The 56973-nt window shown below is 63.3% G+C and carries 49 protein-coding genes, 1 tRNA gene and 2 pseudogenes (1 of these 52 only partly in view); 27 read left to right on the top strand and 25 right to left on the bottom strand.

The window, feature by feature from the left end; all coding sequences use genetic code 11:
* From edd to zwf, 3 genes are all read right to left on the bottom strand, one after another.
* Positions 1-479, bottom strand: partial view of a phosphogluconate dehydratase gene (edd, locus tag NKJ35_RS00260; RefSeq protein WP_352644218.1) — the 5' portion only. It extends 1345 nt beyond the left edge of the window; 479 of the gene's 1824 nt are visible here — the first part of the coding sequence; its start codon is at positions 477-479; the stop codon falls past the left edge of the window.
* A gap of 72 nt (positions 480-551) precedes the next feature.
* Positions 552-1265, bottom strand: a complete 714-nt coding sequence (pgl, locus tag NKJ35_RS00255; RefSeq protein ID WP_352644216.1) for a 6-phosphogluconolactonase — start codon at positions 1263-1265, stop codon at positions 552-554.
* The gene (gene zwf, locus NKJ35_RS00250) at positions 1247-2716 is read right to left on the bottom strand and encodes a glucose-6-phosphate dehydrogenase (protein ID WP_254819279.1); all 1470 of its coding nucleotides are present in this window, start codon (positions 2714-2716) and stop codon (positions 1247-1249) included. Before zwf ends, pgl begins: the two co-directional genes overlap by 19 nt.
* A 272-nt stretch (positions 2717-2988) precedes the next feature.
* Here zwf and NKJ35_RS00245 point away from each other — a divergent pair, with 272 nt between their 5' ends.
* The gene (locus NKJ35_RS00245) at positions 2989-3735 is read left to right on the top strand and encodes an SDR family oxidoreductase (RefSeq protein WP_352644214.1); all 747 of its coding nucleotides are present in this window, start codon (positions 2989-2991) and stop codon (positions 3733-3735) included.
* A gap of 63 nt (positions 3736-3798) precedes the next feature.
* Here NKJ35_RS00245 and NKJ35_RS00240 read toward each other — a convergent pair whose 3' ends face one another.
* The 3 genes from NKJ35_RS00240 to NKJ35_RS00230 all read right to left on the bottom strand — a co-directional run bounded on the left by NKJ35_RS00240 (position 3799) and on the right by NKJ35_RS00230 (position 7719).
* The gene (locus NKJ35_RS00240) at positions 3799-4602 is read right to left on the bottom strand and encodes an SH3 domain-containing protein (protein ID WP_352644212.1); all 804 of its coding nucleotides are present in this window, start codon (positions 4600-4602) and stop codon (positions 3799-3801) included.
* A 259-nt stretch (positions 4603-4861) separates the two neighbouring features.
* Positions 4862-6148, bottom strand: a complete 1287-nt coding sequence (locus NKJ35_RS00235; protein ID WP_352644210.1) for an NAD(P)/FAD-dependent oxidoreductase — start codon at positions 6146-6148, stop codon at positions 4862-4864.
* A 137-nt stretch (positions 6149-6285) separates the two neighbouring features.
* Complete coding sequence (locus NKJ35_RS00230; RefSeq protein ID WP_352475854.1) at positions 6286-7719, bottom strand: glutamine synthetase family protein; 1434 nt, start codon at positions 7717-7719, stop codon at positions 6286-6288.
* A 166-nt stretch (positions 7720-7885) separates the two neighbouring features.
* Here NKJ35_RS00230 and NKJ35_RS00225 point away from each other — a divergent pair, with 166 nt between their 5' ends.
* Positions 7886-8602: an HAD family hydrolase gene (locus tag NKJ35_RS00225; RefSeq protein WP_352644555.1), complete on the top strand. Its 717-nt coding sequence runs from the start codon at positions 7886-7888 to the stop codon at positions 8600-8602.
* A gap of 32 nt (positions 8603-8634) precedes the next feature.
* Here NKJ35_RS00225 and NKJ35_RS00220 read toward each other — a convergent pair whose 3' ends face one another.
* Complete coding sequence (locus NKJ35_RS00220) at positions 8635-9024, bottom strand: ANTAR domain-containing protein (protein WP_352475853.1); 390 nt, start codon at positions 9022-9024, stop codon at positions 8635-8637.
* Positions 9025-9454: 430 nt separating this feature from the next.
* Here NKJ35_RS00220 and NKJ35_RS00215 point away from each other — a divergent pair, with 430 nt between their 5' ends.
* Positions 9455-9916 (top strand): RidA family protein, encoded by a 462-nt coding sequence (locus NKJ35_RS00215; RefSeq protein ID WP_254819286.1) that lies wholly within the window; start codon positions 9455-9457, stop codon positions 9914-9916.
* Between the two features lie 65 nt (positions 9917-9981).
* Here the strand turns inward: NKJ35_RS00215 and NKJ35_RS00210 are convergent, their stop codons facing one another.
* Positions 9982-10224: an SMc00767 family acetate metabolism repressor gene (locus NKJ35_RS00210; RefSeq protein WP_023719402.1), complete on the bottom strand. Its 243-nt coding sequence runs from the start codon at positions 10222-10224 to the stop codon at positions 9982-9984.
* Between the two features lie 70 nt (positions 10225-10294).
* Positions 10295-11584 (bottom strand): isocitrate lyase, encoded by a 1290-nt coding sequence (aceA, locus tag NKJ35_RS00205; RefSeq protein ID WP_352644208.1) that lies wholly within the window; start codon positions 11582-11584, stop codon positions 10295-10297.
* Between the two features lie 238 nt (positions 11585-11822).
* On the opposite strand from aceA, the gene NKJ35_RS00200 reads away from it, so the two are divergent.
* The 7 genes and pseudogenes from NKJ35_RS00200 (at position 11823) to NKJ35_RS00170 (ending at position 19964) form a co-directional block, all read left to right on the top strand.
* Positions 11823-13274 carry a helix-turn-helix domain-containing protein gene (locus NKJ35_RS00200; RefSeq protein WP_352644206.1) on the top strand — a complete coding sequence of 484 codons (1452 nt, stop codon included), beginning with the start codon at positions 11823-11825 and terminating at the stop codon, positions 13272-13274.
* A 240-nt stretch (positions 13275-13514) separates the two neighbouring features.
* Positions 13515-14372, top strand: coding sequence for a DUF2167 domain-containing protein (locus NKJ35_RS00195; RefSeq protein ID WP_352644204.1), 858 nt, complete (start codon positions 13515-13517; stop codon positions 14370-14372).
* 182 nt (positions 14373-14554) lie between these two features.
* Positions 14555-15507 (top strand): annotated as a pseudogene (locus NKJ35_RS00190) (DMT family transporter).
* A 351-nt stretch (positions 15508-15858) separates the two neighbouring features.
* The gene (locus tag NKJ35_RS00185; RefSeq protein WP_254819291.1) at positions 15859-16956 is read left to right on the top strand and encodes a polyamine ABC transporter substrate-binding protein; all 1098 of its coding nucleotides are present in this window, start codon (positions 15859-15861) and stop codon (positions 16954-16956) included.
* Between the two features lie 75 nt (positions 16957-17031).
* Positions 17032-18171 (top strand): ABC transporter ATP-binding protein, encoded by a 1140-nt coding sequence (locus NKJ35_RS00180; protein WP_352644202.1) that lies wholly within the window; start codon positions 17032-17034, stop codon positions 18169-18171.
* 9 nt (positions 18172-18180) lie between these two features.
* The gene (locus NKJ35_RS00175; protein ID WP_352644201.1) at positions 18181-19149 is read left to right on the top strand and encodes an ABC transporter permease subunit; all 969 of its coding nucleotides are present in this window, start codon (positions 18181-18183) and stop codon (positions 19147-19149) included.
* The gene (locus NKJ35_RS00170) at positions 19146-19964 is read left to right on the top strand and encodes an ABC transporter permease (RefSeq protein ID WP_352644199.1); all 819 of its coding nucleotides are present in this window, start codon (positions 19146-19148) and stop codon (positions 19962-19964) included. Before NKJ35_RS00175 ends, NKJ35_RS00170 begins: the two co-directional genes overlap by 4 nt.
* A 12-nt stretch (positions 19965-19976) precedes the next feature.
* Here the strand turns inward: NKJ35_RS00170 and NKJ35_RS00165 are convergent, their stop codons facing one another.
* Positions 19977-21827, bottom strand: a complete 1851-nt coding sequence (locus NKJ35_RS00165) for an AsmA family protein (protein WP_352644197.1) — start codon at positions 21825-21827, stop codon at positions 19977-19979.
* Between the two features lie 183 nt (positions 21828-22010).
* Here NKJ35_RS00165 and NKJ35_RS00160 point away from each other — a divergent pair, with 183 nt between their 5' ends.
* On the top strand, positions 22011-23969 hold the full coding sequence (locus tag NKJ35_RS00160) for an acetoacetate--CoA ligase (RefSeq protein WP_352644195.1): 1959 nt from the start codon (positions 22011-22013) through the stop codon (positions 23967-23969).
* 281 nt (positions 23970-24250) lie between these two features.
* Here the strand turns inward: NKJ35_RS00160 and NKJ35_RS00155 are convergent, their stop codons facing one another.
* Positions 24251-27997 carry a PAS domain S-box protein gene (locus NKJ35_RS00155; RefSeq protein ID WP_352644193.1) on the bottom strand — a complete coding sequence of 1249 codons (3747 nt, stop codon included), beginning with the start codon at positions 27995-27997 and terminating at the stop codon, positions 24251-24253.
* 252 nt (positions 27998-28249) lie between these two features.
* Here NKJ35_RS00155 and NKJ35_RS00150 point away from each other — a divergent pair, with 252 nt between their 5' ends.
* Together NKJ35_RS00150 and NKJ35_RS00145 are read left to right on the top strand one after the other, a co-directional pair.
* Positions 28250-28708: a phasin gene (locus NKJ35_RS00150; RefSeq protein WP_352644192.1), complete on the top strand. Its 459-nt coding sequence runs from the start codon at positions 28250-28252 to the stop codon at positions 28706-28708.
* A 338-nt stretch (positions 28709-29046) separates the two neighbouring features.
* Positions 29047-29123: transfer RNA gene (locus NKJ35_RS00145), tRNA-His, on the top strand.
* A gap of 63 nt (positions 29124-29186) precedes the next feature.
* On the opposite strand, the gene NKJ35_RS00140 is transcribed toward NKJ35_RS00145, so the two are convergent.
* A complete protein-coding gene (locus NKJ35_RS00140; RefSeq protein WP_352644190.1) occupies positions 29187-30095 on the bottom strand; it encodes a LysR family transcriptional regulator in 909 nt (302 codons plus the stop codon).
* 31 nt (positions 30096-30126) lie between these two features.
* Between NKJ35_RS00140 and NKJ35_RS00135 the strand changes: the two genes are divergently transcribed.
* The 4 genes from NKJ35_RS00135 to NKJ35_RS00120 all read left to right on the top strand — a co-directional run bounded on the left by NKJ35_RS00135 (position 30127) and on the right by NKJ35_RS00120 (position 32908).
* The gene (locus tag NKJ35_RS00135) at positions 30127-30984 is read left to right on the top strand and encodes an SDR family NAD(P)-dependent oxidoreductase (RefSeq protein ID WP_502904601.1); all 858 of its coding nucleotides are present in this window, start codon (positions 30127-30129) and stop codon (positions 30982-30984) included.
* Positions 30985-31070: 86 nt separating this feature from the next.
* Positions 31071-31799, top strand: a complete 729-nt coding sequence (locus NKJ35_RS00130) for an SDR family oxidoreductase (protein ID WP_352475840.1) — start codon at positions 31071-31073, stop codon at positions 31797-31799.
* Entirely contained in the window at positions 31799-32143 is a 345-nt protein-coding gene (locus NKJ35_RS00125) for an Atu4866 domain-containing protein (RefSeq protein ID WP_352644186.1), read from the top strand. Before NKJ35_RS00130 ends, NKJ35_RS00125 begins: the two co-directional genes overlap by 1 nt.
* A gap of 510 nt (positions 32144-32653) precedes the next feature.
* Entirely contained in the window at positions 32654-32908 is a 255-nt protein-coding gene (locus NKJ35_RS00120) for a hypothetical protein (RefSeq protein ID WP_352644184.1), read from the top strand.
* A 61-nt stretch (positions 32909-32969) separates the two neighbouring features.
* Here the strand turns inward: NKJ35_RS00120 and NKJ35_RS00115 are convergent.
* The 3 genes and pseudogenes from NKJ35_RS00115 to NKJ35_RS00105 form a co-directional block, all read right to left on the bottom strand.
* Positions 32970-34097: pseudogene (locus tag NKJ35_RS00115) on the bottom strand (DmpA family aminopeptidase).
* A 30-nt stretch (positions 34098-34127) separates the two neighbouring features.
* Positions 34128-35693 (bottom strand): exodeoxyribonuclease VII large subunit, encoded by a 1566-nt coding sequence (gene xseA / locus NKJ35_RS00110; protein WP_352644182.1) that lies wholly within the window; start codon positions 35691-35693, stop codon positions 34128-34130.
* A 70-nt stretch (positions 35694-35763) separates the two neighbouring features.
* Complete coding sequence (locus NKJ35_RS00105; RefSeq protein WP_352644180.1) at positions 35764-36720, bottom strand: LysR substrate-binding domain-containing protein; 957 nt, start codon at positions 36718-36720, stop codon at positions 35764-35766.
* Positions 36721-36899: 179 nt separating this feature from the next.
* On the opposite strand from NKJ35_RS00105, the gene NKJ35_RS00100 reads away from it, so the two are divergent.
* A complete protein-coding gene (locus NKJ35_RS00100) occupies positions 36900-37190 on the top strand; it encodes a DUF1127 domain-containing protein (RefSeq protein ID WP_352475835.1) in 291 nt (96 codons plus the stop codon).
* Between the two features lie 175 nt (positions 37191-37365).
* On the opposite strand, the gene NKJ35_RS00095 is transcribed toward NKJ35_RS00100, so the two are convergent.
* The 4 genes from NKJ35_RS00095 to NKJ35_RS00080 all read right to left on the bottom strand — a co-directional run bounded on the left by NKJ35_RS00095 (position 37366) and on the right by NKJ35_RS00080 (position 41514).
* Complete coding sequence (locus NKJ35_RS00095) at positions 37366-38424, bottom strand: DUF937 domain-containing protein (protein WP_352644178.1); 1059 nt, start codon at positions 38422-38424, stop codon at positions 37366-37368.
* 102 nt (positions 38425-38526) lie between these two features.
* Positions 38527-39900, bottom strand: coding sequence for a glutamate--cysteine ligase (locus NKJ35_RS00090; RefSeq protein WP_352644176.1), 1374 nt, complete (start codon positions 39898-39900; stop codon positions 38527-38529).
* A gap of 185 nt (positions 39901-40085) precedes the next feature.
* Positions 40086-40820, bottom strand: a complete 735-nt coding sequence (locus NKJ35_RS00085; protein ID WP_352506914.1) for a 16S rRNA (uracil(1498)-N(3))-methyltransferase — start codon at positions 40818-40820, stop codon at positions 40086-40088.
* Between the two features lie 31 nt (positions 40821-40851).
* Positions 40852-41514 carry a hypothetical protein gene (locus NKJ35_RS00080; RefSeq protein ID WP_352644174.1) on the bottom strand — a complete coding sequence of 221 codons (663 nt, stop codon included), beginning with the start codon at positions 41512-41514 and terminating at the stop codon, positions 40852-40854.
* A gap of 74 nt (positions 41515-41588) precedes the next feature.
* Between NKJ35_RS00080 and NKJ35_RS00075 the strand changes: the two genes are divergently transcribed.
* Positions 41589-42287 (top strand): type 1 glutamine amidotransferase, encoded by a 699-nt coding sequence (locus NKJ35_RS00075; RefSeq protein WP_352644172.1) that lies wholly within the window; start codon positions 41589-41591, stop codon positions 42285-42287.
* A gap of 296 nt (positions 42288-42583) precedes the next feature.
* On the top strand, positions 42584-42715 hold the full coding sequence (locus tag NKJ35_RS00070; protein ID WP_280952144.1) for a hypothetical protein: 132 nt from the start codon (positions 42584-42586) through the stop codon (positions 42713-42715).
* A 28-nt stretch (positions 42716-42743) separates the two neighbouring features.
* Here the strand turns inward: NKJ35_RS00070 and NKJ35_RS00065 are convergent, their stop codons facing one another.
* From NKJ35_RS00065 to NKJ35_RS00055, 3 genes are read right to left on the bottom strand one after another with little or no spacing between them, the layout of a single operon-like run.
* Positions 42744-43514 carry a metallophosphoesterase family protein gene (locus NKJ35_RS00065; RefSeq protein WP_352476071.1) on the bottom strand — a complete coding sequence of 257 codons (771 nt, stop codon included), beginning with the start codon at positions 43512-43514 and terminating at the stop codon, positions 42744-42746.
* Positions 43515-43552: 38 nt separating this feature from the next.
* Positions 43553-44689: an alpha-hydroxy acid oxidase gene (locus NKJ35_RS00060; RefSeq protein ID WP_352644170.1), complete on the bottom strand. Its 1137-nt coding sequence runs from the start codon at positions 44687-44689 to the stop codon at positions 43553-43555.
* Positions 44690-44744: 55 nt separating this feature from the next.
* Positions 44745-45548 (bottom strand): FadR/GntR family transcriptional regulator, encoded by an 804-nt coding sequence (locus NKJ35_RS00055; RefSeq protein WP_352644169.1) that lies wholly within the window; start codon positions 45546-45548, stop codon positions 44745-44747.
* A gap of 301 nt (positions 45549-45849) precedes the next feature.
* Between NKJ35_RS00055 and NKJ35_RS00050 the strand changes: the two genes are divergently transcribed.
* From NKJ35_RS00050 to glcF, 5 genes are all read left to right on the top strand, one after another.
* On the top strand, positions 45850-47184 hold the full coding sequence (locus tag NKJ35_RS00050; RefSeq protein ID WP_352644167.1) for a DUF3422 family protein: 1335 nt from the start codon (positions 45850-45852) through the stop codon (positions 47182-47184).
* Between the two features lie 136 nt (positions 47185-47320).
* Positions 47321-48817 carry an FAD-linked oxidase C-terminal domain-containing protein gene (locus tag NKJ35_RS00045; RefSeq protein ID WP_352644165.1) on the top strand — a complete coding sequence of 499 codons (1497 nt, stop codon included), beginning with the start codon at positions 47321-47323 and terminating at the stop codon, positions 48815-48817.
* 223 nt (positions 48818-49040) lie between these two features.
* Complete coding sequence (locus tag NKJ35_RS00040) at positions 49041-50297, top strand: FAD-binding protein (RefSeq protein ID WP_352644163.1); 1257 nt, start codon at positions 49041-49043, stop codon at positions 50295-50297.
* Entirely contained in the window at positions 50294-50677 is a 384-nt protein-coding gene (locus NKJ35_RS00035) for a DUF4870 family protein (protein ID WP_254819316.1), read from the top strand. Before NKJ35_RS00040 ends, NKJ35_RS00035 begins: the two co-directional genes overlap by 4 nt.
* Positions 50678-50745: 68 nt before the next feature.
* Positions 50746-52077, top strand: coding sequence for a glycolate oxidase subunit GlcF (glcF, locus tag NKJ35_RS00030; protein WP_352644161.1), 1332 nt, complete (start codon positions 50746-50748; stop codon positions 52075-52077).
* A 12-nt stretch (positions 52078-52089) separates the two neighbouring features.
* Here the strand turns inward: glcF and NKJ35_RS00025 are convergent, their stop codons facing one another.
* Both NKJ35_RS00025 and NKJ35_RS00020 read right to left on the bottom strand, forming a co-directional pair.
* Positions 52090-53010: a bifunctional 5,10-methylenetetrahydrofolate dehydrogenase/5,10-methenyltetrahydrofolate cyclohydrolase gene (locus tag NKJ35_RS00025; protein WP_352506893.1), complete on the bottom strand. Its 921-nt coding sequence runs from the start codon at positions 53008-53010 to the stop codon at positions 52090-52092.
* A gap of 268 nt (positions 53011-53278) precedes the next feature.
* Entirely contained in the window at positions 53279-54013 is a 735-nt protein-coding gene (locus NKJ35_RS00020; protein WP_352644159.1) for a L,D-transpeptidase, read from the bottom strand.
* Between the two features lie 222 nt (positions 54014-54235).
* On the opposite strand from NKJ35_RS00020, the gene NKJ35_RS00015 reads away from it, so the two are divergent.
* Positions 54236-54871: a DNA-3-methyladenine glycosylase I gene (locus tag NKJ35_RS00015; protein WP_352644157.1), complete on the top strand. Its 636-nt coding sequence runs from the start codon at positions 54236-54238 to the stop codon at positions 54869-54871.
* A gap of 4 nt (positions 54872-54875) precedes the next feature.
* Here the strand turns inward: NKJ35_RS00015 and NKJ35_RS00010 are convergent, their stop codons facing one another.
* Positions 54876-55130, bottom strand: coding sequence for a hypothetical protein (locus tag NKJ35_RS00010; protein WP_352644155.1), 255 nt, complete (start codon positions 55128-55130; stop codon positions 54876-54878).
* Between the two features lie 228 nt (positions 55131-55358).
* Between NKJ35_RS00010 and hisS the strand changes: the two genes are divergently transcribed.
* On the top strand, positions 55359-56921 hold the full coding sequence (hisS, locus tag NKJ35_RS00005; RefSeq protein WP_352644153.1) for a histidine--tRNA ligase: 1563 nt from the start codon (positions 55359-55361) through the stop codon (positions 56919-56921).
* Positions 56922-56973 lie beyond the last annotated feature (52 nt).

Below are 56973 nucleotides of genomic sequence, written 5' to 3'. Positions count from 1 at the left end.
ACAATCTTGTCGCAGACGCCGAGATAGACGGCGGCATCGAACATGTTATGCGACAGGCCGATTGCCGCGGCCATGGCGATCACGTCGCGCGAGAACAGCGACAGCTCCATTCCGGGCTGGCCCTGGGTGACGCCGTCGCACATCGCCGGCACGCCGCCGGCCACCTGGGCGATGCCGCCGGCCTCGCGCGCCGCGTCCTTGATCAGCGCCGGAAATGTCTCGAAAGGCTGATGCGCCGACAGCATGTCGTTATAGGAGGTGATGATACCGAGGTTCGGCACCCGGTCGCCGCCAAGCGCTACCTTTTCGGAGGGACTGCAGACAGCAAAGCCGTGGGCCAGGTTGCCGCAGGACAGCACGGCCCGGTTGGCGGTGCGGTTCGAGGCTTCGGCGATGCGGCCGAGATAGGCCTCGCGACCGGGCTTGGAGCGCTCACGGATGCGCTGGGTGATGGCTTCGATGTCGCGTCTTGCGGTCATGGCGGTCGGTCCTTTCAGGCGAGGTCCCGCAACACCTTCCGGCTGTTGCCGGGACCTGCAGCCAAGTTGAGATCAGGGTGCCCAGAAAACCTCTACGGGCTTTTGAGTGGCATCGAGCATGGCGCGAATGGGCTTTCGTGTTCCAGTTCCAAGCGCGGCCTCGAATGCGGTGCGTTTTTCCGCGCCCTCGATATGCAGCGCGATGAAGGCGGCATCGATGATCCGCGCCAGTGACAGCGTCAGCCGTGGCTCGCCGGCGCTTGCCGCGTGAACCGGAAGCACGATCCTTTGCGACGAGGGATCGAGCAATCTTGCCAGGTTGTCGGCATCCGGAAAGAACGAGGCGGTGTGGCCATCAGTTCCCATGCCGAGCACAACGGCGTCGAGTGGCCAGGGCAGCACTTGCAGCGCCTCACTGTCGGAGACCGCTGCACCCTCGATACTTGCCGCGGCGCGGTAGAGCGGCACGAAATTTGCGGCCGCGGCCGCGTTCTGCAGCAGGTTGGCGGCAACCAGGCCGGCATTGGAGCGCGGCGATGAGGGCGGCACGAAGCGCTCGTCGACCAATGTTATCGTCACCTTTTCCCAGGCGATCGGAACGGTCGAAAGCGCCGCGAAGAATTTCGCCGGCGTCGTGCCGCCCGAGACCGCGAGCAGTGCCGTGCCGCGCTCGGCGATCGCCTTTGACAGACGGCCGGCGACGTGGCCGGCAAGCGCTGTCGCCAGCTCCTGGCGTCCGGCAAATTCGTGCCAGTTGTAGGCGGCGCCTAATTGCTCTCGTGCCATGTCCGCCCGTCGCGTTCGATCAGCGCAATCGAGGCCGAGGGGCCCCATGTGCCGGCGGTGTAGCCTTGCGCCTCTTGCCTGCCGCTTTCCCAGGCATCCTGGATCGGGTCGATCCATTTCCACGCCGCCTCGACCTCGTCGCGGCGCATGAACAGCGTCTGGTTGCCACGGATGACGTCCATGATCAGCCGCTCATAGGCATCGGGGGCGCGGCCGTCGAAGGATTGCGCAAAACTCATATCGAGCGGGATCTGGCGCAGCCGCATGCCGCCCGGCCCCGGATCCTTGATCATGATGAACTGCTTGACGCCTTCGTCGGGCTGCAGCCTGATGACCAGCTGGTTGGCGGAGATCGGCCCGGCGCTCTCGCCGAAGATCGAGTGCGGGATCGGCTTGAATTCGATGACGATCTCCGAAACGCGGGTCGCCAGCCGCTTGCCGGTTCGGAGGTAGAACGGCACGCCCGCCCAGCGCCAGTTGCCGATCTCGGCCTTGAGCGCAACGAAAGTCTCGGTGTTGCTGTTCTTGCCGAGCTCCTCGACATAGCCTTTCACCGGCCCGCCGGCCGAGGCGCCGGCACGGTATTGCCCGCGCACCGTGTGCTTCGGCGCTTCGTTGCCGTTGATGCGCTTCAGCGCCCGCAGCACCTTCAGCTTTTCGTCACGGACAGCATCGGCGTCCATCGACGACGGCGCCTCCATCGCGACCAGGCAGAGCAGCTGCAGCATGTGGTTCTGCACCATGTCGCGCAATGCGCCGGCCTTGTCGTAATAGGTGACGCGGTCTTCTAGGCCGACCGTCTCGGCCACGGTGATCTGCACATGATCGACATTGGCGGAATTCCAAAGCGGCTCGTAGAGCGCGTTGGCAAAGCGCAGCGCCATCAAATTCTGAACCGTCTCCTTGCCGAGATAGTGGTCGATGCGGAAAATCTGGCTTTCATGGAAGTCGTCGCCGACCAGGTCGTTGAGCGCGCGCGCCGAAGCGAGATCGCGGCCGATCGGCTTTTCCAGCACGATGCGCGAATTCGGCGTGATCAGCCCGTGCTCCTTCAGCTTGTGCGAGATGTCGCCGAACAGCGCCGGCGCCACCGCCAGATAGAAAGCGCGGATGTGTTCGCTGTCGCCGATCGCCTTCTTCAGCCTGTCGAAGCCGGCACCTGTGGTTGCATCTGCCGGGACATAGGAGAGCCGCGCGAGGAACGTCTTCAGTTCCGTGGCGTCGATATCCTCCGGTTTCACATGATCGGCAATCGCCTGCCTGGCGAACGACTGGAATTCCTCGTCGGTCATCTTCGAACGTGATGTGCCGATGATGCGCGTCGGCTCGGAAAACTGGTGGTCGCGCTGCCGGTGGTACAGCGACGGCAGAAGCTTACGTTCCGACAGGTCGCCGGTGCCGCCGAAAATGATGAAGTCGAAGGGGTCGACGGGAATGATCTGGCTGGTCATGGTCTGTCCGCTGTGACGCCGGTCGCGATAACGCGGCTGATATAATCTAATCGATTTAAACTTGCCAGTGCCATTGCGTCACATCCGCGTGTGCTCTTGACACGGGCGCTAGCCGGAGGCTTGTCGGCAAGCGATGCTTCCGGAACCTTCGCAGGTGCAGCATAGTGCCGGATGGCAGCGAAAGCCAAAGGAGAAATCGGCGATGGACACACATCTTTCGATGGCTTGGCCAAAGGCGTCGTCGATCGCCTTCAACGATGAGTGAGAAAAGCATGCGCCTGCAAAACAAAGTCGCCATCATCACCGGCGCTGCCTCGGGCTTTGGCGAGGGCATGGCCAGGCGCTTTGCCGAGGAGGGCGCGCGGGTAGTCGTCGCCGATCTGAACGCCAAGGGCGCGGAGCGCGTTGCCGGCGAGATCGGCGAAAAGGCGATCTGGACCCAGACCGACGTCTCGCTGCGGTCCGAATTCGACGACATGGTCCATGCCGCAATGAGCGCCTTCGACCGCATCGACATCATAGTCAACAATGCCGGTTACACCCATCGCAACGGTGAAATGCTGGAAGTCGACGAAGCGACCTTCGACCTGATCACAGCTGTCAACATGAAGGCGATCTACCACGCAGCGCTTGCCGTGGTGCCGGTCATGGAACGGCAAGGCGGTGGCGTCATCCTGACGACGGCCTCCACGGCCGGTATCAGGCCGCGGCCTGGCCTCACCTGGTACAACGCATCGAAGGGCTGGGCGATCACCGCGACCAAATCGATGGCGGTGGAACTCGCGCCGAAGAACATCCGCGTCAACTGCCTCTGCCCAGTTGCCGGCGAGACCGGCATGCTCGCGAAATTCATGGGCGCCGACACACCCGAGATCCGCGAGAAGTTCCGCGCATCGGTCCCGCTCGGCCGGCTTTCGACGCCGCTCGACATTGCCAATGCCGCGCTTTGGCTTGCTTCGGACGAAGCGGCTTTCATCACTGGCGTGGCGCTGGAAGTCGACGGCGGACGTTGTATTTGAACGGCCGGGTCCTCAGGCGCAGGACTGGCTGATGGCGAGCCACCCGCGATCGCTGTGCCGGCCTTACGCCCCGGTTTTGACGTAGCTCTTGTACACCCAGCCGCGCTTGCCGTTGTAGACGATCTGGCACCATTGCTTGCAGCTCATCACCTGCACCGAGGTCTTGGCAGGCACGGTGAGAATGGCGGCAGCATTCTTCTTCGGGCCGATCCGCATGGTGACGGATCTCAGGATGCGTCCGGTACCCGCAGTATTGGCTTTTCCGGATTTTGCCTTGGCGCCGTCGCCGTCGTCACTCGCGGACTGCGCCGCCGGCAGTTGCGGCTTGGGTGTCGGGATGGCGGCGGTCTGAGCACCGTCAGGCCCTGTGTTTTTCGTCGAGCTGCCGGGAGCCGCCACTTTGGCAAACAGTGCCGCAGCGTCTTGCTTCGCTGCCGGGTCAGCAAACGCCACGGCGGCGGACGATTTATCGGCCGCCTGCTCGGTCTGGCTTGCCAGTTGGTCGGATGCTGCCGTGGCGGCGGCCGATGCCGTCTTTGGCCCCGTCCAGCGCGGATCGTTGGGAGCCAGCGCTGGTATCTCGGCTTCCGCAGCGGCAACCGCCGGGGAAACCGCATCTGCCTTGCCCGTCGTCCGCGGCGCCGCAGCGACCTTGGCAGGCATGATCTTCGTCGTCTTGACCGGGATGGTCGGAACGATCTGCTCAGGGCTTGCGGCCGCTTGTCGCTCATTTGCCGGCAATGCCAGCCACAGTGCCACCGCGGCAACGCCGAGCAGTGCGGCCGTGCCAATCGCGGCGATTACCAGATGCGCGTTCGACCGGACCCCATGCCAGAACGTCGGCCGCATATCGTAACCGAATTGCATCGCAAGGCGCCGTCGTTCCGGCGCGCCGAAACTGAAGGGCTCTCTCACTCTTGCCACCTCCATTTGCGGGCCGATGTTCTTACGACCCCATGCCGGAGAGCCGGCATTTCGATCGGCATCGGTCCCAAACCAAAAGCGGGCAAGCCCGCAAAATTCCCCGTTCAGCTGCCCACGAGCATCATCTTTCGCCCGCGATTGTGGCATCACTGCGCCCTTGGCGGGAATTCTGCGCCCAGGTTAAGGATTCTGCAACGTCTGGTTAAATCCTGTCCCGCAACGCGTACCAGTTGAGCGCAAGAAAGAGCAATGGCGCGCGCAAACGCCGGCCGCCAGGGAAGGGAGGAATTTTCAGGTCCTCGATCAGCTTCAGCCGGTCGCGGTTGCCGGCGACCGTCTCCGCATAAAGCTTGCCGAAAAAGTTCGACAGCATGACGCCATGGCCGGAATAACCGCCGATCGAGATCACATTGGGCATCACTTCGCGCACGAACGGCTTTCTCGGCACGGTGATGCCGACATAGCCGCCCCAGCCATGGGTGATCTCGACGTCCTTCAATGAGGGATAGATCTCGGCGATCTGCCGGCGGATGTGGATGTGGATGTCCTTGGGATCGTTGACCGCGTAAATCTCGCGCCCGCCAAACAGCAGCCGCCCATCCTTCGATTTGCGGAAATAGCGCACGACGAAGCGCGAATCGTCGACCGCCTCGCCACCCGGCAACACTTTGGAATCGGCTCCCAGCGGCACCGTTGCACCGATGAAGGAGCCGATCGGCATGATATGCGCGGCACTCACGGGTTCGAGCGTGCCGCCATAGGCGTTGACTCCGATCAGGCATTTAGCGGCGGTGATCGTGCCCTTCGGCGTCACAACATTGACCTTGCCGCCGCCGGAGGTGATGCCGGTCGACGGCGTCTGCTCGAAAAGCTTTGCGCCGGCCTGTGTCGCGACTTTCGCGGTGCCGATCACCAGCTTCAGTGGATGGATGTGGCCGGTGCCGGTATCGCGGGTGCCGCCGAAATAATGCGTCGAGCCGAGCCGCTCGGCAGTCTCCGCGGCATCCATGAATGAGATGTGCGGATAACCGAACCGGTTTGCCATGATCTCGGCATGAGCCTTGTAGTCGTCGACATAGCGCTTCTTGTGCGCCACCGACATTTGGCCGGGCATATAGTCGATCTCGATCTGGTTCACCGCGGCGAAGTCGAGCAGATGCGCCTTGGCCTCTTCGGCCAGTTCGAACAGCGCCTTGGCGCGGGAAAAGCCGTATTCCGCTTCCAACTCCTCTGCCCAGGCCCGCTGTCCGGTGCCGAGCTGGCCACCATTGCGGCCCGATGCGCCATCACCGAAACGATGCGTTTCGATAAGCACGACATCCGCGCCTGTCTTGGCGAGGTGAGCCGCCGCCGACAGGCCGGTAAAGCCGCCGCCGACGATCACCACATCGCATGTCCGGTCGCCGTCGAGCGTCGGATATTCGGGCCTTGGCCCGGCGGTGTCTTCGTACCAGGAGCGGCCGGGGGAGATTGGGGATTGGTAGGGCATGATGCAAAGGCTTGGAGATTTTTGCAGAGGCGGAGAGAAATAGTGAGTAGTGAGTAGTAGTTGGTGAATAGGAACGGACAGTAACGGTCTTGGTGCGATCCAGCCCCGTTCACTACTCACTAATGACTACTCACTACTCACACATTCAGCAGCAAATACTCCCTCTCCCACGGGCTGATCACTTCCATGAAGGTCTCGAATTCCGCTCGCTTGATCGCCGCATAGGTCGCTGCGAAGGATTTGCCGAGCAGGGCGCAGAGTTCCTCGTCGGCCTCGAACAGGTCGACGGCTTCGAGCAGGCTGCGCGGCAGGTCGATCTGGTCCTCGTTGGCGGTCGTCAGAACCGGCGGCTCGGCCTGGATCTTGTTGGTCATGCCGATCAGCCCGCAGGCGAGCGATGCCGCCAGCGCCAGATAGGGGTTGGCGTCAGAGGAGGGAATGCGGTTTTCGACGCGCCGCGCCGCCGGGTCGGAGCGGGGCACGCGGAAGGCCGTGGTCCGGTTATCGTAGCCCCATTTGTTGTTGACCGGCGCCGAGGCCGACTGCGTCAGCCGCCGGTAGGAATTGACGTAGGGCGCAAACATCACCAGCGCGTTCGGCACATGTTTCTGCATGCCGCCGATGAAGTGGAAGAAGGCGTCGGTCTCCGAGCCGTCCTCCGCCGAAAAGACGTTCTTGCCGGTCTTCTTGTCGATGATCGACTGATGGATATGCATGGCGGAACCGGGCTGGCCCTGGATCGGCTTGGCCATGAAGGTGGCGTAGATTTCGTGCTTCAGCGCCGCCTCGCGGATTGTGCGCTTGAACATGAACACCTGGTCGGCGAGCTCGATCGGATCGCCGTGACGCAGATTGATTTCGAGCTGGCCGGCGCCCTCCTCGTGGATCAGCGTGTCGATCTCCAGCCCTTGGCTTTCGGAGAAATGATAGATGTCGTCGATCAGTTCGTCGAATTCGTTGACCCCGGCGATCGAATAGCCAGCGCCGCCGCCGATCGGCCGCCCGGAGCGCCCGACCGGCGGGGTGAGCGGGTAGTCCGGATCGGGGTTCTTGCGCACCAGGTAGAACTCGATCTCGGGCGCCACGACCGGTCTCAGCCCGCGTCTGTCATAAGCGGCGAGCACGCGCTTCAGCACGTTGCGCGGCGTGAACTCGACCGAGCGGCCGTCCTGGTGGACGAGGTCGCAGATAACCGCCGCCGTCGGGTCCTCCTCCCACGGCACCACGGTCAGCGTCGAGAGGTCAGGCATCAGCTTGAGGTCGCCATCGTCTTCCGGATAGTGGAAGCCATTGCCGTCCTCCGGATAGCCGCCGGAAATCGTCGTCATGAACACCGCCGAAGGCAGTGCCAGCGAGGTATTGGAGGTGAATTTCTTCGATGGCATCATCTTGCCGCGCGCAACCCCGGCCTGGTCGGGCGTGATGCATTCGATGTCTTCGATGCCGCGCCATTCCAGCCAGGCGCTGACTTCCTTCCAGTTCTTGACGCCACGTTGGTTTTTCACGAAGGCAGGCGTGCGGGCACGTCCTCCGCGGCTCGACGGACGGACTTCCTTTTTTGCAGGCGGCATCAATCACCAGATTTGTTGCAGATTGTGGAGTATAGCCGTTGCCGACGACGGAAGGGAAGGGGAGCCCGCTGGCGTGCGCCTCGATAATCGGGGAAACACAACGACTTCCGGATGAAAGCTTCCTGGTCTAGGGTCGGCCTCCGCAACGCTGCAATTAATGGGCCACATGCAACACAGCCGCAAACTGACGACGATCGGCTTCGACGCCGATGACACGCTGTGGCAGAATGAACAGTTCTTCCGCATGACCGAGAAGCGCTTTGCCGCACTGCTCGCCGATCACGCCGAGGAGGACCGGATTTCAGCAAGGTTGTTGGAGGCCGAGAAGCGCAACCTCGCGGTCTACGGCTTCGGCATCAAGGGATTTACGCTGTCGATGATCGAGACGGCTATCGAGGTCACCGAGGGCCATGTGCCGGCCTCAACGATCGCCGAAATTCTCGACGCGGGCCGCGAGATGCTCAGCCATCCGATCGAGCCGCTTCCGTATGCGCGCGAGACCGTGGAAAAGCTGGCCGGCGCCTACCGCCTGGTGCTGATCACCAAGGGCGACCTGTTCGACCAGGAACGCAAGCTGGCGCAATCCGGACTGGGAGCGCTGTTCCATGCGGTCGAAATCGTCAGCGACAAGAGCGCTGCCACCTATAGCCGCATCTTCAGCCGCCACGGCGATGGCCCGGAAAAGGGCATGATGGTCGGCAACTCGCTCAAATCGGACGTCGTGCCGGCCATCGAAGCCGGCAGTTGGGGCATCCACGTGCCGCATGAACTGACCTGGGTGCTGGAGCATGTCGAGCCGCCGGTCTCAGCACCGCGCTTTCGCCAGATAGCCAATCTCGGAGAACTGCCAGGCCTGATCGAGCGTATCGGCGAGATTGATTGATCAGGTCTGCGGTCGGCGCGTCGCCGTAGAGGTCAGTTGCGGCCGACCCCGACCAGCCGGTCAATCACCGGCTGCAGCCGTTCGGTGGTGATCGGCTTGACGACCACCGCATCGACGACGCTCGACAGGCCCAGGCTCTCCGGAGTGCCGGTCTTGACCGAAAGCAGGATCACCGACGGAAGCGATCTGCCTGACGCCCTTCGCAGTGCATCGATACCCGACAGCAAGGCGTCGCAGTCCCCGTTCTGCGCGCCGCCGTCGAGAACGACAGTCCCGGGTATCAGCGCGTGCAAGGCCTTTGCCGCGGTTTCGGGAGTTTCCGAGATCGGTTTGAGGCCGGACCGCTCCACGATTTTTGAAACCACGACGCGGTTGATCGGTGATTTTCCGACCACCAGCACCCGCGAGAAATCCGGCAGCATCCGCGTCTCCATGTCCCGGCTAACGAAAGGCGGCTGTTTTGCAGGCTCGATATCGCGATTCGCTGGGCACATGGCGGGGCAGGCCGTTGTTCAACATTTCAATGCAGGGTTGAAACTCGAGCGGTAATTGGCGTGAGATCACTGCTCATGTCAAGCTCAAATGGCATATCAGGAGAATATCGCAAGAAACATTAAAATTAAAATTAAGTGCTTTCTTTGTCGCCGCCCGAAGGAGAAGTTGCACCACAACCGGGCAGGCTCCAGTGAACTTTAGCTTTGCAGCGCGAACGCACCAACTCGCAGCCGTAGCCGGGTTGACGAAAGGTTGGGATGAAGGCGAGGCAGGTCTGTCGCGAGCTTGTCGTATCGTCTCGGCGGACTACCCTTCCTCGTTGGCTAAGCACGTCTCTTTGATCGACGGGAGATGACAATGGAACTCGTGACTCACAAGAAATTCAAAAATGGCCGGTTGATGCCGTGGGGAAAGGGTACGGTCGTTACCGGCGCAAAGGGGTTTGTCTACCTTTCCGGAAACACCGCGACCGTCGAGGACTACGATCCGATCGGCAAAAGCGGCGGCGGCGCCGTCGGCGGTGCGGCCGCGCAGTGGCGCGAAATTCTCACCAACATCAAATCAGACCTGGAAGAGCTTGGCACTGCGCTCGACCATCTCATCAGGCTGACCTTCTTTGTTAAGGGGCCATTTCCCGATGGCGGCGTTCTGAGCTCTCCCAATTTTCGCCTGGACGTCCTGGACGAATTCTTTGCCGAGCACTGCCCGAAGCACTGCAGCTACAACAACCCGCCGCCCTCGGAAGTTATCGGCGTTGCAGCACTTGCGCAGCCTGATCTTGTCATTGAAATCGTTGCACTAGCGGCTCTGCCGGACTAGGCAGAGCCGCGGGGTGCGGGGTGCGATAACATGCGCTCACAAAAGGCGCGGTGCGGTAGAATTCATCAGTCGTGGCTCCGTTGCGTGACGATGACCGGGATCAGCAGGTCGCCCCAGTTGCCGTCGCCGCCATGGTGCCGTGCCGAGCGCACCAGTTCGACCGAGACGCCGGCCTCGACCGCCTTCATTACCGACTGATTGAGCCTGTGCAGATCGTTCGCCAGCATTCGGATGGTCGCCTGCTGGTCGACATTCATGCTGGTGGCCTGCTCTTCGGCCCGTTCCTTGACGCGGCTTATCGATGCCATTGGTCTTTTCCCTGTGTTGCCATGCCTGTTGTGTTGCCATGCCCGTTTGGGCGTTCCCTCTGTTTGTCTGCTATTCCGCCGCCGGCCTGAATTGGGCGTGCTCGGTCGATCCATGCATGGCCGTGGTCGAAGACTGGCCACCGGTGATCGCCATCGAGACGGCGTCGAAATAGCCGGTGCCGACCTCGCGCTGGTGCTTGGTGGAGGTGTAGCCATAGGCTTCCGCGGCGAATTCCGCCTCCTGCAGTTCCGAATAGGCTGCCATCTGCCGCTCCTTGTAGCCGCGGGCGAGCTCGAACATGCCGAAATTGAGCTGGTGGAAACCGGCCAGCGTAATGAACTGGAACTTGTAACCCATGGCGCCGAGTTCCTTCTGGAACTTCGCAATCGTCGCGTCATCGAGATTCTTCTTCCAGTTGAAAGACGGCGAGCAATTATAGGCAAGCAGCTTGCCTGGATGATGCTTGCGCACGCCCTCGGCAAACGTCCTGGCCTGCCCCAGATCGGGCCTGGAGGTCTCGCACCAGATCAGGTCCGCATAGGGCGCATAGGCGGCGGCACGGGCGATGCAGGGCTCGATGCCGTTGCTGACATGGTAGAAGCCCTCCGCCGTACGGCCGGCGCCATAATCGACGAAGGGCCGGTCGCGTTCGTCGATGTCGGAGGTCAGGAGCTTTGCCGCTTCCGCGTCGGTGCGGGCCACGACCAGTGTCGGCGTGCCCATGACGTCGGCGGCAAGGCGCGCCGCGTTGAGATTGCGGATGTGTGCGGCGGTTGGGATCAGCACCTTGCCGCCGAGATGGCCGCATTTCTTCTCCGAAGCCAGCTGGTCCTCGTAATGGACGCCGGCCGCACCCGCCTCGATGAATGCCTTCATGATCTCGAAGGCGTTGAGCGGCCCGCCGAAGCCGGCTTCCGCATCGGCGACGATCGGCGCGAACCAGGTGTCGACCGACAGCCCCTTACCTTCCGAAGTCTCGATCTGGTCGGCGCGCTGCAGGGTGCGGTTGATGCGCTTGACCAGTTCGGGCGCCGCATTGGCGGGATAGAGCGACTGGTCCGGATACATGGCGGAAGCGGTGTTGGCATCTGCGGCGACCTGCCATCCCGACAGATAGATCGCCTTCAGCCCGGCCCGCACCTGCTGCATCGCCTGGTTGCCCGACATGGCACCCAGCGCGTTGACGAAATCCTCTTCATGGATGAGCTGCCACAGCCGGTTTGCTCCCATTTCGGCGAGGCTCTGCCGGATCTGCACCGAGCCGCGCAGCCGCTTCACCGCCTCCGGCGAATAGGGCCGTTCGATGCCATCAAAGCGGCCTTGCGGCGCCGACGGGACAAGGTTGTAAAAGTCGGTCATTGGTCACTCCAGGCGGGTTTGATGCCGGTTTTCGGATGGCGTCGCAGAGGGAAAAATGTGTGCGCCATGTGTGACATCATTTACACGCCGGTACGGCGCAAGCGAGGTAAACCTCCAGATTAGCCAGAAAATAAGGGAAAACCTGTGTTGTGTTTGACTAATGGGAGCTGTAAATCTGTCATGATTGTAAAGGCCGCCATGCCATCGGCGGATGTAAATTTCTGTCAAGGGCAGTCGATTGGCCGACCATAAAATCTTCGCCGGTCCGCGCATTCGTCGCATCCGCAACGCCAAGGGGCTAACCCAGACGGCGATGGCCGAAGGGCTCGGCATCTCGCCGTCCTATCTCAATCTCATCGAGCGCAACCAGCGGCCGCTGACGGTGCAACTGATCCTGAGGCTGGCATCCGTCTACAAGGTCGACCCGCACGAACTGCAAGGCGAGGCGCGGGGATCCGTGGCCGATTTGAAGGAAGTGTTTTCAGATCCGTTGCTGGCCGGCGAACTGCCGGGCGACCAGGAACTCATCGAGCTTGCCGAGGCGGCGCCCAACGCTTCCGCCGCTGTGATAAAACTGTTTCGCGCCTATCGCGAGCAGGCCAAGCGATTATCGGATCTCAACGAGCTGCTCGCGCGTGAGGGCAAGGCCACCGCACTCTCCGGTGCCCGGCTGCCGATCGACGAGGTGCATGAGAGTTTCGAACGCCGGCCGAATCATTTCGCCGCGCTCGAAGAGGAAGCCGAGGCATTCACGTCGGTGCTCGATCCCGGCGACGATCTGTTCAGTGCGTTAAAGGCTTGGCTGCGGCGTGAATTCGGCATCGTCGTCAAGGTACTGCCGGTCGCCACCATGCCCAACTGGCGCCGTCGCTATGACCGTCACTCGCAACGCCTGTTCCTGTCCGAGCGCCTGTCGCCATTCGATCAGCTGCGCGAGGTGGCTATGGAGGCCTGTCTGATCCGGATGAGCGTCGCTGTCGCCGCAGAGATCCAGGCGCTGAAGCTGACCACGGACGAGGCCCGCCGGCTGGCGCGTTTCGAGCTCGGCCGCTATGCCGCGCACGCGCTGATGATGCCCTATCAGCCTTTTCACGCCGCTGCGGTCCGCACCCGCTACGACATAGACATGTTGCGGTCGCGCTTCGGCGTTTCCTTCGAGCAGGCGGCGAACCGGCTGGCCACGCTGCAGCGGCCGGGTGCGTCAGGTGTGCCGTTCTTCATGCTCGAGGTCGACAGTGCCGGCAATCGGTTCCGCAAGGCGGGCAGCCACGGCTTTCCGCAAAGCCGCTTCGGCGGCGGCTGTCCGAGGCTGCCGGTCCATGCCGCCTTCGCCCAGCCCGGCCAGATCCTGGTCGAGGCGGTGGAAATGCCCGACGGCGCAGCGTTTCTCTGCATTGCCCGCACGCTCGAGGGGCCGCAGGGCTCGTTTGCCGAGCGGCCGCGCCGCACCGCGCTGCTGCTCGGCTGCGACATCGGTTTTAGCGACGAGGTCGTCTATGGAGCGGCGTTGCCGAGGCCAGCCGCCATCGGCAAGACCGGACAGAGCGCCACGGCGACGGCGACGCCGGTCGGCCCTGCCTGCCGGCTGTGCGAGCGCATCGGCTGCCTCGCCCGCGCCGAGCCACCCGTTACACGCCCGCTCGGCCTCGATGAGATGGTGACGGGGCTGTCGGCATTCGATTTTCAGTGATTCGGCTCCAGCAATATTGCGGCTGAATCTTCGACCGAAGAACCTCATCTGTTCCTGCGGCGGCAACCAGTAAGCTGGTTCGCAGCTGCCGGCCAAAATATTGGTTCAGCCAAAATATTGATTCAGCCGAATATTGATTCAACATTGACAGTACGGTATCAAAAAAAGAACTGCGCAACGGTCGGGGGATCAATGATGGGCAGGACAGTTTTTTGGCTTGGCTTGGCGCTCGCGTTTTCGGTGGCCGATCCCGCATTGGCTGAAAAGTCCTCGGATTTCTTCAAGTCCTATCAACAGTATAATGATGCCGGCAAGGCGTTCCTGGACAAGATCGATCCGAAGACCGGCGCGATAAATCTTGCCGAAGGCATCCATCTCGATCTCAAGGACAAGTTCTATTTTCTGGACAAGAAGGACACGCTCTCCGTCCTCACCGAAGCCTGGGGCAATCCGCCCGACTCTGGTTCCGATGCCCTCGGCATGATCTTTCCAGTCTCCCATGATCCCATTGCCGATAACAATTGGGGGATAGAGCTGCGCTGGGAAAAGATTGGTTACGTCGACGACAGTGACGCCGCGTCCATCGATTACAATGAACTGTTGCGCAACATGCAGTCAGACACTCTGTCCGGCAACGATCAGAGGGTAAAGGACGGCTACGCGCCCATTACGCTGATCGGCTGGGCGTCGCCGCCGGTTTATGACGCGGCCCACAAACGCCTGCACTGGGCCAAGGAGCTGCAATTTGGGAACGATGCCGCCCATACGCTCAACTACGACGTCCGTTTCCTTGGCAGGGAGGGCGTCTTCGTGATGAGCTATATCGCGACGGTGGAACAATTGCCGGAGATAAGGCAAAGCCTGGATGAAGTGCTTGGCCTCGCGGACTTCAACACCGGCAAGACATACGCCGATTTCGTGCCGGGCGTCGATACGGTTGCGGCGATTGGCGTCGGTGGCCTGATTGCCGGAAAGCTGGCGGCGAAAGCAGGTTTTCTGGTCGTGGCGCTGATCGCGCTGAAAAAGTTTGGCCTGCTCCTGCTGGTTCCGCTGGCCGGTCTCTGGCGCTTTATCCGCGGCAACAGGGGCACGTCCTAAAGCGATCGTCGACAGGTCGCCTCGGATCATCGCCGGGCGAGGGCGAGGCGCCCTCATCAGTGCGCCAAACGGAACATTGAACTGGATCACGCCCGGCCTTCTGCTTTGCGTTACGCGAATGAGGCACGTCTCTGTCGTCCATTGCCCGTCGTGCTGCTCCGAATTCGCCGACAGTCGCACCCATGACCGATACCGCATCATCTCCGGTTGCCGCCTCGCCGATCGTGTCGCCGCAAGGGGAACGCGTCGGTTTCCTGCTGGTATTCCTGTCGGCGCTGATGTGGAGTTTTGGCGGCACAATTGCGCGCTTCATCGACAACACTGACAGCTGGACGGTGGTGTTCTGGCGCTCAGTCTGGGCCGCTGCCTTCCTGCTCTGCTTCATGGTCTGGCGCGACGGCTGGCGTGGCACGCTGAAGCTGTTTCGTGGCATGGGCCTGGCCGGCCTTGCGGTGGCGTTCTGCTTCGCCACGGCGTCGACCTCTTTCGTCGTCGCGCTTGCCTATACCACCGTCGCCAACATCCTGTTGATGCAGGCCGGCGTGCCGCTTCTGGCGGCGCTGTTTGCCTGGGCGCTGTTTCGTGAACGGGTGGCGGTGGCGACCTGGTTGGCGATTGCCGCCGTCATTGCCGGCGTCGCCATCATGGTGTCGGAATCGCTCGATGGCGCGGTATCGCCGATCGGTGACGGGCTGGCGCTGCTCATCGCCGTCATGTTCTCGGTCGCCACCGTCATCACGCGCCGCTTTGCCCATGTGCGCATGACCCCGGCGACTTGCCTCGGCACGATGCTGGCGGCCGCCTTTGCGGCATCGCAAGCGTCGGCCCTCGGCGTCTCGAGCCACGACATGGGCTTTCTCTTTGCCTTTGGCGTGATCAATCTGGGACTCGGCCTCGCCTTCTTCGCCACCGGCGCCCGGCTTGTTCCGGCCGCCGTCGCGGCGCTGCTCGGCACGTTCGAACCGATCCTTGGCCCGATCTGGGTCTGGCTCATCCATTCCGAGATGCCGTCGGCGCGCACCATCCTCGGCGGTGCGGTCGTCGTCACCGCGCTGCTCGTCCATATCGGGCTCGAATTCAAGCGTCAGACGCGGCCCGCGCGAGCGGCGTCACCGGTGTGCCGTCGCCTAATTGATGCAGCGCACGCGTGAAAGCGAGATGAACCATTGACAATGTCGCGGCCGCGCGGGCAGGCTGCGATCAGGCAACAACAAGACAGGCGTATCTTGCCAAGTCTCCATGCCGGCCGCATCGAGGCCGGACAACATCGTCGTCTCCCTGCCCGCGCCGTAGCGAAAGCTTCCGACGGCGCCGGAACACCAGCAACGCCACGCCAAGTCTTCGCTGTCGCCTCGTCGCCGAACCATAATGGCGCCGGCAATTCGCGCTTGTCGCCTGCCTGCAAGCCCAATACCCTGAGGCAAATGCCCAGCCGCGCGAACGCCGCGACGAGCTGGCGACGGAACACTCATCAAAGGAGAATAGCATGACCCGCAAAGCGCTCTGGCTTTCGGCGACTTCGGCGTTTCTGGCAGTTTTCACCCTAGGCGCGCATGCCGAGGATCGCGTCGTCAACGTGTTCAACTGGTCGGACTATATCGACAGTTCGATCATCGACGACTTCACCAAGGAAACCGGCATCAAGGTCGTCTACGACACTTTCGATTCCAACGAGATCCTGGAAACGAAGCTGCTCGCCGGCGGCAGCGGCTACGATGTCGTCGTGCCGAGCGGCAATTTCCTTGCACGCCAGATCCAGGCGGGTGTGTTCCAGAAGCTCGACAAGTCGAAACTGCCGAACATTTCCAATATGTGGGACACGGTCATGGAACGGACCGCCAAGTATGATCCCGGCAACGAATATTCGATCAACTACATGTGGGGTACTGTCGGCATCGGCTACAACATCAAGAAGGTGCAGGCAGCGCTCGGCACCGACAAGATCGACAGCTGGGACGTGTTCTTCAATCCCGAAAGCCTGGCCAAATTGAAGGACTGCGGCGTCTATGTGCTGGATTCGCCGGCCGACATCATACCGGCGGCATTGAAATATCTGGGCCTCGACCCGAACAGCACATCGCCCGATGAGATCGCCAAGGCCGAAGAAACATTGCTGAAGGTCCGGCCCTATATCCGCAAGTTCCACTCGTCCGAATACATCAACGCTCTTGCCAATGGCGACATCTGCCTGGCGGTTGGCTGGTCGGGTGACGTCTTCCAGGCCCGCAACCGCGCCGACGAAGCCAAGCAGGGCGTCGAGATCGGCTACTCCGTGCCGAAGGAAGGTGCGCAGATGTGGTTCGACCAGATGGCGATCCCGGCCGACGCGCAGCATGTCGCCGAAGCGCATGAGTTCCTGAACTACATGATGAAGCCCGAAGTGATCGCCAAATCGTCGAACTATGTGCTCTACGCCAACGGCAACAAGGCTTCGCAGCAGTTCATCGACAAGGCGATCCTGGAAGATCCGGCGATCTATCCAGACGCCGCCACCTTGCAGAAGCTCTACACCGTTTCGCCTTACGATCCCAAGACCCAGCGCATCATCACCCGCACCTGGACCAAGATCGTCACTGGCCAATAACAATCTGAGCCAGGCCCCGGCAGCCGGCTGCCGGGGCCGCTTTCTCATGGGGCAAGCAGCAGGACGGAGTGGGACATGAAATCGCTTGGCAGTATCCGCAGGGATTTCGCGCCATGGAACGATCCGAACGCCAAGCCATACATCCAGTTCGACAACGTCACCAAGAAATTCGGTGAGTTCACGGCGGTCAACAACCTGTCGCTGACCATCTTCGAACGCGAATTCTTTGCCTTACTCGGCGCCTCAGGCTGCGGGAAATCGACGCTGCTCAGGATGCTTGCCGGCTTCGAGGAGCCGACCGCCGGCCGCATCCTGCTCGACGGCCAGGATCTGCGCGGCATTCCGCCCTACCGGCGGCCGGTCAACATGATGTTCCAGTCCTACGCCTTGTTTCCGCATATGACGGTCGAGAACAACATCGCGTTCGGCCTCAAGCAGGAAGGCATGGTCAAGGCCGATATCGAAAAGCGCGTCGCCGAGATGCTGAAGCTGGTCAAGCTCGAGCAGTTCGCCAAGCGCAAGCCGCACCAATTGTCGGGCGGCCAGCGCCAGCGCGTCGCGCTCGCGCGCTCGGTGGCAAAGCGCCCGAAAGTCTTGCTGCTCGACGAGCCGCTTGGCGCGCTGGACAAGAAGCTGCGCGAGGAAACCCAGTTTGAGCTGATGGACCTGCAGCAGAATCTCGGCCTCACCTTCGTCGTCGTCACCCATGACCAGGAAGAGGCGATGACGATGGCCGACCGCATCGCCATCATCGACAAGGGCGAGGTGATGCAGGTGGCGACACCGGCGGAGGTCTACGAAGCGCCGGGCTCGCGCTTCGTCGCCGGCTTCGTCGGCAACGTGAATATGTTCGACGGGAGGATCGCGGCTGGCGAGGCCGGCAGCGCAAGCATCGATGCCGGCAACGGCATCACCATCCGAACCGAAAACGCCGGCAGTGCCGCCGCCGGGACATCCGTCACCTTCGCCATCAGGCCGGAGAAGATCAAGGTGTCCTCGACGAAACCCGCCGGTGCCGTCAATGCCATCCAGGGCGAGGTCTACGATATCGCCTATCTCGGTGACATGACCGTCTATCACGTCAGGCTGGATGATGGTCAGGTGGTGCGGGCAAGCACCATGAACGCGGCACGCCTCACCGAGGATCCGCTGAGCTGGAACGACCGCGCCTGGATTTCCTTCCGCCCTGACGCCGGCGTCGTGCTGACACGGTAGGGATTGATCATGTCCGCTGTCACTGCCGCAACAAGCTCTCCGGCAAATGCTGCCGGCAAATCCGCCCCGGCCAGGCTGAGCGCGGCTTTCGTCAACCGTCTCGTCATTATCGTCCCCTATCTCTGGCTGCTGTTCTTCTTTCTCGTCCCCTTCATCATCGTCTTCAAGATTTCGCTGTCGCAGACGGCGATCGCCATGCCGCCCTATACTCCGGTGCTCGATTTCCGCGGCGGCATTTCGGGGTTCATCTCGGGGGTTGGCGCGCTCAATTTCGACAACTACACGTGGCTGACGCAGGATGCGCTTTACTTCAACGCCTATGTGACGAGCGTCGTCGTCGCCGCCATCTCGACAGTCCTGACATTGCTTGTCGGCTATCCCATTGCCTATGGCATGGCGCGCGCTCCGGCGACGATCCGCCCGACCTTGCTGATGCTGGTGATCCTGCCGTTCTGGACCTCGTTCCTGATCCGTGTCTATGCCTGGATCGGCATCCTCAAGCCCGAGGGCCTGCTCAACCAGCTGCTGCTCGCCAGCGGCATCATCAGCCAGCCGCTGATCATCCTCAACACCTATACGGCTATCTTCATCGGTATCGTCTACTCCTATCTGCCGTTCATGGTGCTGCCGCTCTATTCGTCGTTGGAGAAGATGGACCATACGCTGATCGAGGCGGCGAAGGATCTCGGGTGCCCGCCGACCAGCGCCTTCTGGAAGATCACCTTTCCGTTGTCGCTGCCCGGCGTCATCGCCGGCTGCCTCCTGGTGTTCATTCCCGCCGTCGGTGAGTTCGTCATTCCCGACCTGCTCGGCGGCTCGCAGACGCTGATGATCGGCAGGACGCTGTGGAACGAGTTCTTCGCCAACCGTGACTGGCCCGTGTCGTCCGCCGTTGCCGTCATCCTGCTGCTGCTGCTGATCGTGCCGATCATGATTTTCCAGCGGGCCCAGGCGCGTGCTCAGGAGCAGGACCAATGAACGCCACCTGGAGCCGCTTCAACGTCATTTCGATCCTGCTCGGCTTTGCCTTTCTTTACCTGCCGATCGTCCTGCTCGTCGTGTTCTCTTTCAACGAGTCGAAGCTGGTCACCGTCTGGGGCGGCTTCTCGACGAAATGGTACGTCTCGCTGTTCCACAACCGGGGTCTGATGGACGCCACCTGGGTGACGGCCCGGGTCGGCGTCATCTCGGCAACCGTGGCGACCGTGCTCGGCACGCTGGCGGCGCTCACCTTGACACGCTACACGCGCTTTCGCGGCCGGCTTCTGTTTTCGGGCATGGTGTTTGCGCCGCTGGTCATGCCCGAAGTCATCACCGGCCTGTCGCTGCTGCTGCTCTTCGTCGCCGTCGGCCTCGACCGCGGCTTTCTGACGGTGACGCTTGCCCACACCACGCTGACCATGTGCTTCGTCGCGGTGGTGGTGCAGTCGCGCCTGATCACCTTCGATCGGTCACTGGAAGAAGCCGCGATGGACCTCGGTGCACCGCCGGTAAGGACCTTCTTCCAGATCACGCTGCCGGTCATCATGCCGGCGATCGTCTCCGGCTGGATGCTGGCCTTCACGCTCTCGCTCGACGACCTGGTTATTGCCAGCTTCACCTCGGGTCCCGGCGCCACGACACTGCCGATGAAGATCTACAGCCAAGTTCGCCTCGGCGTGACGCCGGAAATCAACGCCGCCTGCACCATCCTGATCGCCGTTGTCGCCGTCGGTGTGATCATCGCTTCGCTTGTCAACAAGAGCCGCGAAGTGCAGCGCCAGCGCGACGAGCAGGCCGCGCAGCGCGGTTGAAGCTGCTGCCGCTTACTCTCCTGAAACGCCGCGGCTTACCGGCGAGATGAACGGCGTGCTCCACGTGCCGCCGACGAAGAACGACGACTGATTGGGTCCCTGGCCGTTCGTCTGCGTGGTAGCCTGGCTCGGCCGGACGATGCCGCCGGACAGTGCCAGCCCGCGTCCGGCATAGGATGCAATGCCGGAAAGCCAGATCTTGTATTGCGCGGAATTCACCTCGGCCTTGTCGATGCGCGCGACGCCGTTCGAAATGCTCGCCTTGAGCTCGGCCCCGTCGATCGGCAGCGTTCCGTCCGAGACGTCGTCCAGCGCGAAGAATCCGCCCTGTTCGGTGTGCTTGAGGAACGCCGGCAGGTTAAGCCGGCTCAGCGCACCCGCGCCGAACGTCGCGGACAGCGAGCCATTGGCGTTTTCGAAAATCGAGTCCCAGGTTCTGCCAGGCCCCTTGAGGATGACCGAAACGGTTCCAGTGCCGATCGGCACCAGCCGTGTCATCCCGGCCGCGGTGCCGAAAGCGCCGCCGTCGATATCGGAAGCAAGCAGCCGGATCTCGACTTCGGTGCCGGCGGGCTTGCGGTCGAAACGGACGCTGCTCTGGACGTTGCCGCCAAAGGCGGATGCATCCGAGATGTCGAAGACGGCAAGGCCGTTCTTGACCTGGGCGGTGGCGGCGACCTCGGCAAGCTGGATGGCGCCGGCCGTGGCATGCGCCGCCGACAGCCTGAGATCGAGATTGATCCGGTCGGCGAAGCTCGTATCGATTTCGCCCGGATCGGTGCCGCCGGCCGATGGCACCGGGGCAAAGGCGGAAAGAAATGATCTGAGGTCGAGCGTATCGAAGGCAAGTGTGCCGGAGATCACCGGCAATGCCTCGCCGTAGGTGAAGTCCAGCGCGCCCATTCCGGGGTTGTTGTCGAGGGTCAGGGCGGTGTTTTCGAATTTGACGCGCCCGGCCGTCGCCGTGATCTTGCTTGAAACCGAGATCGAGCCGATTGCCGCACCGGGCGCGATGCCGGCCTGCGACCATTCGAGCACGCGTCGGAGCGAAGGTGCGGCGAATTTTGCCTGGCCGTCGAAATAGCCGTTTTCCGACATGCTGGCGCGGCCGTCGAATGAAAAACTGGCCGGCGCCGCCTTGAAGGAAAACGTGACCGGTGCTGTGCCGCCACCAAACAACACAAGCGGGTTCGGCGATGCGGCGTCGATGGCAACACTTTCGCCGCGCCATATCCCGGTCGCCGACAGCGTCGCATTGCTGTTCATCGCGGCCCAGTTCGCCTGGCCGCTCAGGCTGCTCAATATCTCCTGGTCCTTGTCGCCGATGGCAGCCACCACGCGGCCGTCCCTGAACTCGACTGTGCCGAACGGATCTGTTGGCAGCTTGCCGAGATCCGGCTTGGCGGGATTTGTGTTGATCACCGCGCGGGCAGCATCGATCGAACGCGTAATGCGCCCGCCGCTGGGAATCGCAGGCAGGAAAAACCCGCTCGCGGTACGCTGAACCCGGATCGTCGGTCGTACCAGCCGCGCCGTCGAAAACACCACGTCGCCACGCAGCGCCGCCATCGCCGAAAGGTCGACCTCGACCCGTTCGGCTTCGACCACGGGCGGCGCATCCGTCTCTGTCCATTGCGACAGCGTCACGTCGCTCAGGATCGCCCGGAAATTCGGCCAGACCTCGATGCGCGGCGCGCCGTCGATGTTGACCCGGAAACCGCTCCAGGCGCTCATTTCCCACGCGATGCGGTCGCGTACGATGCGGGTCGAGGCGATCAGCGGCAAGGCTGCGACGACCAGCGCGATGACGATGACGGCTGCGCCGATCGCCCATATTCCGCGTCGGATCAAAGGTGATGGCATATCGCCCTGTATGCTTCCATTCCGACAAAATCGCCCGACGGGTGTAACCGACGGCTGACGCATTTCAAGTCTTTATGGCCCGGCGATGGCATTTGCGCACACCCTGACCGGCGCGGTCCAACAAAATCTTGCTCTGCTGCATCGCGATATTGCATAAGCGATGCAGCCTGCGGAGGAACAATGATGGCTGACGACGCACCGCTCTGGATCCCGACGCAAGAGCAGATCGACGCGGCGCCGATGACCGCCTTCATGAACGCCGCGGCGAGCATGGCCGGCGAGTCTTTCTCCTCCTATGCCGACCTGCATCGCTGGTCGATCGATGACCGCGAGACCTTCTGGAGCTTGGTCTGGGACTTTTGTGGCATCGTCGGCGACAAGGGCGAACGCGTGCTGATCGATGGCGACAAGATGCCCGGCGCGACCTTCTTCCCTGATGCGAAGCTGAACTTCGCCGAGAATCTCCTCAAGAAAACCGGGCTTGGCGACGCAATCGTTTTTCGCGGCGAGGACAAGGTCGAGCGGCGGCTGTCCTGGAACGAGCTGCATGCGCTGACCTCGCGCCTGCAGCAGCTTTTCCTGTCGCTCAAGGTGAAGAAGGGCGACCGCATCGCCGCGATGATGCCCAACATGCCGGAGACCGTTGCTGCGATGCTGGCGGCCGCCTCGATCGGCGCCGTCTGGTCGTCCTGCTCCCCAGATTTTGGTGAGCAGGGCGTTCTCGACCGGTTCGGCCAGATCGAGCCGGTCATATTCATCGCGCCGGACGGCTACTGGTACAATGGCAAGGCGATCGAAGTCGCCGACAAGGTCGCGGCCGTGGCGGGCAAGCTCGCCACCGTCCGCAAGGTCCTCATTGTCGACTATCTCGGCACCTCGCTCGACGTCGCGGCGACCATCGGCAAGGCGGCCGCGCTGGAAGAGGCGCTGTCACCCTTTGCCGCCAGGTCTGTCAGCTGCGAGAGGTTGCCGTTTTCGCATCCGCTGTACATCCTGTTTTCGTCGGGCACGACCGGCATCCCCAAATGCATTGTCCATTCGGCCGGCGGAACGCTGATCCAGCACGTCAAGGAAGAACGGCTGCACGCCGGCCTGCTCGACGGCGACCGCTTCTTCTACTTCACCACCTGCGGCTGGATGATGTGGAACTGGCTGGTGTCCGGCTTGGCGTCGGGTGCCACCTTGCTGCTCTACGACGGCTCGCCCTTCTACCCGGACGGCAATACGCTGTTCGACTTCGCCGATGCTGAGAAGATGACGTATTTCGGCACCTCGGCCAAATTCATAGATTCCGTGCGCAAGGCTGGCCTCAAGCCGGCCCGCACGCATGATCTTTCCAGCGTGCGCACCATCTCCTCGACCGGCTCGCCGCTATCGCCGGAAGATTTCCGCTTCGTCTACGAAGGCATCAAGAAGGACGTGCATCTGGCTTCGATTTCCGGCGGCACCGATATCGTCTCCTGCTTCGTGCTCGGCGTGCCGATCGAACCGGTATGGACCGGCGAGATCCAGGGGCCCGGGCTCGGTCTTGCCGTCGATGTCTGGGACGATGACGGCCGGCCGCTCCGCCAGGAGAAGGGCGAGCTCGTCTGCACCAAGGCGTTTCCGGCGACGCCGCTCGGCTTCTGGAACGACCCTGACGGCAGGAAATACCGAGCCGCCTATTTCGAACGGTTCGACAATGTCTGGTGCCACGGCGATTTCGCCGAATGGACCGCCCATGGCGGCCTGATCATCCATGGCCGTTCCGACGCCACGCTCAATCCGGGCGGTGTCAGGATCGGCACGGCGGAGATCTACAATCAGGTCGAGCAGATGCCGGAAATCCTCGAAGCACTATGCATCGGCCAGGATTTCGAGAATGATGTTCGCGTCGTGCTGTTCGTGCGGCTGGCGGCAGGCGTCGATCTCGATGCCGAGCTGGAAAAACGCATCCGCGCGAAAATCCGCATCGGGGCGAGCCCGCGCCACGTGCCGGCCAAGATCGTCGCCGTCAGCGATATTCCGCGCACCAAATCGGGCAAGATCACCGAGCTCGCGGTACGCGACATGGTGCATGGCCGCGCCATCAAGAACAAGGAAGCGCTCGCCAATCCCGAAGCGCTCGAGCTGTTCCGCAACCTGCCGCAGCTTGCCGACTGACCCGGGATCCAAGGCGGGAGCCGTTTTGAGGTCTCAGGTATCGTTAACAAATTATCTCTTCGGAATTTACCTAGATTTCATGAGTGGTACACATTGGTAAATTTTCCGGCGTGCCGGTAAGGATTTGTTAAGGCCCGGCATCGATAGTCGTGCGTAACTTGAGGGAGAAATCCCGTTCCTCTTAGCCCCGAGAGGATCTGATTCGCTCAAGCCCCGTTGTGACAGCAATCCTATCATTCAAGGCGTCCTGTTGGACGCCTTTTTTCTTTGCGCAACCATAGCTAACCGGCGAGCACACGGGTCGAGGGAAAGGCGACTTCGACCAGGGTTCCCTCGCCGGGCGTCGAGTTGATGGTGAACCGGGCCCGGTTCGCTTCGACCATCGCCTTGGTCAGCGGCAGCCCAAGACCGGTGCCGTCGCCGCGGCCGCGCTTCAGCGCATTGATCTGCTTGAACGGCTTCAGCGCCTGCTCTATCTCGGACGGGCTCATGCCGATGCCGGTATCGCGCACGCGCATGACGACATCGCCGGAGAGTTCGTAGGCCGTCGACACGATAACCTGGCCGCCGGCCTGCGTGTAGCGGACGGCGTTCGACAGGATGTTGAGCGCGATCTGCCGAACGCTGCGCAGATCGGCCACCACTTCCGGCAGTCGTGAGGCGAAGCTGGAGCGGATGATGACGCGTTCCCGGTTGGCTTGCGGCTGCATCATCGCCACGGTTTCGGCCAGCGTGTCGTTAAGCGACACCGCCTCATAGGCCATCTCCTGCTGGCCGGCCTCGATTTTCGAAATATCGAGCAGGTCGTTGACCAGATCGAGCACGTGGTTGCCCGAACGGTTGATGTCGCGCAGATAGTCGCGATAGCGGTCATTGGCCACCGGTCCGAATTTCTCGTCGACCATCAGCTCGGAAAAGCCGATGATGGCGTTGAGCGGCGTGCGGATCTCGTGGCTGATGCGGGCCAGAAAATCGGTCTTCTGCGACGAGGCGCGTTCGGCGACCGCGCGCGCCTGGGTCAGGTCCTCTTCGGCCCGCTTCCACTGGGTGATGTCGCGCACCACTGCGCAGAAGCCGCTGTCGTTGGGCAGCCTGCCGATGGTCATGAACAGCGGAATGAAGCGCCCCTGCGCCTCGCGTCCGATCACCTCGCGGCCATCGTTCATCACGCTTGCAACGCCGGGCTCCGACAAACCCTCGAGATAGTCACGCGCCGCGCGCTGGCTTTCGATCGCAAACAGCGAGACGAACGGCTTGCCGGTCACCTCGTCGCTGTCGAAGCCGAACAGCGCTTCCGCCGGACGGCTAATTGAACGGATCGTTCCGTTACGGCCGATCAGCACAACGCCGTCGGTGGCGGTGTCGATGATGGTGCGCATTTCGGCAATGCGCGCCTTGAGCTCGGAAACATCCGGCTGCGTTTGGTCGTCGGCAGCGCCATGCGGAATGGCTGCTGCTTCGTCGTCGCCGGAACGGCGTACGACCAGCATCAGTGCCTTGCCGTTTGCCCAGGGGACGGAACGCAAAATTGCGTCGATCGGAAACTCCTGACCGTCGCGCGTCTTCAGCCGCAATGCGCGGTCGCCGCCCTCCGAACTGCCGTCGTCGGCATAAGGGTCGGCAAACAGCGCGCCGAGCCCGCCCGCCTCGTCCAGGGCGTTGAGCGTCGCATAGCCGGTCAAGCCGAGGAATTCGTCGTTCGCGTAGTGCAGTTGATCGCCGGAATGGATAAGCAACGGCACCGGCAGCTTGCCGAGGATCGAGGTATCCGGCCCCTTGTTGTCCGCTCCGGCAAACGCCGACGGCACGAAGCCGCCGAGTTTGAGCGGTGGTGCCTGCGGCCGCTCGACGGGCGGCACCTGGCCGGCAGCGTCGGCTGCGCTGTCCTCGGACCAATCCTCGCTGTCCTCGGCGTCACGGAAATCTTCGGCCGTCATGCTATCATCGTCGCCATCCCGCGGCGCTTCGGCGACGATCGTTCGACCGTCCGTGCTGGGCTCGTCGCCTTCCTGCGCTTCATCGCTGGGTTCGCGGTCGGCATAGTCGAGCAGCGATCCGGAAACAGGGCGTGTGACGGGTTCGCCGGCTTGCGCCTCTGCTACCGCCTCATCCGGCTGCTCGCTGTCGAGCCGGGCGAGGTCCTTCTGGTCCTCGGCATCGGCCTCGGGTGGTTCGGCGGCAGCCGCCTCGCTTTCCGGACCTGGTTCCGGCATCTCACCCTTGTCCGTCGGGCCGGCTCCTTTCAGCTTTGGCTCGTCGGCATTGCCGGCTGCCTCGACTTTCTCAACCGGCTTCTGCTTTCCGGCGCTGGGCTGTTCTTCGGCCGGGGTGCTGTCCTTCTTGAGACGCTCGCCAATCTCGCGAAACGCGCTGCGTTCCAGCGTCGACAGGCCCTTGTCGTTGGCCGGCTGCCGGTGCTCGGCCAGCCGGATCACCTTGTCGGCAAAGCGCCGCTCGGGCTTTGGCACGATGGTCAACGCCGGCACTTCGCCCCTGAACGGATCGGCGGGTTTCGGTGTCGCTGGGGCAGGTTCGACGGCTTCCGGCCCAACGCTCGCGGCGGGCTTCTCCTCGGCGACAAGGGCCATGCCGACGGCATCCGGATCGACCACCGCATCGCCGCTCCTGGCGACGCCAAAACCGCGAAAACCTTCGAAAACCCGGCTGCGGCTGTAAACCGGGAGCGCCGCCAGATCGACGGGTATCTTCAGATCGGTGCCGGCGACCGGCCACAGCACGGAGCGGCCGGACCAGGTGTCGCGCCGTTCGAGCAGGCCGGCAATCTCGCCAGAAGCATCGAGGCCATAGGCGGCCGAAACATCCTCGAAGCGGCGGCCGATCACGTCGGCGGCAGGCCTGCCGACAAGCTCGGCAAATTCCGGCGACAGGGCGCTGAACCGGCCCTCCGCGTCGGTACGCCAGACGAAACGCATGGGCGCGGCGGTGCGATCGATCGCCGAAGCGCGGCGTTCGGCCGGGGAGGCGGCTTTGGTGGCTTTTGCGGCGCTTTCCGGCGAAGTATCCGCGCCGGCCTGCGAAGCGTCCGGGCTGTTCTCGGCTTTGCCGGACGCAGCTGCCCCGGGCGGGACCTGCGCGTCGTCGCCGGCATTGAAGTACCAATGATCATGCTGCGTCGGCGTTTCGCCAACCGTGTGTTGATTGTCAGCCGCGTCGACAGCTTCGTGCTCCGCCGATGCTGAGGTGCCTTCCATCGCTGCAAGGTTGATCTCCGCCGCGCCCATCCTGGCGATTGGCGGCTCGTTGTCTTGGCCCGTCGGCTGGGGAAGATCGCCACCGCTCGGTGCCGCTGCTGCTTCGCTGCCGGTTTCCCCCCCGGCGCGCTCGCCATCAGGGGCCCCGCCGTCGAGCCGGTCCTCGTCGATCACCACCAGCAGATGCCGCTCGTCCGTCAGCCGGGCAAGGCCCGCCGGATAGGAGCTGGATCCACCCGGGACCAGGCGCTTGACGATGCGGTCGCTCTCGTTCGCCACGTCGGCGACAAGCGCGGCCAGCGTCTCAGGCCGGATGCCGAGTGCCGAAAAGCCGTCCGATGCGGCGTCGATATTGCCCTTGGCGTCGACAAAGGCGATGTAGTGGCCGTCTTCCGTAAAACCACCGATGGCGCGATCGGCGATCTCGGCCGCACTGCGCGAGCCGGTCTGCGCCGCCGGCAGCGCCAGCATGATTGCTTCCTCTCCATCGGGCATGGTCACTGCGCTGGCCAGGAAGCCGACCGCGCGGCTGGTCAGGCCGGTCGCCAGCCGAACCGTGATGGCACGGTCGCGGCCGATCTGCGGAAAACCGCTGGTTGCCATGATCTGGCGCCTGGCGATCAGCGGCAAACCTGCCGAGGCGCCGATGATCGCGCCGATGTCGGGATAGCCGAATACCGCTGCGCCGGGGCCGTTGGCCCAGATCACCTGCTCGAGATCTGCCGACAGAATAGCGATCGCGTCGCCTGCGGCGAAGCGCAGGCGGACCGCGTCGAGCACGGCGACATCGAGGAAGGAGTAGTTTTCAGCCGGCATGCGTTTGGCGACCCTCACAGAGCGGGCAATTTGCGGTTAACGCTTTGTTAATAAAAGCCGACGGCGCGAAGGTCCACAAGTCATAGCGTGCAACCAATGGAATCTCTAGGCGCGTGGTTAACGCCACGAACAAATAATATATGGTGCGATGCAACAAACATGTTGCAATGCACAAAAATTGCCTTTATATTGCCATGATACATGAACGAGACGGCTTTTCGTCAAAGCCGCTGCCGCTGAAAAGGATGGAAAATGTCCAGGACCAAGACCGCTGAAACGATCGAAAACGTTGAATTCCCGAGCTTCGACGCTTCCAAGGCCACTGACCAGATCCGCGCTTTCGCCGAAAAGGGCGTCGAGCAGTCGAAAGAGGCCTATGCCAAGCTGAAGACCGGGGCCGAGGAGACCCAGAAGGCTCTGGAGTCGACCTACGAGACCGCCAAGTCCGTTTCCAGCGACCTGTCGCTCAAGACCATCGCCGCCCTGCGCGCCAATGCCGAAGCCGGCTTCTCGCATTTCGAAGCGCTGATCGGCGCCAAGTCGCTGTCGGAAGTCGTCGAGTTGCAGACCGCTTTCCTGCGCAAGCGCGTCGAAATGACCGTCGAGCAGGCCAAGGACTTCCAGGCGGTTGCTGCCAAGGCGGCCGAGGACGTATCCAAGCCGATCAAGACCGCCTTCGAGAAGGCCATGAAAGAAATCAAGATCGCCTAATATTTGCACATAGTCTAACGATGCATCAAAAGGTCGCATTTCGTCAGACAAATAGATGTGCGATATAGTCGTTCAAACGAATACCCGGCGAGTGGAACCTCCTCCCTCTGCTCACCGGGGTAACCAGCCAGCACCTCCTCCCGCTGGCTCGTAACAGGAAAAGGCCGGCACCTCCTCCCGCCGGCCTTTTCTTTGTCCGGCGGAAAATGACCCGATGCCGGAGCGAGCTTTTGCCTTGCCAAAAGCCTTGAATTAAACTCCGATAGCCCGTATGGACGCATCGCCGAACGACAGAGCGGGTCCCGAACGTTTCATCTCGATCCCGCTCTGGCAAACGTGCCGTTGTAGCTCAGATGGTTAGAGCGCCGGATTGTGGATCCGGAGGTCGCTGGTTCGATCCCAGCCAACGGTACCATCACCTTTCAGCCACACTTCTGACCGGCAAAATACTGCCAAAGCGGTCTTATGACCGGTCGCCTCACCGACGGGCCCGCGCCTGACGCGCGCCGCGCAGGTGGTCCACGAGGGCTCTCAGCTTCGGCGCGACATTCCGTCGGCTGGGGAAATAGAGATAGAAACCAGCAAACGGCGGGAAATAGCCGTCGAGGATTGGTACAAGCTCGCCGCGGTCGATCCAGGGGCGGAATGTATCCGCCATGCCGAACGTGATCCCGGCGCCTGCAACGGCCAGCCGGATCATCAGCCACATGTCGTTGGTCGTGATCTCGGGCGCAACCGCCACGTCGAATTCGCGCCCGTCCTCGCCAAACTCCCACCGATAGGGCGAAACTCCCGGCGCCGGCCGCCAGCCGATACAGCGATGAGCCACAAGCTCGCGCGGATGGGCGGGTGCTCCGAACTTTTCGAGATAGCGCGGGGCGCAGACGGCCATCTGCCGCTGATCGCCCGATACCGGCACGGCGATCATGTCCTGCTCAATCACTTCGCCGAGCCTGACTCCGGCATCATAGCCTTCGGCAACGATGTCGAATTCCTCGTCTGTCACCACGATGTCCAGATGCACCTCGGGAAACGTTTCTGCAAAGGACGCCAGCAACGGTCCTGACAGAAAGGTCTCTGCGATAGACGAAACCGCGATCCGCAGGCGGCCGCGCGGGCGGTCCAGAAACTCCGTGGTGGCTTCGACTGCCGCGTTCACGTCGGCGATCGCCGGTGCGACGCTCGCCAACAGGCGCTCGCCCGCTTCGGTCAGGTTGACGCTGCGTGTCGTGCGCTGCAGCAATGCGATCCCCAGACGCTGTTCAAGCCTGAGGATGCTTTGGCTGACCGCCGAGCGCGTCACGCCCAACCGGTCCGCCGCAGCGCGAAAATTGCGTTCCTCGGCCACCGTGACGAAGACGGCAATTGCATTGAGATCGATGTCCATTGGTTAGCAAGACTTATCTTAGAGCTTAACAATGGGCGGCTTATCGCGACAATGCCATGGCTCTATCTCTGTCGCAACGGCAAGAAGGCTTGATCCTCCCGATCCAAGCCGAAGCCGACCGACAAGGAGATATTCCATGACATCACTCCCTTCCTCCTGGGACCTGGATGGAAAAGTCGCCCTCGTGACCGGCGCGGCACGCGGCATCGGTCGCTGCACGGCGGAGCTGCTGCGTGCGCGGGGTGCCCGGATCGTGGCAAGCGATCTCAGCGACACCGTACGCGAATTGGAAGCCGAGGACGTGGCAACCCTGGTCGGGGACGGCGCCGACGAGGATCTGGCCCGACGCTCGGTCGAGCTCGCGGCGAAGCGCTTCGGACGCCTTGACATCGTCGTGAACAATGCCGGTCGCACGCTCAACAAACGTCTGACGGAGACCTCGGTCGACGACTACGACCGCATTCTGCAGATCAACGCGCGCGGCAGCTTCGTCACCGCCCGTGCCGCTGTGGAACTGATGGCCGCCGGTGGTGGCGGCGCGATCGTCAATGTCTCATCAATCTCGGCCGTCGCGGCCTTCGAGACGCAGGCGGCCTATGCCTCCTCCAAGGCGGCTGTCGCACAGCTGACCAAGGTAATCGCGATCGAATATGGGCGTATGGGCATTCGCTGCAACGCCGTTGCCCCTGGCGTGATCGAAACCGACATCATGGAAGGTGTGGTGGAGAATGGCCGGGAGATGCTGCGCAGCTTCGGCAATGCGCATCCGATCGGCCGGATCGGCCAGCCGCAAGAAGTTGCCGAGGCCATCGCCTTTCTTGCCTCGCCGGCATCCAGCTTCATCACCGGGGCGTTGCTTCTGGTCGATGGCGGCTACACCGCCCAGTGATCCCCTATAAAGCCGGCGCGCCGCGGGAGCTCATCCGCACGCCATCCCTTCACATCGTGAAATAAAAACCAAAAGGATCATCTACGATGACCATGAACAAAGTTGTTCTGATCACCGGTGCCTCCAGCGGCATCGGTGCTGGCATCGCCCGCGAACTTGGCGCGGCAGGTGCAAAGCTGATGCTCGGCGCGCGGCGCACCGACCGCCTTGAAGCGCTTGCGGCAGAAATCGAGGCGGCTGGTGGAACGGTTCGCGTGCGAGCGCTCGACGTCACCAGGAGGGCGGACGTCGCAGCATTCGCCGATGCCGCCCGGGCCGAATGGGGCCAGGTAGATGTCATCGTCAACAATGCGGGCATCATGCCGCTGTCGGCCATGTCAGCCATGAAGGTCGACGAGTGGGAGCTGATGGTGGACGTCAACATCAAGGGTGTTCTGTACGGCATCGCGGCGGTGCTGCCTGAGATGACGGCACGTGGCTCCGGGCATATTATCAATATCGGTTCCATTGGCGCACTGGCCGTCTCGCCCATGGCTGCCGTCTATTGCGCAACGAAATACGCTGTCCGCGCGATTTCCGATGGGCTCCGCCAGGAGAGTGACGATATCCGGGTAACCTGCATTCATCCCGGCGTGGTGGAAAGCGAGCTGGCGAACACGATCTCCGACGAAGCCGCTGCCGCCGCCATGAAAACCTGGCGTGCTATTGCCCTGCAACCCGATGCCATCGCCAAGGCAGTGCGCTACGCAATCGAACAGCCCGACGATGTCGACGTCAACGAGATCGTCGTGCGTCCGACGAAGGCGGCGCATTGATGCCATCCACTTTGAGCGCAGTGCTTACGGGGATTGCCCTTGCTGTAGCTCCAACCGGCCTGACCCTTCCTTCAACTCCAATCCTTGCAGAGGAACCAATGACGCAGCAAGATCATCCTTACGTCGGACTTTGGGTCACCGAGGATCGCCATATCAGGCACGAACTCCTGCCGAACGGCCGTTATGACGAAGGGCGTGGTGACCGCGAGAGCGCCTATCAGGGACGCTACGAAGTGCAGGGCAACCACATAGAATACTGGGACGATACGGGCTTCACCGCGGATGGTGAGTTCGTCGAAGGCGTCCTCTATCATGCCGGCATGATCCTTTACCGCCAGCGGTAGAGAGCCACCCTGAGACAAGCACTTCAGGGCTCCACAAGACGCTATTGCATGCCTTGCATAACGCGCTCGGCAGCTTGCACTGCAAGGCCGGTCACACCACATCTCTCCCAGCAAGCGCGGCGGAAAGAAGCAGGACCGCGAGCAGAGTCGACATTGCAAATGGTTGTCACTATATAGCGGCGGCTTTGACGGCTCGCCTTTTACGTCGTGCCAGCGAGAGCGCGGTAAATGTGCTAGCTATTGTGACATCTATTGTGATCTAAAACGGCTTGAAAACCGAAAAAAAGCAAATAGAAACAATAGCGCGGGTCGAACGAGTTTCCTCGAGAGAATCAGTCCTCAAGAACTAGAACGTGCTCCTTGAACCCTCCATTCCCTTTAGCTCTGTGGACCTCGGACAAGTTCGGCTTGCCGGGCGAAGCCGACTCGGCTCGAATGGCAGCACGCATCTTTTCGAAGATGCCGACGTTTATGATTACCAATCGGCATAGCCGCTAGGGAAACAGCAGTATGAGTGAACACGCGATCGAGTTCTTGCGCGGGTGGATTGGCGAAAAAGTCCACTGCCAGCCCTCGCCAGCCAGAATCGAGAAGCAGGCGGAGACCCTCGCCAGGGAATGCGCGGCCAAGGCTGCCGAAGCCGGCATACCCCTGGAGGATATTCAGGAAGAGGTCGGCGACATTCAGGAGCTCATTGCTTCGAGGCTCGAAGAGGCGGCCGAGGCCGAGCAGGACGAGCAGAATTCCAATAAGTCTGCCGGCTGACGGACCGCCTCCGGCAAAACCTGCCGGGCGAACATTGCCTGTCTGATGCGGTTGCGCGGTCTCATCGCCGCGCAGCTTTGCCAAATCTCTCCTTAAGCCACCCTTGCGGCAATGCCGGCACGAAATTGCCGTCGCGCCCGGTCATGTCTTCATTGGCGACCAAAGCATTGAGGATTGCTTCCTCCACGCTCTGGATGACGGCGTCGAAGAACGGGTTGATGTCGGCATCCGGTATGTAACCCGCGCTGGCCAATTTGCCGGCCGCGCCGCGCGCCGCGTCAGCATTGGCCGTGCTGAACGCCAGAAAGATATCGCCGGACGAATTGTATCCATAGCCGCCGGTCAGCGCGACGCCGAGCGGCACGCGTTTCGCCAGCCGTTTCAACTGGTGCGGCATGAATGGCGCATCGGTAGCGACGATCGCGATGATCGAGCTCTTTTCGGCTCGCGGCGTGTTGTCCCGGATCGCCGGTTCGGCGAGTTCCGCTCCGGCCCTGATGCCACGGATGACGAGGTTTCGCCTTGCACCGAAATTCGACTGGACGAAGCAGCCGATCGTGAAACGCTCTCCGTTCCAGTCGACGCTGCGCGAGGATGTGCCGGACCCTGCCTTGAAGCCGAAGGTGATCATGCCTGTGCCGCCGCCGACGCTGCCCTCTTCGATCGACCCGCTTTCAGCCGTATCGAGCGCGGAAAACACATGCTCGAAGCTCAAATGATGGCCGTTGATGTCGTTGAGAAAGCCGTCATAAGTCTCGCCCGCCACCGGCAGCGCCCAGGCGCTGTCGAGCGCGTGCGGCAGCACCGTCTACATCCAGCGCAACGTTGCGTCGCGGCTGACGCCGCAGGAATGCGTGTTGGTGATGGTGATGGGAAGATTGAACGCTCCGAGCTCCTCTATCAGATGTGAGCCGGTCAGTTCGCCATTGCCATTGGCGCTGAACACGCCGGCGAACGCCGGGACGGCCAACTCGTCTCTGGGCCTTGGCAGGATCGCGGTCACGCCGGTGCGTACCGGACCCTTGCCGACAACGAGCGGCCCGTCCCCTGAGATCAGCGTCGTATAGCCGACCGTCACGCCGGGCACATCGGTGATGGCATTGAAGCGGCCTGGGGTGCCTTCGAATGGGATATCGACGGCGCGTGCACGCAGTTTGCCCGAGGGCGTCGTAAGATGTGGATCGGTCATTTCTTCCTCAGAAAAGCGCCTTGGTCTTCCTCAGAAAAGCGAGCCTTGGCCGCCCGGCGCCTTGAGCTTGGCTGCCGACTTGGCAATCGCCTTCGGCCGCGCCGTGCCACTGATGGCGACGGCATCGGCGGTGCCGTCGGCGAACTCCAGCGAAAGCGCCATTCCCGACACGACCTCCGCCGAACGCTTGACCACCGCGCCGTCCGCATCCTTGACCAGTGCGAAGCCTCGCGCCAGCACGGCCTTGTGCGACAGCGTCGCCAGCAATCGATCGGCCTGCGTCAGTTTTCCACGCAGACGGTCCAGCCGCCGCGAAATCGCCTGGTCCTGCCGCCATGCCAGTGCCAGCAGGGCATCGCCTCGCAGTTTCTGCCGTCTGGCGATCGGCGCCGGTGACAGTCTGGCGGCCGTGCGCGAAAACCGTGCCCGACGCTCGCGCACGATGGCGAAGAACGCCGCTTGCGCTCGGGCGAGGTCGCGGCGGGTCAGTGTGCGGGCTTCGTTCATGCGCCGCGACAAGGTCGCCGGTGTCAGACGCTGGCCCAGAAGCCTGGCCCGCTTGCGCTCGACGCTGACCGACAGCGCCCGGCCGAGCCGGCTCGTCGCCTCGCCGAAGCGCCGCCGGGGCAGCGCCAGCAACTGGTCGGGCGAGGGCAGCGCCCGGGCGGCTGCGCGCGCCGCCTGCCGCTTGCGTTCGAAATTGCGCGACAGTGCGGTCTTCAACCGCGCGCCAAGGCCGGCAAGCGTCGCTTCGAGATCGACTTTGACCGGCACGGCGATCTCGGCGGCGCCTGTCGGCGTCGGCGCCCGCACATCCGCTGCCAGATCGATCAGCGTCCAGTCGGTCTCGTGGCCGACCGCGGAAATCACGGGAATACCCGAAGCGGCGACGGCCCGGGCGAGCGCTTCGTCGTTGAAGCCCCACAGATCCTCCAGGCTGCCGCCGCCGCGCGCCACGATCAACAGATCGGGCCGCGCGATGGCGCCGTCCCAAGGTAGTGCATTGAAGCCGTTGACGGCAGCGGTCACTTCCGCGCCCGCCGTCTCGCCCTGCACCCGCACCGGCCAGACGAGCACATGCAGCGGGAACCGGTCCTTGATGCGGTGGATAATATCGCGGATCACCGAACCTGTTGGCGAGGTGACCACGCCGATGACGCGCGGCATGAACGGCAGACGCCGCTTGCGGGCCGCGTCGAACAGCCCTTCGGCCTGCAGCCGGCGCTTGCGCTCGTCCAGCAGCGCCATCAGCGCACCGGCACCGGCCGGCTCGAGATTGTCGATGACGATCTGGTAGTTGGATTTTCCGGGATAGGTGGTGAGCCTGCCGGTGGCGATCACCTCCATGCCTTCCTCGGGACGGAATTTCAGCCGGGTCATCGTGGTCTTCCACACCACGGCATCGAGCCGCGCTCGATCGTCCTTCAGGCAGAAATAGGCATGGCCGGAGGAATGCGGTCCGCGATAGCCGGAAATCTCGCCGCGCACTCGTACATTGCCGAAGACGTCCTCGACCGTGCGCTTCAGCGCGCCGGAAATCTCGCTCACCGTATACTCGGTGGCGTTGGTGCGTGATTCGGGTGCTGCGTCGCTCATCGGCCGATTGGGGAACGGTTGTTGGCCGCCGTCAAGGCGGCCGTGTTCGATGTCGGCCCCAATCGCGCGATCACCAGCCCGGCAGGATCTGGTTCGGCTTGGTCCGCTTCATCTTGGCGAAGGCGAGGGCGGCGAAATCGAACGTGCCGGTCTCCTCGCCGAGTGGCACGGAAATATTGTCGAGGCTCTCCGAAATGTGGCGCGCAAGCGCGTCGACGATCTCCGGCCGCGAGGTCTGGCCGCGCATGATGCCGATGCGGCAATCAGGCAGGGCGCCGAAACCGTCGGCCTCGCCCAGCACCCGCATGCCGGGCCGCAGCGCGCATTCCGGCAGCACCGAGATCGCCAGGCCGGAAAGCACCGCCGCGGCGATGACGGTGGCAGAGAAGCTGGTGAACAGGATGCGGTAGTCGCGGTTCTGCTGGTCGAGCACGTCGGCGGCCGCCCGCCGCCAGATGCAGTTCGGCCGGCCGAAGGCCATCGGCAGGATCGGCTGCTCATGCGTCGCGTGGTTGGCCGAGGTAACCCACAGCAGCGGTTCGCGCCGCACCACTTCCGACTGGCCGCGCGCGTCATTGTGCGTCACCAGCGCCAGGTCGAGATTGCCGCGCTTGATGTGTTCGACCAGTCCCGGCGTCGGTTCGCAGATAACGGTCAGTTCGACATGCGGGTTGGAGCGGGCAAACCGCGCCATGATCTCTGGCAGGAAGCGATCGGCATAGTCATCCGGCGTGCCGATGCGGATGGTGCCTTCGAGCCGGCGGTCGTCGAAGGCGGCCAGTGTTTCCTTGTTGAGATAGAGCAGCCGCCTTGCGTAGGAGAGCAGTCTATCGCCTTCCTCGGTCAGCCTGTTGGTGCGGCCGTCTCTTTCGAACAGCGGCTTGCCGATCCGTTCCTCCAGCCGCCGCATCTGCATCGACACCGCCGACTGGGTGCGATGCACCGCTTCCGCCGCGCGGGTAAAGCTGCCGGTGTCGACAATCGAGATGAAGGTCTGCAACTGATCGAGATCGAGCGGCGCTTTCATTGGCCTAATCCATCATTGATGCTGATGCTAAAGATTAGAAACATTCGTTGGATTAATCAATCGGGCCATGGCAAATTCCGATTTGTCCACATGAACGCATGTGAATCGAAGCCGGAACGGCCGCTGTTGCCAGCGCCCGATCGACCGGTTTCGCCCGTTCGAATGTGAAGGAGACCGACATGGCTACGTTTGATTTCGCTACCGAGACCTCGCGCATCACCTCGCGTCCGGCCGTTGCGACGCGCGTGGCCAATGCCGCTGCCAATGTTTACCGCGCCTGGAAAAACCGCCGCGCCTTTTATCGCCTCGGCGAGATGTCGGATGCCGAGCTCGCCGACATCGGCCTGACCCGCGCCGACCTGCACGTCGCTGTCGGTGTACCCTTTGGCCGAGATCCGACAGAAAGGCTTCGCGTCATCGCCATCGAGCGCGCCGAAACGATCGAGGATCTTGCCCGCAAGGTGGTGTGATCGCACAAATTCGCGATTTTGGTCGCATTGAACCTCTTGAGGCACGACGCCACCAAGTTACGCAGGCTCCCCACTCCCTGCCGGATCCCCCCGGCCAGCCTGCGCGCTGCCCGGTCCTCCCAGGACCGGGCTTTCTTTTTTGGGCGGCACTGATGATTGCTTGCCGGTGTCTGGTCTAGCGCCGGCCCATGCCTTGCTTGAACTGGTCGAAGATCGACTCCATGCCTTTCTGGTAGTCGTCGCGCTGCTGGGCGCCTGTCTCGAACATTTTGCCGAACAGGTCGTCGAACGGATTTCTCGGCCTGCCGCTCGGATTGGCCTGCGGCTGCGGCGCCTGGGGTTGCTGCGGCGCCTGACGCGGCTGAGACTGTTGTGCGCCACCGCCGAACATGTCCTGCAGTACTTTGCCGAGCGGATTGTCACCATAAGGGTTCTGTGTCTGCTGGGGTTGGTTCTGCGGCTGCTGTGGCTGTGGTGCACCGCCGCCGAACATATCCTGCAGCACCTTGCCGAGCGGATTGTCACCATAAGGGTTCTGTGTCTGCTGCGGCTGGCTTTGGGGCTGCTGCCCGCCGCCGAACATGTCCTGCAACACCTTGCCCAGCGGGTTGTCGCCGTAAGGGCTCTGCGTCTGTTGCGGCTGCTGCCCGCCGAACATATCCTGCAGCACCTTGCCGAGCGGGTTATCCGTGGGGGCCGCAGGCTGAGGGGTCGGTGCCTGGCTGCCGCCGCCCGCCTGCCGCATCATCTGCTCGATGAGTTCGCCGAGCGGATTGCCGCCACTGCCTGCCGCATGCATCTGTCCGCCTAGCTGGTTGGTGGTCTGCTTGAACAGCCCGCCCATCATCATCGAGGCGATTGCCGGCAGCATCTGCTGCAGCACCTGCTGGCTGACGCCACTCGCCTGCGCGGCCTGGTTGGCAACGGCCCGCGACAGGTCCTTCGAGCCGAACAGATGGCCGAGAATGCCGTTGCCCTCATCGAGGCCCTGCGGCGAGAAAGCCCGGCTTGCATCCTCGAAATATTTGGCGTGCTGGCCGCTGGCCATCGCCGTCATGAAGGAGCCGAGCCCGTAAGGGTCCGCCGTGTTGCGCTTGAGCCCCTGCGAAAAGGCCGGCAGCAGCGCCGCGACCGCCGCCTGCGTCTGCTGCTGCGACAGCCCGAACTGCTGGGCCAGCGCCTGCATGCCGTTGCCGTTCTGGGCCTGTGCCAGAATATCGAACAAGGAAGGCATTGTTTTCTCCTCCGGGAAAATCCTCGTTGGAGAAGCCTAGTTCGTTTCCATCACTGATTGAAGCGAATTTGCCGGACCGTGGCTCATGCGGACAGGGAAGCGTTAATACGCGTATTCCATGAATACCGGCTCGATCGAGCCGCCCCAGCGTGTGTGGTAGGCGGAGAGCATCTCCTCGGCGCTGGTCGTGCCGCGCGCGACGACCTCATCCAGCGTGTTGAGGAACGAGGTCTCGTCGTAGCCGTCGCGGTTCTTGCGGCCACGGTTCTTCAGTCCCATGCGCGAGATGACGAGCACGTCGCGGGCGATCTCGCGCAACGTCGTGTTGCGGAAGGGCGCCGAAATGCCCTGTTGCGGCACCGCGTTGCGCATCGCCAGCACTTCGTCATAGCTCCAGCTCGAGGTCAGCGCCTCGGCCGCGTCGAGCGCTGCCGCGTCGTAGAGCAGCCCGACCCAGAAGGCCGGCAGCGCGCAGATGCGCCGCCACGGCCCGCCATCGGCGCCGCGCATTTCGAGAAAGCGCTTCAGCCGCACGTCCGGGAACAGGGTCGACAGATGGTTCGCCCAGTCGCCCATCGTCGGCAGCCCGTCCGGCAGTTCGTTACGGGCAGCGCCCGCCATGAACTGGCGGAAGGTGATGTGAGTCATGTCATGGTACTGGCCGTCGCGGATGACGAAATACATCGGCACGTCGAGCGCCCATTCGACATAATCGGCAAAGCCGAAATCGGGCGAGAAGCAGAATTCGAGGAGGCCGGAGCGCTGATTGTCGGTGTTGCGCCAGATCTCGCCGCGCCAGCTCTGCAAGCCGTTCGGCCGGCTTTCGGTGAAGGGCGAGTTGGCAAACAGCGCCGTCGACAGTGGCTGCAATTTCAGCGACACCTGCATCTTGCGGCGCATGTCGGCTTCGCTCTCGAAGTCGAGGTTCACCTGGATCGTGCAGGTCCGGTACATCATGTCGAGGCCCTTGGTGCCGACCTTGGGCATGTAGCGCGTCATGATCTCGTAGCGCGATTTCGGCATTTTCGGCGTCTCGGCCAGCGACCATTTCGGGCTGCCGCCAAGGCCGAGAAAACGAATGCCCATCGGTTCAGCGATCTCGCGCACCTGCGCCAGATGCGCATTGCCTTCGCGGCAGGTCTGGTGGATCGTCTCCAGCGGCGCGCCGGACAGCTCGAACTGGCCGCCTGGCTCCAGCGAGATCGCGCCCTGACCGGTCGGCTCGACCAGTCCGATGATGCGGCCGGCATCCATGATCGGGTCCCAGCCGAGTTTGTCCTGCATGCCTTCGAGGATGGCGCGGATGCCGCGCTCGCCGCCATAGGGCACCGGGGCATTGCCGTCGACATAGAACGGGAATTTCTCGTGCTCGGTGCCGATGCGCCATTTGTCGCGCGGCTTGTTGCCTTCGGCCAGGTGCTCGACGAGTTCGTCGACGCCTTCGATCGGCCGGAAATCGGTGGTATCGCGCGCCATAATAGCCCTCCGCACATGACCCCGAAAACCGGCTTCGATTTTCTGAAGGGATCAGGTGCCCAATCAAATGCTACAGCGTCCTTTGCGCGTCCGAAAGGACACGCGGCCACTGCCGGCGCTAGATGGACGAAATGTCAGTAGCCGATCAAGCGAAAAATCCTGAGCCAGAGGGTAACGGGAATTGATCACCAATCGCCGATTGTCGCCTGGATCAGCGCCAGTGCCGCCACCGCCGCCGTATCCGCTCGCAGGATGCGCGGCCCGAGCGGAATGGCGGTAACGAAGGGCAGCGCTCTCAGCATCCTGCGTTCCTCGTCGGAAAAGCCGCCCTCAGGCCCGACCAGCAGACCGAGCTTTCTCTCCCGCACCGCCTGCAATGCCGGCAGGGGATTGTTGGTTGATGCATCCTCGTCGCAGAAGATCAGCCGCCGCTCGCGGTCCCAACCCGCCAGCAGGCGCTCGAATTTTTCCGCTTCGCGCAGCTCCGGCACCGCCAATATGCCGCATTGCTCGGCCGCCTCGACGACATTGGCGCGCAGGCGCTCGATACCGGGTTTTGCCACTTGCGTGTGCTGGGTGATGACCGGCTGCAGGATGCCGGCGCCCATCTCCACCGCCTTTTGCACGAGGTAGTCGAGCCGCCCTTGCTTCAGCGGCGCGAAGCAATAGACGAGATCGGGCAGCGGCGGCTGCGGCCGCTGCAGCTTCATCACCTTCAGGCGCAACGCCTTCTTCGACTTCGCGGCGATCGCCGCCGACCATTCGCCGTCGCGCCCGTTGAAGACCAGAATTTCGGCGCCTTCGCCGAGCCGCAGCACATGCGAGAGATAATGGCTCTGCTGCTGGCCGACGTCGAACTCGATATCCGGTCCAAGTTCGTCCGGCACGAATAGCCGCTGCATCTTGTAATTGGCGCGCATCGCCGAGGAATGGGCGAGGCCGTCGCCGGCGTCAAGCCTCCGCGCTGGCGTGCCAGACAGGTCTGTAGCCACGCTTCAGCACGGAAACAGTTGTCGCCGGCGTGAGCATGCCGATTGGACCGTCGGCAAAATCGCCGAATCCCACCGGATCGCCATAGCCGCCGAAACTCCAGGGCAGCGCGGCGCCGTCAAACAGGGCGTACGCCCTGTTTCCTGACGAGATCATCGTGCCGTCCGGCAAGTCCGCAAGCGCCTCCGGTTTCAGTCGCGGCGCCCGCCCGCCCGATGCCAGGCGCTCCTTGTGCAGGCGCTTGTCGAGCTGCGGCGCGCGTGGCTCGGCAAGGCCGAAGGCATCGCCGAAGCGCTGGACAAAATCCCTGGCCCGCTCGCGCCGGCAGAAGAAGCAGGGCCGGTGCCCGGCGGCAAGTGCCGTCACCTCGTCGAGGAAAAACAGCTCGGTCCAGCCGGCCTTGCCGCCCAATTGGTCGTCGCTTTGCCGGTTGCGCCCCATCGGCTGGCGCCGCACGTCGCCGTATTCGCAGACACAGATGATCCAGGCTTGCAGCGCCCAGCGCTTCTTCAACAGCGTTCTCGTCTCGGGGTCGTGAATGATGCCGCGATTGCCCATGAACAGGCCGCGCTCCGGCACGGCATGGATGGCGCCGAACGGGTCGACCCGGTTTTGCAGTGGCATAGGCGTTCCCTGTTGGCTGCAATGCTGACGCCATGATATCGCTCGCTGCATCAATTTCATGTCAGCAGGTTTCGATGCGGGTCTTGGTCGTCCAGAACTTCGACAATGAGGGCCTTGGCCAGATCGGCGCGGCGCTTGTCGAGGCGGGCGCCTATATCGACCTGCGCCGGCCGTATCGCGGCGACGCGCTGCCGCAAGATAGCGGCTGGCATGACGCCATGGTGGTGCTCGGCGGCGCCCAGAATGCGCTGGACGACGAGCTCTGCCCTTATTTCCCGGGCCTGCTCGATCTGACGCGCAACTTTGCCGAGAGGGATCGCGCGGTGCTCGGCATCTGCCTCGGCAGCCAGTTGGTCGCGCGCGCCTTTGGCGGCGAGAACCAGATAGGCGGTGCCTCGGAGTTCGGCTGGCACGAGGTCGCGCTCACCGCGGCGGCGCAGGCCGATCCGGTGCTTGCCTCCTTGCCTGAAAAATTCCCGATCTTCCAATGGCACGACGACACCTTTGTCTTGCCCGAGACTGCCGTGCGGTTGGCCGGCAATGCCGTCGCCGAGAACCAGGCGTTCCGCATCGGCCGCGCCATCTACGGCTTCCAGTTCCATTTCGAGGCCGACAGTCCGATGGTGCGCGACTGGAGCACCTCCTTCGCACCGCTGATCGCCGAGCGGCATCCTGAATGGGCGGGCCGGCTCGACGATGAAATGGCCCGCAACGGACCGCAAGCCGATGCCGCCGGCCTGGCCATCGCCCGCGCCTGGGTGGCGACCATCTGACGGCTCATACAGCCAACGTATTTGGGGACGTTGCATATTTGGCACGCGGCGGCAAATCCGCCGGGGATAACGCGTTTCATCCTTGGCCTGTGTCAGTCCGCCAGCCTAAAAGGCGCCCGCTCTGCATCTTGCGTGCAACCGCGATGAACCTTTCCTGTGACCCGCGCGACACACCGCCGATACAGAACATGCCTAGAAGCGCGAAACCGTCAGACATTTGCGACGTATTTCGCGTTTCAACGCATTGGTAACCCGCTCGTGCATAGATGCAGAAAGCTCAACAAGAGATGACGTCCGTGAAAGCAGCCTTTTTGTCCTTTGCCATGTTGTCGGCCATCGTCTTGTGCGGCCTCGGCATTTATTCCGCCGACGCGGCCAACAACCACAATGCCGTCGACGGCTACGGCGTCACCGCCGCGCTTCGCTAGACCCTCTGCACATAACCTCGCGCCTTACCTACGCCCGCTCACCCGTCACCGTCAGGATCCGTTTCTCCGCGCCGTCCACGACGAGCGCGGTGAGGTTTCCCGAGTGCCAGGCGAGGGTGTCGACATTGACGCGGTTGCCGGTGATCTCGGGCTTGGCTACCGGCGTATGGCCGTGCACCACGATCTTGGGATGAAGGCCGGTGTGGTCGTGGAAGACCTCGCGGATCCAGATCAGGTCCTGCGGGCTCTGGCTTTCCAGCGCAATGCCGGGCCGGATGCCGGCATGACAGAAGAAGAAGTCGCCGAATGTCACTGAAAAGGCCAGCGAGCGCAGGAACTCGACATGGTTCTGCGGCACCGCCTCGACCAGCGCGGCGTGCCCTTGCCGCAATGCCGCATCGGCGCGGCCAAACCAGGCGCTGCTGCCACCGAGCGACACTCCATAGGATAGCGCCGTCTGGATGCCGCCATAGCGCATGAACAGGCCGTCCGGGTCGGGGACATCGAGAAAATCGAGGAAGCCGAGATCATGATTTCCGGCCAGCATCAGGTGACGCGGATCGCGTTTTTGCGCGTCGATCAGGAAATCGATGACGCCTTTGGAGTCCGGACCCCGGTCGACATAGTCGCCGAGATGGATCACGCGCCAATCGGCAGTGGGCTTCCTCTCCAGCTCGCCCTCGATCCGGCGGTGCATGGCGGTCAGCAGGTCAAGCCGACCGTGCACATCGCCGATCGCATAGAGGCGCATACCTTCCGGTCCGCGCGCTTCGAAAAAATTGATGCCGGGCTCCGTCAATGCCTGCGTCGCCTCCGTGATCATGCCGTCACAGGACTTTAGCGCCGGAGCTGATCCTTGCCCATGTCGGTGACCAGACGCTTTCCGCACAGTGCCAGCGTTATGTCCATCTCCTTGCGGATGATTTCCAGCGCCTTGGTAACCCCTTCCTTGCCGAGTGCGCCGAGGCCGTACAGGAAAGGGCGGCCGATATAGGTGCCCTTGGCGCCGAGGCACAATGCTTTGAGCACGTCCTGGCCGGAACGGATGCCGCCGTCCATGTGCACCTCGATCGTGTCGCCGACGGCGTCGGCGATCTCTTCCAGCGCCATGATCGACGACGAGGCGCCGTCGAGCTGGCGGCCGCCATGGTTGGAAACGATGATCGCGTCGGCGCCCGTCCTGGCCGCCATCAGCGCGTCTTCCTTGTCGAGTATGCCTTTCAGGATCAGCTTGCCGCCCCAGCGCTCCTTGATCCAGGCGACGTCCTTCCACGACAGATGCGGATCGAACTGCTCCTTCGTCCAGGACGACAGCGAGGCGAGGTCGCCGACGCCCTTGGCATGGCCGACGATGTTGCGGAAGCTCCGGCGCTTGGTCCCGGCCATGCCGACGCACCAGCGCGGCCTGGTCGCCATCTGCCAGAGGTGCTTCGGCGTCATCCGCGGCGGCGCCGAAAGCCCGTTGCGGATGTCCTTGTGGCGCTGACCGAGGATCTGCAGGTCGAGCGTCAGCACAAGCGCCGAACATTTCGCCGCTTTTGCACGGTCAATCAGATCGAAGACGAAGTCCTTGTCGCGCAGCACGTAGAGCTGGAACCAGAACGGCTTACTGGTCACCGATGCGACATCCTCGATCGAGCAGATGCTCATCGTCGACAGCGTGAACGGCACGCCGAATTCTTCCGCCGCCTGCGCCGCTAGCATCTCGCCGTCCGGATGCTGCATGCCGGTCATGCCGGTCGGCGCCAGCGCCACCGGCATCGTCACTTTCTCGCCGATCATGGTCGATTCCAGCGAGCGGTTGTCCATGTCGACAAGCACGCGCTGGCGGAACTTGATCTTCTGGAAATCCTCTTCGTTGGCGCGGTAGGTGCTTTCGGTCCAGGCGCCGGAATCGGCGTAGTCGAAGAACATCTTCGGCACGCGGCGGCGCGCCAGGTCCTTGAGGTCGGCGATGGTGAGAATGCTGCTCATGGATCTTTTTCCGCTGGTTCTTCGCTGGTTCGTCGTTGGATTTTCTGGGCGGGGCTTACGACGGTTTTCTCGCCGCCTCACCGTCACCGGGCTCGGAGCGTTGCCTGAGCCTCAGCCGCGACACGCGCTGCCAGTCGCCGCTGCGCTCGGCCTCGGCCATCGATCGTTCGACGTAGGAGATGTGGTCCATCGCCGCCTGCCGCGCCGCAGCCGGATCGCCGGCCTTGACCGCCGCATAGATTGCCCGGTGCTGCGAAAGCAGCGCCTCGCGCGCGCCCGGCACGTTGAACACCAGCCGCCGGTTCTGGAACACGCCTTCCGACAGCAGCCGATAACAGGAGCGCAGCGTGTGCAGCAGGATGATGTTGTGCGCGCATTCGCAGATCGCGTGATGGAACTCGATGTCGATTTCCGCCTCGTCGTCGAAATTGGCGGTCCGGTGCGCCTCGTCCATGCGCGCCATGATGCGGTCGAGCAGCGCCAGATCGTCCGATGTGGCACGCCGCGCCGCATATTCGGCAGCCACCGCCTCGATCTCGCGGCGGTACTCCAGATAGTCGGTCACCGCCTTGCGATGCATCGAGATCAGGTCGGTCACCGGCTTGGTGAACAGCTGGCCGATGACATCGGCGACATAGGTGCCGCCGCCTGGCCGTGTCGTCAACAGCCCGCGCCCTTCCAACGCTTTCAAGGCATCGCGCAGGATGGGCCGCGACACCTCGAACTGGCGCGCCAGCTCGCGCTCGCCCGGCAGCCGGTCGCCGGTGCGCAGCACGCCTTCGAGGATCAGGCTCTCGATCTGCTGCACCACCTCGTCGGCGGTGCGCGAATGCTCGATCCGGGAGAAAATGTCGCTCAAACGGGGTGCCTGGGGGTTGAACCGAAGTCGCGCAAGATAAAGCCAGCGTCGCCAACTGGTCAAATTATTTATCCAATTCGCCGGGGCCGGGCCCGTTCACTGCCGCGGCTTCATATCAGCGTAAGCTAAACTGGCCGTTTGCGTCCTCTGGTGATTGCCTCTAGAGCAATTCCAGGAAAAGTGTGAAACGGTTTTTCGTCCGGAATTGCGCAGAATCAAAGAGATAGAGCGGTTCGGCGTTTCCGTGAACAAGAGAGACATCATTGCCAAAAAGGGCTCAGAGAAGCCCGGGGGACCAGCCGTGCCAGACGCCGACCCGTCCAACCTTGAATTCCAGCTGCGCGCCAAAGCCGTGGGCGGCACCGTCATGGGCTTTCCGGCGCATGAAGGTCGGCCGGGCGCCCTCGGCGAGGTCCACGCCCGGCCGCATCCGCTGGTCGAAAAGCCGCGCGTGCTGGTGCAGCTTTCCTTCATGACCGAAGCTGGATCCGGCGTCGATCAGGCCGTGCTTTCCGAATTGTCGCGACGCCTCGGTATCGCCGCGCCCGACCCCCACGCCCGCCACCACGCGATGAAATGGGGCAAGGGCTCGCTGCGCTGGGAACGGCACACGGAGTTCTCGACCTACCTCTGGGAAGGACCGCTCGCCGAAAACGGAAGAGGGCAAGAAGACACACCCTTCGGCAACGGGTTTTCGCCGCCGGGAACGGTGATTTCCGGCATCAGGCTGGAAATCCGCAAATGGACGCCGGCGAACGAGAGGCTGATCGCCGCCTTCGACCCGACCAGCCTGTGCTACTCGCTGGTCGAGCGCGGCAACGCCGCCATCGTCACCGATTTCCGCCAGGACGGCGACGGCTTGACCCGCATGCTGGTGCTCGACCGCGGCCTGACCCCGGCGCGCACCGGGGCACTGTCACAGCGGCTGATCGACATCGAGACCTACCGCACGCTGGCCATGCTTGGGCTGCCGCTGGCGCTGACGCTGTCCGGTCGCGCCCGCCGCATCGAAGACAGGCTGGCGCAGACCACCTTGGAAATGAAGGTCGCCGAGACCCGCGACAGCCAGACGCTACTTGCCGACTTGACCGAACTGGCCGCCGAGCTGGAGGCCGATGCCGCCTCCAGCCTCTACCGCTTCGGCGCCAGCCGCGCCTATGACGGCATCGTCCGCGAACGGCTGGAAGCGCTCGATGAAGAGGCGGTGCCCGGCTACGACACCTGGGGCGGTTTTCTGCAGCGCCGCGTGGCGCCGGCGATGCGTACCTGCCGTTCGGTCGAGGAGCGTCAGGCCAACCTGTCGACGAAGCTCACCCGTGCTACCACGCTGCTGCGCACCTGGGTCGACGTCGAGGTCGAGAAGCAGAACCGCGATCTCTTGGCATCGATGAACAATCGTGCCCGCCTGCAATTGCGGCTGCAGCAGACGGTGGAGGGCCTCTCGGTCGCCGCTGTCTCCTACTATGTCGTCGGGCTCATCGGCTACGTCGCCAAGGGCGCCTCGATCTTCGGCCATGCCTTTGCGCCGGAAATGGTCACCGCCGCCTCGGTGCCGCTCGCCGTCGTGCTCGTCTGGTGGGGCGTGCGCCGCGTCCGCCGCATGCACTCCGAACCAGGCAAGCAGCCCGGCGAGTAGCGAAGGGCGGAGCGGCAGATTGCCGCTGCGGAAGGCTGTCCCGGCCATAGGCCTCCCAACCCGGCCAAAGCGGCATTTGCAAGCGACCACCGTCGCTGGTAAAAGATTTTTACCAGTCGATCGAAGGAGGCTGTCGATGTCCGGCCTTGCCATGCCGAAACCAGACGACGCCACGATGCGCCGGCGCGACGAGATCGTCGCCGATATGCGCATCATCGTGCCGGGCGAGGGCGTCGTCGACGCCGCCAATGCCATGCGCGCCTTCGAGAGCGACGGGCTTACCGCCTACCGGCAATTGCCGCTGGTCGTGGTGCTGCCGCAAACCGTGGCGCAGGTCTCGCGCGTGCTGAAATATTGCAGTGACCGCAATATCCGCGTCGTCCCACGCGGCTCCGGCACCTCGCTCTCCGGCGGGGCGCTGCCGCTGGAAGACGCGGTGCTGCTGGTGATGAGCCGCTTCAACCGCATCCTCGAGATCGATTTTCAGAACCGCGTCGTCGTCGCCCAGCCCGGCGTCACCAATCTCGGCATCACCACCGCCGTCGAGCAGGAGGGCTTCTATTACGCCCCCGATCCATCCTCACAGATCGCCTGCTCGATCGGCGGCAATGTCGCGGAGAATTCCGGCGGCGTGCACTGCCTAAAATACGGTCTCACCGCCAACAATGTGCTCGGCATCGAGATGGTGCTGATGAATGGCGAGGTGGTGCGCCTCGGCGGCAGCCATCTCGACGCGGAAGGCTACGACCTGCTTGGCGTGATGACCGGCTCCGAAGGACTGCTCGGCGTCGTCACCGAGGTCACCGTGCGCATCCTGAAGAAGCCCGAGACGGCGCGTGCCCTGCTGATCGGCTTCCCGACCAGCGAGCAGGCCGGCCAATGCGTCGCCGACATCATCGGCGCCGGCATCATCCCGGGCGGCATGGAGATGATGGACCGTCCGGCCATCCACGCCGCAGAGGATTTCGTCCAGGCCGGCTATCCCCTGGATGTCGAGGCGCTGCTGATCGTCGAACTCGACGGGCCGGGTGTCGAGGTCGATCACCTGATCGGCCTGGTCGAAGCCATCGCCTATAGGAACGGCTCGACCACATGCCGCATTTCGCAATCGGAGCAGGAGCGGCTGAGTTTCTGGGCCGGCCGCAAGGCGGCTTTCCCGGCGGTCGGCCGCATCTCGCCCGATTATTACTGCATGGACGGCACCATACCGCGCAAGGAACTGCCGCGCGTGCTCGCCGGCATGCGCGAACTGTCGGAGAGATACGGGCTCGGCGTCGCCAATGTCTTCCACGCGGGCGACGGCAATCTGCACCCGCTGATCCTCTACGACGCCAACGTGCCGGGCGAACTCGGCAAGGCGGAGAGTTTCGGCGCCGACATATTGCGGCTCTGCGTCAAGGTCGGCGGCGTGCTGACCGGCGAGCACGGGGTCGGCGTCGAGAAGCGCGACCTGATGCCGGAAATGTTCAACCAGATCGACCTCGACCAGCAGATGCGCGTCAAATGCGCGTTCGACCCCAACCATCTGCTCAACCCGGGCAAGGTGTTTCCTCAGCTGAGGCGATGCGCCGAACTCGGGCGGATGCACGTGCATCGCGGGCAAGTGGCGTTTCCGGACATCCCGAGGTTTTGAGGGGTATGTTGGCGCTTGGACACCCCCCTCTGTCCTGCCGGACATCTCCCCCGCAAGGGGGGAGATTGGCTGCTTCAACGTCCTGCTCGCCTTCAAGCGTTGATGGTTGGCGAAAGCCTAAGCGACATCCGATCTCCCCCCTTGCGGGGGAGATGTCCGGCAGGACAGAGGGGGGTGGGAAGGATCGCGGCTTCTCGTCATTTACGACTGGCGGTTCTGCCGCATGACCACCTTCACCCCGACCACATCAGCGGAAACCCTCTCCACCGTCGCTTGGGCAGCCGCCGAAGACTCGCCGCTCGAAATCATCGGCCATGGTTCCAAGCGCGGCATCGGCCGGCCGCAGCAGAGCGAGCATACGCTCGACCTTTCCAAACTCTCCGGCGTCACGCTCTACGAGCCGGCCGAGCTGGTGCTGTCGGCGAAGGCCGGGACGCCGCTGGCCGAGATCGAAAGCCTGCTTGCCGAAAACGGCCAGCAACTGGCCTTCGAACCGATGGATTACGGCCCGCTGCTCGGCGGCGAGCCAGGACGAGGCACCATCGGCGGCGTGCTTGCCGCGAACCTTTCCGGGCCGCGCCGGCTGAAGGCCGGTGCTGCGCGCGACCACATTCTCGGCATATCTGCCGTTTCCGGGCGCGGCGAGGCCTTCAAGTCCGGCGGCCGCGTGGTCAAGAACGTCACCGGCTATGATCTGTCCAAGCTGATGGCCAACAGCTGGGGCACGCTGGCGGTGTTCACCGACGTCACCTTCAAGGTGCTGCCTGCCGCCGAGACCGAAGTCACGCTCGCCATTCGCGGCCTGCTCGACGATCACGCCGCCGCCGCCATGGCGCTGGCGCTCGGTTCCAGCGCGGAGGTGTCGAGCGCTGCCCATCTTCCCGAACGGGTCGCAGCTAGGGTCGCTGACGGCAGTCTCGGCAGCGATGCGGCGACGCTGCTGCGCATCGAGGGCTTCGGCCCGTCGGTCGCTTACCGCATTGCCGCGCTGAAAGACCTGCTGAAAGACGCTGGGCCGCTGCAGGAGATTTCCGGTTCGGTATCGTATTCGGTCTGGCGTGACATCCGCGACTGCGCGCCGTTCGCCGATGGCGGCGAAAGGCCTGTGTGGCGCGTCTCGATGGCGCCGTCACAGGGCCACCAGATGGTGCTGGCGCTGCGCATGCAGGCCGCGGTCGATGCCTTCTACGATTGGCAGGGCGGGCTGATCTGGCTGCGCATGCAGCAGGACGATCCCGAGGCCGGCCTGTTGCGCGGCCTCATCAGAAGACATGGTGGCGGCCATGCGACGCTGGTGCGCGCAACCCCCTCGCACCGCGCTGCCGTTCCCGTGTTCGAACCGCAAGCGCCGCAACTGGCAGCACTGTCGGCCCGGCTGAAGGCCGAATTCGATCCGAAGAACATCCTCAATCCCGGCCGTATGGCGCCGGGCGCAGCCTCTGCTACTCTCGCCGCGGCAACCCAGGGAGGAGCACAATGAGCGATCCAGGCCAAAACGGTACGTCACGCCAGACCGACCGCTGGCTAGAGCCCGGCCCGACCAACGCGCTGGTCATCTACATCCTCTATCTCGCCGGCCTAGCTATCGGCGTCAGCGGCATTGTCGGCATCGTCCTGGCCTATATCAACCGCGGCAAGGCCGGCGGCTTCGTCGAGAGCCATTACACATTCCTGATCCGCACCTTCTGGATCGGCCTGCTCTATGCACTGATCTCGGCGCTGCTGATGATCGTGGTCATCGGTGTCGTGCTGATTTTCGCCGTCGCCGTCTGGTTCATCGCCCGCTGCATTCTCGGCCTGCAGGCGCTGCAGCGCGGCGAAGCGGTCAAGAACCCGGAAAGCTGGTTTCTAGGATTATGAGCGTGATCCCCAAACGTGGGTACCGGTTTTGGGAAAAGATCATGCTCAAACGGTAAGGATTTGTTTACGTGCAGACCAATTTCTCAGCTGCCCAGCTCGCCGATCCGCATGTCGCGGAATCGGAGAAGATTCTGCGCAAATGCGTGCATTGCGGCTTCTGCACGGCCACCTGCCCGACCTATGTGACACTCGGCAACGAGCTGGATTCGCCGCGCGGCCGGATTTACCTGATCAAGGACATGCTGGAAAACGGCCGGCCGGCCGACAAGGAGATCGTCACCCATATCGACCGCTGCCTGTCCTGCCTCGCCTGCATGACCACCTGCCCGTCGGGCGTCAACTACATGCATCTGGTCGACCACGCCCGCGCCCATATCGAGGAGACCTACAAGCGTCCTCTGGCCGATCGTCTGACCCGCGCCATGCTGGCGTTCGTGCTGCCTTATCCCTCGCGTTTCCGCGCGGCGCTCAAGCTGGCGAAGCTCGGCCAGCCATTCGCCGGTCTGTTTGAGAAAATCCAGGCCTTGAGGCCTCTGGGCGCCATGCTCAAGCTCGCACCCGCGTCGGTCCCGGCAGTCTCGCCGATGGCCTCGCCGGGCGTCCATGCGGGGCAGGGCCCGAAAAAAAATGGCCGCGTCGCCATCCTCACCGGCTGCGCGCAATCCGTGCTCGATCCCGGCATCAACGACACGACGATCTCGCTGCTGACCAGACTCGGTGTCGAGGTCGTCGTACCCGAAGGGGAAGGCTGCTGCGGCGCGCTGGTGCATCACATGGGCCGCGAGGCGGCTGCCCTGGCGTCGGCCAGGCAGAATGTCGATGCCTGGACGCGCGCCATCGAGCAAGGCGGGCTCGATGCCATCGTCATCACCGCGTCAGGTTGTGGCACCACGATCAAGGATTACGGCTTCATGATGCGCCTCGATCCGGACTATGCCGGCAAGGCGGCGCGGGTCTCGGCGCTGGCCAAGGATATCACCGAATACCTCGTGAGCCTCGACCTGCCCGAGCCGGTGCTTAAGCCGGGCACCGTTGTCGCCTATCACTCGGCCTGCTCGATGCAGCACGGCCAGAAGATCACCCGCCAGCCGAAGGAGCTTCTGGTCCGTGCCGGCTTTGTCGTGCGCGAGCCGCGCGAGGGGCATCTCTGCTGCGGTTCGGCCGGCACCTACAACATCCTGCAGTCCGGCATTTCGGCGACGCTGCGCGACCGCAAGGTCAGGAATATCGAAGCGACCGGTGCTGACATCATCGCCACCGGCAATATCGGCTGCATCACCCAGATCGCCTTTGCCGCGAAGCTGCCGGTGGTCCATACGATAAAGCTGCTCGACTGGGCTTATGGTGGGCCGAAGCCCGAAGGCGTTCGCGAAGAGAGGGCGGTTGTCGCGGCCGAGTGATCCGCCAGTCGTCTACTCGGCCGCCAGCCTGTCCGCCGTGCCGTAGGTTGCCTGGTAGCGCGCGCGCTGGCGGCTGAGCGCCACCATAGTGTTGCGCAGCAGGATCGCCACGGTGATCGGGCCGACGCCGCCCGGCACCGGCGTGATCCACGACGCGACATGCCTGACGCTCTCGGCATCGACGTCGCCGACGATGCGGCTCTCGCCGTCTGGCCCGATCTCCGAATTGATGCCGATATCGATGACGGCCGCACCCGGCTTGACCATGTCGGCCTTGATCAGCCGCGGCTTGCCGACAGCGACGAACAGCGCGTCGGCGCGGCGTGCGTGTGCCGCCACCGAGCGCGTCATGTGATGGCAGACCGTCACCGTCGCGCCTTCGCTCATCAAAAGGAAAGCGATCGGCTTGCCGACAATCTCGGAATGGCCGACGACCACCACTTCGAGCCCCTTCAGGTCGAGGCCGGTTTCCTTGAGCAGTTCGACCGAGGCGGCGGCCGTGCAGGGCGCCAGATCGAGCTGGTTGTAGACGATGTTGCCGATCGAGGCCGGATGCATGCCCTCGACGTCCTTGAGCGGATGCACCGCCGCCTGCAGCGTCTTGATCGGGATGTGCACCGGCACCGGTCGCTGGATGATGATGCCGGTGACGCGCGGGTCGGCGTTGAGGCCGTGGATCGCCGCTTCGAGTTCGCCGGCGGTGATGTCGGCGCGAAAGCGCCTTTCCTCGAAGCCGATGCCGGCAAGCCCCGCCTTGGCGCGCTGGTTGCGGACATAGACGTCGACCGCCGCTGTGTCGCCGACGGTGATCGACACCAGCTTGGGCGGAAAGCCTTCGGCGGTGGCGATCGCCGCGTCCTCGCGCACGCCGGCGATGATGCGTTGGGCAACCGGGCCGCCTCGGAGATAGCGGCTGTCGTCGGAGAGGGTCATCGAGATAGGGCCTTTGTCTGGAACTTTAGCCGCCACATAGCAAAGCAACCGCGAAAAGGCAGTGCGAAAAACGAACCGCCATGCCCGTCGCGCGACGTGCCGGCGAAATCTTCCCGTCAATTCTTGCTGGCGTTGGCGGAAACAAAAAGGGCAGCACGGCTTGCCGCGCTGCCCTTTCGTGACTGGCCGCATCCCCACACGGCCCGTCCCCCGTTATTCAATACTCCCGAGGCTTCTGAGCAGAATCATCGGTGAGGTCAACCGCAGATTACATCACTACAACCGTCGTGCCAACATTGACCCGCTCGTAAAGGTCGACCACGTCCTCGTTGCGCATGCGGATGCAGCCCGACGACACCGCGCCGCCGATCGTCCAGGGTTGGTTGGTGCCGTGGATGCGGTACTCGGTCGAGCCGAGATAGAGCGCGCGTGCGCCGAGCGGGTTTTCCATGCCGCCGGCGAGATAGGTCGGCAGATAACGGCCCTTGGCGGCTTCGCGGGCGATCATCACCGCCGGCGGCCGCCAGTCCGGCCAGACCCGTTTGTTGGTGATCTTGTGGGTGCCGGACCATTCGAAGCCCGGTTTGCCGGTGCCGACGCCATAACGCCGCGCCTTGCCGTTCTTCCCGACCAGATAGAGGAAATTCTCTCGCGTATCGATGACGATCGTGCCCGGCTTCTGCGGGCCGTCATAGGCGACCTCCTGCGGCAGATAAATCGGGTCGATCTGCCGCCGCATCACGATGCGCTTGGCCGGTGCCTGCACCGCTGCGGTGCGCAGCTGATCCGGTTCGGCCAGCCGCCGGTAGCGCCGTTGCGGCTGCGCCTCTTGCCGGCTCTGCCGCACGATGCCCGGCGCATGGCCGAGCTGCAGCACCCAGGGCGCCGAAAGGTCGGGACTGACCACCACCGGCGGCCTCTCGGCATAGCGGTCGTTGGCATTGGCGGCACCGGCCGCAAGCACGGCCGCGGCGCCGAACAGTGGGAACAAGAATATCTTCATCGCAACGCACCTTGATCGTCGAACATGCCGGGGTGCAAAGCCTCCCCGATTTCGCCGACATTGGGCGCGAAGCGGCAACCGAAACATGAATCGGAATGCGTAAAATGCCGATCTGTCAGTAAAGCTTTTGGTGTGGTTACCGCCCGGTTCAGGAATCTGGTAAAGCCGCGGTAAAGGCCGCGTCAAAACGCGTTAACGCCAGGACAAGAACGGAATTCCGCCATGGACGAAAAGACAGGTCTGCTTGCCGGTCCCGACGGCATCGCCCGCTGCTTCTGGCACGGCAATCTGCCGGATTACCTGCACTACCACGACCACGAATGGGGCCGGCCGGTCGCCGACGACCGCCGGCTGTTCGAGAAGATCTGCCTCGAAGGTTTTCAGTCGGGCCTGTCCTGGCTGACTATTTTGCGCAAGCGCGACAATTTTCGCGAGGCCTTCGCCGGCTTCGATGTCGACAAGATCGCCGCCTTCACCGACGCCGATGTCGAGCGCCTGCTCGGCAATGCCGGCATCATCCGCCATCGCGGCAAGATCGTGTCGACCATCAACAACGCCAAACGCGCCCGCGAGCTCATCGACGAGGCCGGCTCGCTGGCGGCATGGTTCTGGAAGTTCGAGCCCCGCCCCGACGAGCGGCCCGAGATCGTCGATCTCGCCCATCTGCGCGCCAACCCGACGACGGCCGTCTCGGTCCGCATTTCGAAGGAGCTGAAGAAGCGCGGCTGGAGCTTTGTCGGTCCGACCACCGTCTACGCCTTCATGCAGGCGATGGGGCTGGTCAACGACCATCTCGAGGGCTGCGTCTGCCGCGAGCCGGTCGAGGCGGAGCGGAAAGCCTTCAAGCGGCCGAAATAGCGGCTCAGGCGCCGCCGGCGCCGGCGAGGAAAAACCCGGCGAGGATGGCCGCCAGCGCGGCGAACACCGGATAGATCACCAGCAGGCCGGTCATCAGAACGTCGCGCATGGTCGGCCCACTGGGCTGTTGTGCCGCGATCTCGAACGGTCCCGCGATTTGCTTCGTCGTCTTCGGCGCATGATTGTCGGCCGGCCGCAGCCGGACCGAGGCGTCGCGTGCGCCGCTATCGATGATGTCGAACTTTTGTAGCGTGGCCATGGCCCCGAACCCGTTGTTTCGGCGCGCTTATCGGCCGGGATTGTGTCGGCACGATGCCGCGCGCGTGGCGCAATTGTTTCAGCTTCTTTTTCTTGCCTTCTCCCACAAGGGGGAAGGAGAAGCGCAAACCCTTGCCGCTCCCGGCTGCATCGGTTAGGACACCGGCGCCGTGGAAATCGGTTATTTAGCCGATCCCCGGAACGCCACGAAACTCCGAGTACCCATCCCATGGCCGACAAATCCGAAAAGATGAAAGCGCGGCTGCCGCGCGGCTTTGTCGACCGCGGCGCCGCCGACCTGCGCGCCGTCGAGAAGATGATGGCGACGATCCGCTCGGTTTTCGAGCTCTACGGTTTCGAGCCGGTCGACCAGCCGCTGATCGAATATACCGACGCGCTCGGCAAATTCTTGCCAGACCAGGACCGGCCGAACGAGGGCGTGTTCTCGTTCCAGGACGACGACGACCAGTGGCTGTCACTGCGCTACGACCTGACCGCGCCGATGGCGCGTTTCGTCGCCGAGAATTACGAGCGCCTGCCGAAACCCTATCGCAGCTACCGCTCCGGCTGGGTGTTTCGCAACGAGAAGCCCGGTCCCGGCCGCTTCCGCCAGTTCATGCAGTTCGACGCCGACACGGTGGGCACGCCGGGCGTCGCCGCCGACGCCGAGATGGCGATGATGATGGCCGACGTGATGGAGGCGCTCGGCATCAAGCGCGGCGACTACGTCATCCGTGTCAACAATCGCAAGGTGCTGGACGGCGTGCTCGAGGCGATCGGCCTCGGCGGCGACGAGAACGCTGGCCGCCGGCTGACGGTGCTAAGGGCCATCGACAAGCTGGACAAACTGGGCGTCGAGGGCGTGCGCCTGCTTTTGGGCGCGGGGCGCAAGGACGAGAGCGGTGATTTCACCAAGGGCGCCGGGCTGGACAATACGCAAATCGACGTTGTCATCAGCTATTTCACAGTCATGGCGCAGCATGATCCCGAAAAAATTGTCCAGACACTGGCATCCATCAACCCCGGTCTCAGCAATCTTATCGAGGAAAGGAAACTCGAACATCTGGGCATCACGAACGCCTCGTTTGTTGAGGGTCTTGCAGAGTTGGAGCAGATAAGAACCATGGTCGCACAAAGCGGCTACGGTGAGGATCGCATCCGCATCGACCCCTCCGTCGTGCGTGGCCTCGAATATTACACCGGCCCGGTCTACGAGGCCGAGCTGCTGGCCGAGATCCCCAATGAGGACGGCCAGATCGTGCGCTTCGGTTCGGTCGGCGGCGGCGGCCGTTATGACGGTCTCGTCTCGCGCTTCCGTGGCGAGCCGGTGCCGGCGACAGGTTTTTCCATCGGCGTCTCACGGCTGATGACGGCGCTGAAGAACCTGGGCAAGCTCGATAGTTCCGATGTCATCGCGCCGGTCGTCGTGCTGACCATGGACAAGGATACGGAAAGCCTCGGCCGCTACCAGAAGATGGTGGCCGAGCTGCGCGCCGCCGGCATCCGCTCGGAAATGTATCTCGGCGGCGCCGGCATGAAGGCGCAGCTGAAATACGCCGACCGCCGCGGCAGCCCGGTCGCCGTCATCCAAGGCGGCGACGAGCGCGCCAAGGGCGAGGTGCAGATCAAGGACCTGATCGAGGGCGCCCGCATGTCGGCCGAGATCGCCGATAACGCCGAATGGCGCGCCGCACGGCCGGCGCAGGTGACGGTGGCGGAGAGTGAGCTGGTTGCCGAAGTGAAGAAGATACTTGCGGCGCAGGCGGCTGACCGCGCGAAGGGTGGCGCGTGAACACCCCCCTCTGGCCTGCCGGCCATCTCCCCCGCAAGGGGGGAGATTGGAT

Origin of the sequence: Mesorhizobium sp. M0136, assembly GCF_040322515.1 — a bacterium.
Taxonomy (GTDB): domain Bacteria; phylum Pseudomonadota; class Alphaproteobacteria; order Rhizobiales; family Rhizobiaceae; genus Mesorhizobium.
The sequence above is the reverse complement of the archived record's forward strand: the minus strand, read 5'-3'. Positions and strand labels throughout refer to the sequence as shown.

Coding starts and splice junctions, on each gene's coding strand:
- pgl (WP_352644216.1), bottom strand. CDS start 1,265: ATGGCACGAGAGCAATTAGGCGCCGCCTACAACTGGCACGAATTTGCC.
- zwf (WP_254819279.1), bottom strand. CDS start 2,716: ATGACCAGCCAGATCATTCCCGTCGACCCCTTCGACTTCATCATTTTC.
- NKJ35_RS00245 (WP_352644214.1), top strand. CDS start 2,989: ATGCGCCTGCAAAACAAAGTCGCCATCATCACCGGCGCTGCCTCGGGC.
- NKJ35_RS00240 (WP_352644212.1), bottom strand. CDS start 4,602: ATGCAATTCGGTTACGATATGCGGCCGACGTTCTGGCATGGGGTCCGG.
- NKJ35_RS00235 (WP_352644210.1), bottom strand. CDS start 6,148: ATGCCCTACCAATCCCCAATCTCCCCCGGCCGCTCCTGGTACGAAGAC.
- NKJ35_RS00230 (WP_352475854.1), bottom strand. CDS start 7,719: ATGCCGCCTGCAAAAAAGGAAGTCCGTCCGTCGAGCCGCGGAGGACGT.
- NKJ35_RS00225 (WP_352644555.1), top strand. CDS start 7,886: ATGCAACACAGCCGCAAACTGACGACGATCGGCTTCGACGCCGATGAC.
- NKJ35_RS00220 (WP_352475853.1), bottom strand. CDS start 9,024: ATGCTGCCGGATTTCTCGCGGGTGCTGGTGGTCGGAAAATCACCGATC.
- NKJ35_RS00215 (WP_254819286.1), top strand. CDS start 9,455: ATGGAACTCGTGACTCACAAGAAATTCAAAAATGGCCGGTTGATGCCG.
- NKJ35_RS00210 (WP_023719402.1), bottom strand. CDS start 10,224: ATGGCATCGATAAGCCGCGTCAAGGAACGGGCCGAAGAGCAGGCCACC.
- aceA (WP_352644208.1), bottom strand. CDS start 11,584: ATGACCGACTTTTACAACCTTGTCCCGTCGGCGCCGCAAGGCCGCTTT.
- NKJ35_RS00185 (WP_254819291.1), top strand. CDS start 15,859: ATGACCCGCAAAGCGCTCTGGCTTTCGGCGACTTCGGCGTTTCTGGCA.
- NKJ35_RS00180 (WP_352644202.1), top strand. CDS start 17,032: ATGAAATCGCTTGGCAGTATCCGCAGGGATTTCGCGCCATGGAACGAT.
- NKJ35_RS00175 (WP_352644201.1), top strand. CDS start 18,181: ATGTCCGCTGTCACTGCCGCAACAAGCTCTCCGGCAAATGCTGCCGGC.
- NKJ35_RS00170 (WP_352644199.1), top strand. CDS start 19,146: ATGAACGCCACCTGGAGCCGCTTCAACGTCATTTCGATCCTGCTCGGC.
- NKJ35_RS00165 (WP_352644197.1), bottom strand. CDS start 21,827: ATGCCATCACCTTTGATCCGACGCGGAATATGGGCGATCGGCGCAGCC.
- NKJ35_RS00160 (WP_352644195.1), top strand. CDS start 22,011: ATGGCTGACGACGCACCGCTCTGGATCCCGACGCAAGAGCAGATCGAC.
- NKJ35_RS00155 (WP_352644193.1), bottom strand. CDS start 27,997: ATGCCGGCTGAAAACTACTCCTTCCTCGATGTCGCCGTGCTCGACGCG.
- NKJ35_RS00150 (WP_352644192.1), top strand. CDS start 28,250: ATGTCCAGGACCAAGACCGCTGAAACGATCGAAAACGTTGAATTCCCG.
- NKJ35_RS00140 (WP_352644190.1), bottom strand. CDS start 30,095: ATGGACATCGATCTCAATGCAATTGCCGTCTTCGTCACGGTGGCCGAG.
- NKJ35_RS00135 (WP_502904601.1), top strand. CDS start 30,127: ATGGGCGGCTTATCGCGACAATGCCATGGCTCTATCTCTGTCGCAACG.
- NKJ35_RS00130 (WP_352475840.1), top strand. CDS start 31,071: ATGACCATGAACAAAGTTGTTCTGATCACCGGTGCCTCCAGCGGCATC.
- NKJ35_RS00125 (WP_352644186.1), top strand. CDS start 31,799: ATGCCATCCACTTTGAGCGCAGTGCTTACGGGGATTGCCCTTGCTGTA.
- NKJ35_RS00120 (WP_352644184.1), top strand. CDS start 32,654: ATGAGTGAACACGCGATCGAGTTCTTGCGCGGGTGGATTGGCGAAAAA.
- xseA (WP_352644182.1), bottom strand. CDS start 35,693: ATGAGCGACGCAGCACCCGAATCACGCACCAACGCCACCGAGTATACG.
- NKJ35_RS00105 (WP_352644180.1), bottom strand. CDS start 36,720: ATGAAAGCGCCGCTCGATCTCGATCAGTTGCAGACCTTCATCTCGATT.
- NKJ35_RS00100 (WP_352475835.1), top strand. CDS start 36,900: ATGGCTACGTTTGATTTCGCTACCGAGACCTCGCGCATCACCTCGCGT.
- NKJ35_RS00095 (WP_352644178.1), bottom strand. CDS start 38,424: ATGCCTTCCTTGTTCGATATTCTGGCACAGGCCCAGAACGGCAACGGC.
- NKJ35_RS00090 (WP_352644176.1), bottom strand. CDS start 39,900: ATGGCGCGCGATACCACCGATTTCCGGCCGATCGAAGGCGTCGACGAA.
- NKJ35_RS00085 (WP_352506914.1), bottom strand. CDS start 40,820: ATGCGCGCCAATTACAAGATGCAGCGGCTATTCGTGCCGGACGAACTT.
- NKJ35_RS00080 (WP_352644174.1), bottom strand. CDS start 41,514: ATGCCACTGCAAAACCGGGTCGACCCGTTCGGCGCCATCCATGCCGTG.
- NKJ35_RS00075 (WP_352644172.1), top strand. CDS start 41,589: ATGCGGGTCTTGGTCGTCCAGAACTTCGACAATGAGGGCCTTGGCCAG.
- NKJ35_RS00060 (WP_352644170.1), bottom strand. CDS start 44,689: ATGAGCAGCATTCTCACCATCGCCGACCTCAAGGACCTGGCGCGCCGC.
- NKJ35_RS00045 (WP_352644165.1), top strand. CDS start 47,321: ATGTCCGGCCTTGCCATGCCGAAACCAGACGACGCCACGATGCGCCGG.
- NKJ35_RS00040 (WP_352644163.1), top strand. CDS start 49,041: ATGACCACCTTCACCCCGACCACATCAGCGGAAACCCTCTCCACCGTC.
- NKJ35_RS00035 (WP_254819316.1), top strand. CDS start 50,294: ATGAGCGATCCAGGCCAAAACGGTACGTCACGCCAGACCGACCGCTGG.
- NKJ35_RS00025 (WP_352506893.1), bottom strand. CDS start 53,010: ATGACCCTCTCCGACGACAGCCGCTATCTCCGAGGCGGCCCGGTTGCC.
- NKJ35_RS00020 (WP_352644159.1), bottom strand. CDS start 54,013: ATGAAGATATTCTTGTTCCCACTGTTCGGCGCCGCGGCCGTGCTTGCG.
- NKJ35_RS00015 (WP_352644157.1), top strand. CDS start 54,236: ATGGACGAAAAGACAGGTCTGCTTGCCGGTCCCGACGGCATCGCCCGC.
- NKJ35_RS00010 (WP_352644155.1), bottom strand. CDS start 55,130: ATGGCCACGCTACAAAAGTTCGACATCATCGATAGCGGCGCACGCGAC.
- hisS (WP_352644153.1), top strand. CDS start 55,359: ATGGCCGACAAATCCGAAAAGATGAAAGCGCGGCTGCCGCGCGGCTTT.